The 55558-nt window shown below is 73.0% G+C and carries 52 protein-coding genes and 1 riboswitch (1 of these 53 running past the window's edge); of the genes, 27 read left to right on the forward strand and 25 right to left on the reverse strand.

Annotated features, from left to right (window positions below):
* Nucleotides 1-120 precede the first annotated feature (120 nt).
* Nucleotides 121-1284: an NDP-hexose 2,3-dehydratase family protein gene (locus ACFXB5_RS10180; protein ID WP_385204880.1), complete on the forward strand. Its 1164-nt coding sequence runs from the start codon at nucleotides 121-123 to the stop codon at nucleotides 1282-1284.
* 114 nt (nucleotides 1285-1398) lie between these two features.
* On the forward strand, nucleotides 1399-2739 hold the full coding sequence (gene ccrA / locus ACFXB5_RS10185) for a crotonyl-CoA carboxylase/reductase (protein WP_385204883.1): 1341 nt from the start codon (nucleotides 1399-1401) through the stop codon (nucleotides 2737-2739).
* Nucleotides 2740-2807: 68 nt separating this feature from the next.
* On the opposite strand, the gene ACFXB5_RS10190 is transcribed toward ccrA, so the two are convergent.
* Both ACFXB5_RS10190 and ACFXB5_RS10195 read right to left on the reverse strand, forming a co-directional pair.
* A complete protein-coding gene (locus tag ACFXB5_RS10190) occupies nucleotides 2808-3860 on the reverse strand; it encodes a LacI family DNA-binding transcriptional regulator (protein WP_385204886.1) in 1053 nt (350 codons plus the stop codon).
* 104 nt (nucleotides 3861-3964) lie between these two features.
* Nucleotides 3965-6739 (reverse strand): peroxidase family protein, encoded by a 2775-nt coding sequence (locus tag ACFXB5_RS10195; protein WP_385204889.1) that lies wholly within the window; start codon nucleotides 6737-6739, stop codon nucleotides 3965-3967.
* A gap of 157 nt (nucleotides 6740-6896) precedes the next feature.
* Here ACFXB5_RS10195 and ACFXB5_RS10200 point away from each other — a divergent pair, with 157 nt between their 5' ends.
* From ACFXB5_RS10200 to ACFXB5_RS10225, 6 genes are all read left to right on the forward strand, one after another.
* Entirely contained in the window at nucleotides 6897-7763 is an 867-nt protein-coding gene (locus tag ACFXB5_RS10200; protein ID WP_385204892.1) for an Fpg/Nei family DNA glycosylase, read from the forward strand.
* Nucleotides 7764-7902: 139 nt separating this feature from the next.
* Nucleotides 7903-9114: an FAD-dependent monooxygenase gene (locus ACFXB5_RS10205; RefSeq protein ID WP_385204894.1), complete on the forward strand. Its 1212-nt coding sequence runs from the start codon at nucleotides 7903-7905 to the stop codon at nucleotides 9112-9114.
* Between the two features lie 129 nt (nucleotides 9115-9243).
* Complete coding sequence (locus ACFXB5_RS10210; RefSeq protein WP_385204896.1) at nucleotides 9244-10569, forward strand: NAD(P)/FAD-dependent oxidoreductase; 1326 nt, start codon at nucleotides 9244-9246, stop codon at nucleotides 10567-10569.
* Between the two features lie 27 nt (nucleotides 10570-10596).
* A complete protein-coding gene (locus ACFXB5_RS10215; protein WP_385204899.1) occupies nucleotides 10597-12432 on the forward strand; it encodes a transketolase in 1836 nt (611 codons plus the stop codon).
* A gap of 95 nt (nucleotides 12433-12527) precedes the next feature.
* Nucleotides 12528-13616 carry an NAD-dependent epimerase/dehydratase family protein gene (locus tag ACFXB5_RS10220; RefSeq protein WP_385204902.1) on the forward strand — a complete coding sequence of 363 codons (1089 nt, stop codon included), beginning with the start codon at nucleotides 12528-12530 and terminating at the stop codon, nucleotides 13614-13616.
* Nucleotides 13617-13886: 270 nt separating this feature from the next.
* A complete protein-coding gene (locus ACFXB5_RS10225) occupies nucleotides 13887-14954 on the forward strand; it encodes a phosphatidylinositol-specific phospholipase C domain-containing protein (RefSeq protein WP_385204905.1) in 1068 nt (355 codons plus the stop codon).
* A 7-nt stretch (nucleotides 14955-14961) separates the two neighbouring features.
* On the opposite strand, the gene ACFXB5_RS10230 is transcribed toward ACFXB5_RS10225, so the two are convergent.
* Nucleotides 14962-15198: a dodecin gene (locus tag ACFXB5_RS10230; RefSeq protein WP_385204908.1), complete on the reverse strand. Its 237-nt coding sequence runs from the start codon at nucleotides 15196-15198 to the stop codon at nucleotides 14962-14964.
* Nucleotides 15199-15285: 87 nt separating this feature from the next.
* Nucleotides 15286-15747 carry a universal stress protein gene (locus ACFXB5_RS10235; protein WP_121825759.1) on the reverse strand — a complete coding sequence of 154 codons (462 nt, stop codon included), beginning with the start codon at nucleotides 15745-15747 and terminating at the stop codon, nucleotides 15286-15288.
* A gap of 106 nt (nucleotides 15748-15853) precedes the next feature.
* On the opposite strand from ACFXB5_RS10235, the gene ACFXB5_RS10240 reads away from it, so the two are divergent.
* Together ACFXB5_RS10240 and ACFXB5_RS10245 are read left to right on the forward strand one after the other, a co-directional pair.
* Entirely contained in the window at nucleotides 15854-16705 is an 852-nt protein-coding gene (locus ACFXB5_RS10240) for a metallophosphoesterase (protein ID WP_020866300.1), read from the forward strand.
* A 207-nt stretch (nucleotides 16706-16912) separates the two neighbouring features.
* Nucleotides 16913-18205, forward strand: coding sequence for a cytochrome P450 (locus tag ACFXB5_RS10245; protein WP_385204913.1), 1293 nt, complete (start codon nucleotides 16913-16915; stop codon nucleotides 18203-18205).
* Here ACFXB5_RS10245 and ACFXB5_RS10250 read toward each other — a convergent pair.
* The 5 genes from ACFXB5_RS10250 to ACFXB5_RS10270 form a co-directional block, all read right to left on the reverse strand.
* Nucleotides 18168-18938 carry a DUF4239 domain-containing protein gene (locus ACFXB5_RS10250; RefSeq protein WP_385204915.1) on the reverse strand — a complete coding sequence of 257 codons (771 nt, stop codon included), beginning with the start codon at nucleotides 18936-18938 and terminating at the stop codon, nucleotides 18168-18170. The genes ACFXB5_RS10245 and ACFXB5_RS10250 overlap by 38 nt on opposite strands.
* 34 nt (nucleotides 18939-18972) lie before the next feature.
* Nucleotides 18973-19104 (reverse strand): hypothetical protein, encoded by a 132-nt coding sequence (locus ACFXB5_RS10255; protein WP_269146170.1) that lies wholly within the window; start codon nucleotides 19102-19104, stop codon nucleotides 18973-18975.
* Nucleotides 19105-19111: 7 nt separating this feature from the next.
* On the reverse strand, nucleotides 19112-19504 hold the full coding sequence (locus ACFXB5_RS10260) for a hypothetical protein (protein WP_385204918.1): 393 nt from the start codon (nucleotides 19502-19504) through the stop codon (nucleotides 19112-19114).
* Between the two features lie 467 nt (nucleotides 19505-19971).
* Nucleotides 19972-20841 (reverse strand): crotonase/enoyl-CoA hydratase family protein, encoded by an 870-nt coding sequence (locus ACFXB5_RS10265; RefSeq protein WP_385204919.1) that lies wholly within the window; start codon nucleotides 20839-20841, stop codon nucleotides 19972-19974.
* Entirely contained in the window at nucleotides 20838-22484 is a 1647-nt protein-coding gene (locus ACFXB5_RS10270; protein ID WP_385204922.1) for an acyl-CoA dehydrogenase family protein, read from the reverse strand. Before ACFXB5_RS10270 ends, ACFXB5_RS10265 begins: the two co-directional genes overlap by 4 nt.
* A gap of 102 nt (nucleotides 22485-22586) precedes the next feature.
* Here ACFXB5_RS10270 and ACFXB5_RS10275 point away from each other — a divergent pair, with 102 nt between their 5' ends.
* Complete coding sequence (locus tag ACFXB5_RS10275) at nucleotides 22587-23327, forward strand: PaaX family transcriptional regulator C-terminal domain-containing protein (protein ID WP_385204924.1); 741 nt, start codon at nucleotides 22587-22589, stop codon at nucleotides 23325-23327.
* A gap of 79 nt (nucleotides 23328-23406) precedes the next feature.
* Here the strand turns inward: ACFXB5_RS10275 and ACFXB5_RS10280 are convergent, their stop codons facing one another.
* The 3 genes from ACFXB5_RS10280 to ACFXB5_RS10290 form a co-directional block, all read right to left on the reverse strand.
* The gene (locus ACFXB5_RS10280; RefSeq protein ID WP_385204926.1) at nucleotides 23407-24411 is read right to left on the reverse strand and encodes a LacI family DNA-binding transcriptional regulator; all 1005 of its coding nucleotides are present in this window, start codon (nucleotides 24409-24411) and stop codon (nucleotides 23407-23409) included.
* Between the two features lie 58 nt (nucleotides 24412-24469).
* Nucleotides 24470-25507 carry an acyl-CoA dehydrogenase family protein gene (locus ACFXB5_RS10285; RefSeq protein WP_385204928.1) on the reverse strand — a complete coding sequence of 346 codons (1038 nt, stop codon included), beginning with the start codon at nucleotides 25505-25507 and terminating at the stop codon, nucleotides 24470-24472.
* 82 nt (nucleotides 25508-25589) lie between these two features.
* Nucleotides 25590-26780, reverse strand: coding sequence for an acyl-CoA dehydrogenase family protein (locus ACFXB5_RS10290; protein WP_385204931.1), 1191 nt, complete (start codon nucleotides 26778-26780; stop codon nucleotides 25590-25592).
* A gap of 72 nt (nucleotides 26781-26852) precedes the next feature.
* On the opposite strand from ACFXB5_RS10290, the gene ACFXB5_RS10295 reads away from it, so the two are divergent.
* The 8 genes from ACFXB5_RS10295 to ACFXB5_RS10330 all read left to right on the forward strand — a co-directional run bounded on the left by ACFXB5_RS10295 (nucleotide 26853) and on the right by ACFXB5_RS10330 (nucleotide 33520).
* On the forward strand, nucleotides 26853-27641 hold the full coding sequence (locus ACFXB5_RS10295) for an SDR family oxidoreductase (protein ID WP_385204934.1): 789 nt from the start codon (nucleotides 26853-26855) through the stop codon (nucleotides 27639-27641).
* 84 nt (nucleotides 27642-27725) lie between these two features.
* Complete coding sequence (locus tag ACFXB5_RS10300; protein ID WP_385205041.1) at nucleotides 27726-28400, forward strand: TetR/AcrR family transcriptional regulator; 675 nt, start codon at nucleotides 27726-27728, stop codon at nucleotides 28398-28400.
* A 24-nt stretch (nucleotides 28401-28424) separates the two neighbouring features.
* Entirely contained in the window at nucleotides 28425-29582 is a 1158-nt protein-coding gene (locus tag ACFXB5_RS10305) for an acetyl-CoA C-acetyltransferase (protein WP_262702395.1), read from the forward strand.
* Nucleotides 29583-29734: 152 nt separating this feature from the next.
* Nucleotides 29735-30157: a septal ring lytic transglycosylase RlpA family protein gene (locus ACFXB5_RS10310; protein ID WP_385204938.1), complete on the forward strand. Its 423-nt coding sequence runs from the start codon at nucleotides 29735-29737 to the stop codon at nucleotides 30155-30157.
* A gap of 13 nt (nucleotides 30158-30170) precedes the next feature.
* A complete protein-coding gene (locus ACFXB5_RS10315) occupies nucleotides 30171-30806 on the forward strand; it encodes a cell wall protein (protein WP_385204940.1) in 636 nt (211 codons plus the stop codon).
* Complete coding sequence (locus ACFXB5_RS10320) at nucleotides 30803-31651, forward strand: MauE/DoxX family redox-associated membrane protein (protein WP_385204943.1); 849 nt, start codon at nucleotides 30803-30805, stop codon at nucleotides 31649-31651. Before ACFXB5_RS10315 ends, ACFXB5_RS10320 begins: the two co-directional genes overlap by 4 nt.
* Before the next feature lie 150 nt (nucleotides 31652-31801).
* The gene (locus ACFXB5_RS10325) at nucleotides 31802-32671 is read left to right on the forward strand and encodes a ribonuclease BN (protein WP_385204946.1); all 870 of its coding nucleotides are present in this window, start codon (nucleotides 31802-31804) and stop codon (nucleotides 32669-32671) included.
* 105 nt (nucleotides 32672-32776) lie between these two features.
* A complete protein-coding gene (locus ACFXB5_RS10330; protein ID WP_385204948.1) occupies nucleotides 32777-33520 on the forward strand; it encodes a Mut7-C RNAse domain-containing protein in 744 nt (247 codons plus the stop codon).
* A 33-nt stretch (nucleotides 33521-33553) separates the two neighbouring features.
* Here ACFXB5_RS10330 and ACFXB5_RS10335 read toward each other — a convergent pair whose 3' ends face one another.
* The gene (locus ACFXB5_RS10335) at nucleotides 33554-33727 is read right to left on the reverse strand and encodes a hypothetical protein (RefSeq protein ID WP_385204951.1); all 174 of its coding nucleotides are present in this window, start codon (nucleotides 33725-33727) and stop codon (nucleotides 33554-33556) included.
* Nucleotides 33728-33800: 73 nt separating this feature from the next.
* Here ACFXB5_RS10335 and ACFXB5_RS10340 point away from each other — a divergent pair, with 73 nt between their 5' ends.
* Nucleotides 33801-34742, forward strand: a complete 942-nt coding sequence (locus ACFXB5_RS10340; RefSeq protein ID WP_385204953.1) for a LysR family transcriptional regulator — start codon at nucleotides 33801-33803, stop codon at nucleotides 34740-34742.
* Nucleotides 34743-34762: 20 nt separating this feature from the next.
* Here the strand turns inward: ACFXB5_RS10340 and ACFXB5_RS10345 are convergent, their stop codons facing one another.
* Nucleotides 34763-35608 carry a glutathione S-transferase C-terminal domain-containing protein gene (locus ACFXB5_RS10345; protein ID WP_385204956.1) on the reverse strand — a complete coding sequence of 282 codons (846 nt, stop codon included), beginning with the start codon at nucleotides 35606-35608 and terminating at the stop codon, nucleotides 34763-34765.
* A 345-nt stretch (nucleotides 35609-35953) separates the two neighbouring features.
* Nucleotides 35954-36100: riboswitch (SAM riboswitch) on the reverse strand.
* 144 nt (nucleotides 36101-36244) lie between these two features.
* Nucleotides 36245-37390: a PP2C family protein-serine/threonine phosphatase gene (locus tag ACFXB5_RS10350; RefSeq protein ID WP_385204959.1), complete on the reverse strand. Its 1146-nt coding sequence runs from the start codon at nucleotides 37388-37390 to the stop codon at nucleotides 36245-36247.
* A gap of 83 nt (nucleotides 37391-37473) precedes the next feature.
* Between ACFXB5_RS10350 and ACFXB5_RS10355 the strand changes: the two genes are divergently transcribed.
* Nucleotides 37474-38262 (forward strand): Fpg/Nei family DNA glycosylase, encoded by a 789-nt coding sequence (locus tag ACFXB5_RS10355; protein WP_385204961.1) that lies wholly within the window; start codon nucleotides 37474-37476, stop codon nucleotides 38260-38262.
* Between the two features lie 90 nt (nucleotides 38263-38352).
* On the opposite strand, the gene ACFXB5_RS10360 is transcribed toward ACFXB5_RS10355, so the two are convergent.
* Nucleotides 38353-39336 (reverse strand): CU044_5270 family protein, encoded by a 984-nt coding sequence (locus ACFXB5_RS10360; RefSeq protein WP_385204964.1) that lies wholly within the window; start codon nucleotides 39334-39336, stop codon nucleotides 38353-38355.
* A complete protein-coding gene (locus ACFXB5_RS10365) occupies nucleotides 39333-39920 on the reverse strand; it encodes an RNA polymerase sigma factor (protein WP_385204967.1) in 588 nt (195 codons plus the stop codon). Before ACFXB5_RS10365 ends, ACFXB5_RS10360 begins: the two co-directional genes overlap by 4 nt.
* A 104-nt stretch (nucleotides 39921-40024) precedes the next feature.
* Between ACFXB5_RS10365 and ctaD the strand changes: the two genes are divergently transcribed.
* Together ctaD and ACFXB5_RS10375 are read left to right on the forward strand one after the other, a co-directional pair.
* A complete protein-coding gene (gene ctaD / locus ACFXB5_RS10370; protein WP_385204969.1) occupies nucleotides 40025-41689 on the forward strand; it encodes a cytochrome c oxidase subunit I in 1665 nt (554 codons plus the stop codon).
* Between the two features lie 2 nt (nucleotides 41690-41691).
* Nucleotides 41692-42039 carry a hypothetical protein gene (locus ACFXB5_RS10375; protein ID WP_385205044.1) on the forward strand — a complete coding sequence of 116 codons (348 nt, stop codon included), beginning with the start codon at nucleotides 41692-41694 and terminating at the stop codon, nucleotides 42037-42039.
* Here ACFXB5_RS10375 and ACFXB5_RS10380 read toward each other — a convergent pair.
* The 6 genes from ACFXB5_RS10380 to ACFXB5_RS10405 all read right to left on the reverse strand — a co-directional run bounded on the left by ACFXB5_RS10380 (nucleotide 42026) and on the right by ACFXB5_RS10405 (nucleotide 48501).
* On the reverse strand, nucleotides 42026-43921 hold the full coding sequence (locus ACFXB5_RS10380) for a transglycosylase domain-containing protein (protein ID WP_385204972.1): 1896 nt from the start codon (nucleotides 43919-43921) through the stop codon (nucleotides 42026-42028). The two genes, ACFXB5_RS10375 and ACFXB5_RS10380, sit on opposite strands and share 14 nt — an antisense overlap.
* Before the next feature lie 138 nt (nucleotides 43922-44059).
* Nucleotides 44060-45370 carry a sensor histidine kinase gene (locus tag ACFXB5_RS10385; protein WP_385204975.1) on the reverse strand — a complete coding sequence of 437 codons (1311 nt, stop codon included), beginning with the start codon at nucleotides 45368-45370 and terminating at the stop codon, nucleotides 44060-44062.
* Between the two features lie 2 nt (nucleotides 45371-45372).
* The gene (gene cseB, locus ACFXB5_RS10390) at nucleotides 45373-46122 is read right to left on the reverse strand and encodes a two-component system response regulator CseB (RefSeq protein WP_385204978.1); all 750 of its coding nucleotides are present in this window, start codon (nucleotides 46120-46122) and stop codon (nucleotides 45373-45375) included.
* Nucleotides 46119-46958 (reverse strand): hypothetical protein, encoded by an 840-nt coding sequence (locus tag ACFXB5_RS10395; RefSeq protein WP_385204981.1) that lies wholly within the window; start codon nucleotides 46956-46958, stop codon nucleotides 46119-46121. The genes cseB and ACFXB5_RS10395 overlap by 4 nt, the downstream gene beginning before the upstream one ends.
* 193 nt (nucleotides 46959-47151) lie before the next feature.
* The gene (locus ACFXB5_RS10400) at nucleotides 47152-47772 is read right to left on the reverse strand and encodes a LuxR C-terminal-related transcriptional regulator (RefSeq protein ID WP_385204984.1); all 621 of its coding nucleotides are present in this window, start codon (nucleotides 47770-47772) and stop codon (nucleotides 47152-47154) included.
* Nucleotides 47773-48069: 297 nt separating this feature from the next.
* Nucleotides 48070-48501 (reverse strand): hypothetical protein, encoded by a 432-nt coding sequence (locus tag ACFXB5_RS10405; protein WP_385204986.1) that lies wholly within the window; start codon nucleotides 48499-48501, stop codon nucleotides 48070-48072.
* Between ACFXB5_RS10405 and ACFXB5_RS10410 the strand changes: the two genes are divergently transcribed.
* From ACFXB5_RS10410 to ACFXB5_RS10425, 4 genes are all read left to right on the forward strand, one after another.
* Nucleotides 48500-48793 carry a hypothetical protein gene (locus ACFXB5_RS10410; protein WP_385204989.1) on the forward strand — a complete coding sequence of 98 codons (294 nt, stop codon included), beginning with the start codon at nucleotides 48500-48502 and terminating at the stop codon, nucleotides 48791-48793. The two genes, ACFXB5_RS10405 and ACFXB5_RS10410, sit on opposite strands and share 2 nt — an antisense overlap.
* A gap of 78 nt (nucleotides 48794-48871) precedes the next feature.
* Nucleotides 48872-53377, forward strand: a complete 4506-nt coding sequence (locus ACFXB5_RS10415; protein WP_385204992.1) for an HAD-IC family P-type ATPase — start codon at nucleotides 48872-48874, stop codon at nucleotides 53375-53377.
* A gap of 92 nt (nucleotides 53378-53469) precedes the next feature.
* Entirely contained in the window at nucleotides 53470-53709 is a 240-nt protein-coding gene (locus ACFXB5_RS10420) for a DUF6296 family protein (protein ID WP_385204995.1), read from the forward strand.
* Between the two features lie 123 nt (nucleotides 53710-53832).
* A complete protein-coding gene (locus tag ACFXB5_RS10425; RefSeq protein WP_385204998.1) occupies nucleotides 53833-54834 on the forward strand; it encodes a sigma-70 family RNA polymerase sigma factor in 1002 nt (333 codons plus the stop codon).
* On the opposite strand, the gene ACFXB5_RS10430 is transcribed toward ACFXB5_RS10425, so the two are convergent.
* Nucleotides 54733-55167, reverse strand: coding sequence for an STAS domain-containing protein (locus ACFXB5_RS10430; RefSeq protein WP_385205001.1), 435 nt, complete (start codon nucleotides 55165-55167; stop codon nucleotides 54733-54735). The two genes, ACFXB5_RS10425 and ACFXB5_RS10430, sit on opposite strands and share 102 nt — an antisense overlap.
* A gap of 102 nt (nucleotides 55168-55269) precedes the next feature.
* Nucleotides 55270-55558, reverse strand: partial view of a glycoside hydrolase family 75 protein gene (locus ACFXB5_RS10435; protein WP_385205004.1) — the final stretch only. The gene runs 413 nt beyond the window's last position; only the last 289 of its 702 coding nucleotides appear in the window; the start codon falls outside the window, past its right edge; it ends in the stop codon at nucleotides 55270-55272.

Here is a 55558-nt window from a genome sequence, read left to right on the forward strand (position 1 = left end):
CCCCTGCGTGGGGGGGGGTGGGGGGGGGGGTCGTCCGCCCCCCACACCCACACCCGCTTCATGCCGCGGGGGTTTTTTTTCGGGGGGGGGGGCGCGGGGGGGGGCGCCCCGGGGGCGCCGGTGGCGGAGTGGAACCAGCCGATCCTCCACCAGCCGGAGATCGGCATCCTGGGCATCCTGGTCAAGGACTTCGACGGCGTACCGCACTTCCTGATGCAGGCCAAGATGGAGCCGGGCAACCACGGCGGGCTCCAGCTGTCGCCCACCGTCCAGGCCACCCGCAGCAACTACACCCGGGTGCACAAGGGCCGGGCGGTGCCGTATGTGGAGTACTTCCAGCGGACGGAGCGGCACCGGGTGCTCGCCGACGTCCGCCAGTCGGAGCAGGGCAGCTGGTTCTTCCGCAAGCGCAACCGTAACATTCTGGTCGAGGTCGCGCCGGACGAGGACGTCGAGATGCGCGACGGCTTCCGCTGGCTGACGCTGGGCCAGCTGCACCATCTGCTGGCCGTGGAGGACCTGGTGAACATGGACGCCCGCAGCGTCCTGGCCTGTCTGCCGCACTCCCCGCTGGACCCCGAGGAGCCCTTCCCGGCCATCGGACCACACCGGGCCGCGGAGCCGGAACGGCGGGGGCGGTACACGCTCCACCGCGACGCCGACATCCTCAGCTGGATCACCGGACTGCGCACCGAGCGAGAGGTGTTCACCGAGCGGATACCGCTGCGGAAGACCACCGGCTGGCACCGCGGCGCCCACCGCATCTCCCATGAGAGCGGGCGCTTCTTCAGCGTGATGGCCGTGGACGTGACGGCGGGCGGCCGCGAGGTCGGCGGCTGGACCCAGCCCATGATCGAGCCCCATGGACCGGGCGTGGCGGCCTTTCTGCTGGCCCACGCCGACAGGGTGCCGCATGTGCTGGTGCAGGCCCGCGCCGAACCCGGCTACACGGACGTGGTGGAGCTGGCCCCCACCGTGCAGTGCACCCCGCGCAACTACACCCATCTGCCCGAGGGGGCCACCCCGCCGTTCCTCAGGGAGGTGGTGGAGGCGCCGGCCGAACGGGTGCGGTTCGACACCGTGCTCTCCGAGGAGGGCGGCCGCTTCTTCCACGCCTTCAACCGCTATCTGATCGTGGAGACGGAGATGAGCGCCGTCCCCCAGGAGCCGCCGCACTACCGCTGGATGGCCGTGCGTCAGCTGCTCGACCTGATCCGCCACAGCCATTACGTCAACGTCGAGGCCCGCACGCTCATCGCCTGTCTGCACTCCCTGGCCGTATAGGGGGGGCGCCTAGGGGGCGCCACCCGGGCGGAGCTAGGGGGTTATTCGGATCGTGGCCGCTGCCATAGCCTCCGGGACACAGAGTGCCCGGAGCGGTACATCGGAGGACATGTCATGCAGGACATCATCAGCGCCGCGCTGGCAGAGGATGCGGCGGCCGCGGACTTCGCCGCCTTGGACCTTCCCGAGTCCTATCGGGGCGCGGTGATCCTCAAAGAGGAATCCGAGATGTTCGAGGGCATGGCCACCAAGGACAAGGACCCCCAGAAGTCGCTCCACATCCGCGAGGTGCCCACACCCGAACCGGGGCCGGGCGAGGCGGTGATCGCGGTCATGGCCAGCGCGATCAACTACAACACCGTCTGGAGCGCCATCTTCGAGCCGCTGCCGACCTTCGGCTTCCTGGAGCGCTACGCACGCACCGACGACCCCGGAGCGGCCCGCCACGACCGGCCCTACCACGTGCTCGGCTCCGACCTCGCCGGTGTCGTGCTGCGCACCGGGCCCGGGGTGCGCCACTGGAAGCCGGGCGACCGGGTGGTGGCCCACTGCCTGTCCATCGAACTGCGCTCACCGGACGGCCATGACGACTCCATGCTCGACCCCGAGCAGCGCATCTGGGGCTTCGAGACCAACTACGGCGGGCTCGCCGAGCTCTCGCTGGTCAAGGCCAATCAGCTGATGCCGATGCCCGCCCACCTCACCTGGGAGGAGGCCGCGTCCTCCGGCCTGGTCAACTCCACCGCGTACCGGCAGCTCGTCTCCCGCAACGGCGCCCAGATGAAACAGGGCGATGTGACCCTCATCTGGGGCGCGGCCGGTGGCCTCGGCTCGTACGCGACCCAGCTGGCCGTCAACGGCGGGGCGATCCCGGTGTGCGTGGTCTCCGGGCGGCGCAAGGCCGAACTCGTCCGCTCCATGGGGGCCGAGCTGGTCATCGACCGGGCCGAGGAGGGCTATCGCTTCTGGAAGGACGCGACCACGCCCGACCCCAAGGAGTGGAAGCGCTTCGGGTCCCGGATCCGCGAACTCACCGGCGGCGACGACCCGGACATCGTCGTGGAGCACCCCGGCCGGGAGACCTTCGGCGCCAGTGTGTTCGTGGCGCGGCGCGGCGGAACGATCGTCACCTGCGCCTCGACGTCCGGCTACCGCCACGAGTACGACAACCGCTATCTGTGGATGGCGCTCAAGCGCATCATCGGCACCCACTTCGCCAACTACCGGGAGGCATGGGCGGCCAACCGGCTGATCGAGAAGGGGATGGTGCACCCCACGCTCTCCAAGGTCTATCCGCTCGAGGCGGTCGGCACGGCCACCCAGGACGTCCACCGCAACCGCCACTCCGGAAAGGTCGGCGTGCTGTGCCTGGCCCCGGAGGCGGGGCTGGGGATACGCGACCCGGAGCTGCGCGAGCGCCATCTCCCGGCCATCAACCGCTTCCGGCAGGACTGAACCGGTTCAACGGGGCGGTACGCGGGCGTGGTTCACCAGTCGCGGTTCAGGGCCGTGGCCAACGGGCGTCACGGCTCGCGCCGGCGCGGCGGAGCCGTGCTGCCCCGGGGAGTGAGCGCCGGGGTGGGGGCCTGATGGGCGCGCGGAGCCGTCTGGTCCAGGACCTCGAAGAGGCGGTGCGCCACCTGTGCCCCGTAGCCGAAGACATCGTGGCTCATCGCCGAGAGCGTGGGGTGCGTCAGCTGGCACAGCTGTGAGTCGTCCCAGGCCAGCAGCGAGACATCGGCCGGCACCGACAGCCCCATCTCGGCGGCCACCGAAAGCCCCGCCACCGCCATGATGTCGTTGTCGTACAGGATCGCCGTGGGCCGGTCCGCCGAGGCCAGCAGGGCGCGGGTGGCCCGTGCCCCCTCCTCGCCCGAGAAGTCCGTGGCCATCGTGCGGCCTTCGCCCAGCCCCGCCTCCCGTACGGCGGCCCCGAAGGCGGCCTCGCGGATCGTGGTGTGCCCGAGCCCGGGGGCGCCGCCCACCCGGGCGATCCGGCGGTGGCCCAGCGCCACCAGATAGCGCACCGCCTCAATGACGGCCGTGGCGTCGTCCGTCCACACCGAGGTGAACCCGTCCGCGAGCGAGGGGTGCCCGGCCACCACGGCGGGCAGGCCGAGCTGCCGCAGCGCGGGGACGCGGGGGTCTCCGTCCCGCAGATCGACCAGGATGGACCCGCCGATCTGCCGCCCCCGCCACCACGCCTCCTGGACCGCGATCTCCTCGCGCACATCCCGGACCAGCCGCAGCAGCAGCGAGCAGGACCGCTCGACCAGCACGCTCTCGATGCCGGAGACGAACTCCATGGACCACGGTTCGAGGCCCAGCGTCCGGGCCGGGCGGGCGATGGCCAGACCGACCGTGTCCACCCGGGAGTTGGACAGCGACCGGGCGGAGAGATGGGGTGACCAGCCGAGTTCCCGGGCGGCGGCGAAGATGCGGTCCCGGGTGGCCCGGGAGACCCCGGGCCGGTCGTTGAAGACGAGCGAGACCGCTCCCTTGGACACCCCGGCCCGTGCCGCCACATCCCGGATGGTGACGCGCCGCGGCGGCTCCGTCCCGGCCTCGCCGCCCATGCCACCGCTCCCCGCCGTCCGTCCCCTGTGGACCGCCACACGATGGCGCGTCGGTAAACCGGTCCAGTCGGGTGCGGTCCGCTCGGAGAGCTCGGGTGCGGCGGTCAGGACTGGGACGGCGCCACCGGCCGCCAGGGCGCGAACGGGCTCGCCCCGCGCGGCAGCACCCCGGCCAGCTCCGGGCAGTGCCGCAGGATCACCGAGGCCATGCTGGACTTCGCCACCCAGGCCAGCCCCAGCCGCGTATACACCTCGCGCCGGAAGTCCACGGTCAGGAGGCGGTCGTTCTGGATCCGCCGGGTGGCCATGAGCAGCAGCACACGGAACGCCGACTCGCTGAAGCCGAACCCCTCGGGCGGGTTCTCCGCGTACAGCCCCACCGCGGTGTCGATCTGGTGGACCGAGCCATAGACCGCTTCGAGCCGCGCGACCGTGTCCGGTTCGGGGGACAGCTCCTCGAAGGAGCGGATCCGGGGAGTGCCCAGCCGGGCCCGGAAGTCGTTATACCGGGGTACGCCCCGCCGCCGGGCCCGCGCCAGATCCACCACCGGCAGATCGACGATCTCGCCGTCCCGTTCGAAACGCCGCAGTGCGCACGGGTAGTTGTTGAGGGTGATCGCGCCCGGATGGGCGATGCCGAAGGAATACAGGGTGTCGCCGAGCCCCGTCTTGCGCAGCACCGCCTCGGCCGCCGGGCCCCGCACCTCGTCGAACCCGAGCGCCCGGGTCCGCCGCCCGAGGCGGTGGTCGCACAGCTCGACGTCGTCCGGGAGCAGCGGATGCGTCCGGTAGACGGCCATGAACTGCTCGGCAAGGGCGGACGGCATCTCGGGGTGGTCCGGTACGCCACGGGGGAGGCCCGCCGACGCACCCGCCTCGACCAGCCACCGGCCGAGCCGGGACAGCCAATGGGCGGGCGGGCCCTGCCAGTTGGCCCTCGAGCCGAGGTCGCTCATCTCGGTGGCGAGGATCGCCGGGATCCACTCCACCGTATGGATCTTGGCGATGAGCGCGGAGACCACCAGCCGGGCCGTGTGGTGCGCCGACTCCTCGCTCATCGAGGGATGGGTGCGGCGCAGCGCCTCGCGGACCGCGTCGTGCTCACGGGCGAAGAGCGTGTGCATCGCGCTGAGCCCCAGCCACCAGCCGCCGGTCGCGCCGAGCGGTGGCACCCCGCCCGGGCCCAGCGGCAGATGGCCGTCCTCCAGCCGCGGCCCGCCGCCGTACATCCGCGGGCCGTCCCACCGGTGGCAGGCGCCGTCCACCCAGTCGGGGGACTGGAGGTGGAGCCAGGTGGCCGCCAGGACATTGAGCGAGGTGGCGGGCCGGAAGCGCTCCCGGTGCAGCAGCTGTCCGGCGACGGTGGCGGGGTGGGGCACATGGATCAGATCGGGCCGGTGGAGCGGTGCGAGACCACGGCCGGAGGCGGCCCCGGCCACGTTCCTCCGCGCCACGGCGGGGGCGCCCGCCGGGCCGTCGTACGAGCGCGCCGCCCGGGGTCTCTCCCCGGCCGCGGCGGGGCGCCGCGGCGCCCCGGGTGCGTCGTTCCCCTCGACGAGGCCGAGCCGGCGCAGCGTCCGGCCCAGCGCGGCCGGGTTGAGCAGCCCCAGCGGGGCCGGCAGCCGATGCCAGGGCACACAGCGGTCGACCAGGTCGCAGGCCGCCCGCACCGGCAGGTCGAAGGCGGCGCGCACCGGGACGGGCAGCAGCGCGGTGGGCCGCGGCTCGGCGGCGGGGGGTCGCAGGCCGAGCCGGTGCGCCGCGGCGGCCTCGTACGCGGCCTTGCGGGCCCGGTTGAGATTGCCGAGCGGACGGAACTCCTCGGTGGTGTGCCAGGGGTTGAACGCCAGCTGCTCGACCCGGCGGGCCGCCGACCGGGCCCGGGCGCTGTCCAGGTCCTGGCACGGCACGGTGAGCACCGCGACCGGGACGACCGGCGTGTCGCTCTCCCGCCACTCCACCGAGCCGTCCTCGACGGGGGTGCGGCGGTCGTCCAGATAGCGCTGCACACACAGCTCGAAGGCGATGTCGGCGGTGGACAGCCGCATCGCCAGCTCACGGTGGAGATAGTCGGGGTCGCCGCCGTCGGGCGGGGGAGCGGGGGTGCCGCCGGGCGCCGGACGCAGCTGGTAGCGCACCGGACCGGCCGGGCCCCACAGGATCGCGCCCCGGCTCCAGAAGGTCTCGCGGGCCAGCGAGCCCACCGTATGGCGGGTGGCGATCCGCAGGTTGCGGCGCATCCGGTCGGCGGTGGCCCAGCCGACCGCCAGCGGCAGCCGGACGAAGAGCCCGAACGCCTTCTCCACCGTGCTCCCCGCGCCCGCCGTGGCCTTGGCGAAGGCCACGAACTCGTGCGCGTCGGCGGCGTGGGACACCGGGAAGCTGGTGGCCTGCAGATCGTGGGTCTCCTCCGGACCGGCCTGGACCCGCACCGCCAGCCGGCGCAGATCGGGCGTGGCGCCGTACCCCTCGGAGCCGCTCGCGCTGGACAGCCGCACCACGGCCGGGTACTCGGCACCCGGCCGGGCGTACCCCACGCACAGCTCCGGCGGAAGGTCGTCACGGAACCGCAGCCGGGCGTTCTCCACGCCCAGCGCCGCCTTGCCGCGGAAGGCGCGCAGCGGTCGCGGGGCGCCCGAGCCGTCGGTGCCGTCGGAGTACCGCTGCATCCGCATCAGCTCGTGCGTCAGCTTCTGGAAGCGCAGCCACTCGGCCTCGGGGCTGCCGCCCTCGTACGCCTCATAGCCCTCGTACGCCGCACCCCCCGTCCCGCCCGCCACCTCGTGCCGTGCCACGTCGTGCCGTGCCGCCTCGCCCAGGCGTGCCTCACCGCCGCGTGCCACCTCGCTGCGTACGGACTGCTGTCCGGTGTCGACCATGGGGAACGCTCCGTACGGGGCAGGCAGGGACGATAGGGAACAAATGAGACGCTAAGGGAGGGTGCGCGAGGCCGCAGCCCGGAGCGGTGCACCGGGGGGAATGGGTCACCCGGCTCGCCGCGGATGGTTCCGCTCCGGCCTGCGGCACACTGGTGGCATGCCGGAGCTGCCCGAGGTGGAGGCCCTCAGCGCGATCCTGGCCGAGCGCGCCGCCGGCCGGGAGATCGCCCGCGTCCTCCCCGTGGCGGTGAGCGTCCTGAAGACCTACGACCCGCCGCTGAGCGCGCTCGAGGGCCGCACCGTCACGGCCGCGGCCCGCCACGGCAAGTTTCTCGCCCTGGCCACCGACGGCCCCCATCTGGTGGTCCACCTTGCCAAGGCGGGCTGGCTGCGCTGGCGGGACGGACTCCCCGAGGCCCCGCCCCGGCCCGGCAAGGGCCCGCTCGCGCTGCGGCTGCTCCTGGCCGGGCCGGAGCGCTCCGGCTTCGACCTCACCGAGGCCGGGACGCGCAAGGGGCTCGCGGTGTACGTGGTCGGTGACCCCCAGGAGGTCCCCGGGATCGCCCGGCTGGGCCCGGACCCGCTGGACGACTCCTTCACCCTGGAGGCGTTCGCCGGGCTGCTGCGCGGCGTACGCCACCGGATCAAGGGGGTGCTGCGCGACCAGAGCGTCATCGCCGGGATCGGCAACGCCTACTCCGACGAGATCCTGCACGCCGCCCGGATGTCGCCCTACCGGCTCGCCTCGGACCTCACCGAAGCGGAGATCGCCGGGGTGTACGAGGCGATGGGCGCCACGCTGCGCTCCGCCGTCGAGCGCTCCAGCGGCCTGGCCGCCACCGACCTCAAGGGGGAGAAGCGCGGCGGTATGCGGGTGCACGGCCGCGCCGGGCAGCCGTGCCCGGTGTGCGGGGACACCGTCCGCGAGGTGTCCTTCCGCGACTCCTCGCTGCAGTACTGCCCCACCTGCCAGACCGGCGGCAAGCCGCTCGCGGACCGGCGGCTGTCCCGGCTGCTCAAGTAGCGGACTGCCGAGTTCCGCCCCAAATGCCGCCCGGTGCCCGTTAGTTGAAGTCCCGCTCTTGACCCGGGGGGCTCCGGGCCGCCATATGGTGCTGTCGCAATCCCACGACACGACACCCCACGCCACGTCACGGAGCACCATGACCACAGCCCTGATCATCGGTGGCGGCATCGCCGGCACGGTGACCGCGATGGCCCTGCGGAAGGCCGGCATCGACGCGGTCGTCTACGAGACGTACGCCACGGACGCCACAGACGCCGGTGCGTTCCTCGTCGTCGCCGCCAACGGCCTGGAGGCACTGCGCACCATCGACGCCCATGAACCCGTGCTGAAGAACTCCTTCCCGGTCGGCCGCGTCGACTTCATCAGCAACACCGGCAAGCGGCTCGGCAACCGCCCCATGTCCGGATCGCAGGACGGTGGCCTCGGCTCCGTGACACTCAAACGCGCCACCCTCGCCCGGGTGCTGCGCGAGGAGGCGGTGCGCCGCGGAGTGCGCGTCGAGCACGGTAAGCGGCTGCTCGCCGCCCACACCAGCCCCGATGGCCGGATCGTCGGCTCCTTCGCCGACGGCGGCCGCGCCGTGGGCGATGTGCTGATCGGCGCCGACGGCATCCACTCGCTCGTCCGCTGGTCCATCGACGCGGCCGCGCCCCGGCCCCGCTACACCGGACAGCACACCGTCTGCGGCTACATCCGCGACGCCGACTCGCCCCCGGCCCCCGACACCTACACGATGATCTTCGGCAAGCAGGCGTTCTTCGGCTGCACCACCGCCCCGGACGGCGAGGTCTGGTGGTTCTGCAACGCCCCGGCCGAGGAGATGTCCAAGGCCGAGCTCGCCGCCGTCACCTCCGAGCAGTGGCGGGAGCGGCTGCTGACGCTCTTCGCCGAGGACAACACCCCCGCCGCCGACCTGGTGCGCGCCACCGGCGACACCATCGTGGCCACCGCCGCCTACGACATCATCTCCACCCCCACCTGGTCCGAGGAGGCCATGGTCATCGTCGGCGACGCCGCGCACGCCTGCGCGCCCAACGCCGCACAGGGCGCCTCGATGGCCATCGAGGACGGGGTCGTGCTCGCCAAATGCCTGCGCGATCTGCGCACGCCCCAGTCGGCCTTCGCCGCGTACGAGGCGCTGCGCCGGGAGCGGGTCGAGAAGGTCGCCGCGGCCAGCGCGGGCATGGCCCGCCGCACGGCGCAGGGGCCCGTGGCGCGTGCCCTGCGCGATGTCACCATGCCGCGCAAGCTGGACCGGGCGGGCAACGGCTCCTCGGACTGGCTGACCGGCTACCGCATCGACTGGGACGAGCGGATCGACGCGCAGACGGCCCGCCGGCGCCGCTGACGTACCCGCCGCGTCCGGGAACCGCCCCCGGAGCACGGCCCCGGGGGCGGGGCCGACCGGGCCCCACGTTTGGTCCGGACTCTCACGGGCACTTGGAGCTCCCTGGCCCCGTATGCCCGGGAGATTCGTGTGAGCCCAGTACGCATAGTGATCGTCGGTGCCGGATTCGCCGGTTATCAGGCCGCCCGTACGCTCTCCCGCACCCTGCGCGGTGCGGCGGACATCGTCCTGATCAATCCCAACGACTACTTCCTGTATCTGCCCCTGCTGCCCGAAGTGGCGGCCGGGGTCCTGGAACCCCGGCGTGTCTCGGTCTCCCTCACCGGCACCCTGCCGCATGTCCGGCTGGTGCTGGGCGAGGTCCACGGCGTCGACCTGGACGCCCGCCGGATCTCCTGGCAGGACCCGGACGGACGGTCCGGCGAGATGGACTACGACCGGCTCGTGCTCTCCGTGGGCAGCGTCAACAAACTGCTGCCGATCCCCGGTGTGGCCGAGCACGCCCACGGCTTCCGCGGCATGCCCGAGGCGCTCTACCTGCGCGACCACGTCACCCGGCAGATAGAGATGTCCGGCACCGCCGCCGACCCCCGGGAGCGGGCGGCCCGCCGCACCTTCGTGGTGGTCGGCGCCGGCTACACCGGCACCGAGGTGGCCGCCCACGGGGTGCTCTTCACCGACTCGCTCGCGCGGAAGAACACCTCGCTGCGTGACGCGCCGCGGCCCCGCTGGCTGCTGCTCGACATCGCTCCCCGGGTCCTCCCGGAGCTGGACAAGAAGCTGTCCCGCACGGCCGACCGGGTGCTGCGCAAACGGGGTGTCGAGGTCCGCACCGGCACCACGGTCAAGGAGGCCACCTCGGAGGGCGTGCTGCTGGACAACGGCGAGTTCGTCGACACCCGGTCGCTGTTCTGGTGTGTGGGGGTGCGCCCCGACCCGCTGGTGGAGCAGTTCGGGCTGGCGACCGAACGCGGCCGGCTGAGGGTCGACCAGTATCTGGCCGTGCCCGGCTACCCCGACGTGCTGGCCTGCGGGGACGCCGCCGCGGTGCCCGATCTGACCCGGCCGGGCCAGTTCACCCCGATGACCGCGCAGCACGCCCAGCGGCAGGGGAAGGTCGCGGGCCACAACGTCCTGGCGTCCCTCGGGCGCGGCACCGCCAAGCCGTACAAACACCACGACCTCGGGTTCACGGTCGACCTCGGCGGGGTGCAGGCCGCCGCGAACCCGCTGCACATCCCGTTGTCCGGGCCGATCGCCAACGCGGTCACCCGCGGCTACCACCTGATGGCGATGCCGGGGAACCGGGTCCGGGTCGCCGCCGACTGGCTGCTCGACGCCGTGCTGCCACGCCAGGGGGTACAGCTCGGGGTGGTCCCGCCCTGGGCGGTGCCGCTGGACACCGAGTCGCCCGAGGTCGCGCAGACGGCGCGGGCGCGGGCGGGCGGCGGCTGACCGCCGGTGAAACCTGGAAGGAGAACAATGCGACACGAACAGCTCAGCGAGCTCGGGCAGCAGCTCCGTGTGGACTCGGTGCGTGCCGCCGCGGCCGCCGGGTCCGGCCATCCCACGTCGTCGATGTCGGCGGCGGACCTGATGGCCGTCCTGATGGGAAACCATCTGCGCTATGACTTCGAGCAGCCCGACCACCCGGGCAATGACCACCTGATCTTCTCCAAGGGCCATGCCTCCCCGCTCCTCTACTCGGTGTACAAGGCGGCCGGGGCCCTTCGCGACGAGGAGTTCATCACCTTCCGCAAGCGCGGCAGCAGGCTGGAGGGCCACCCCACCCCCCGGCTGCCGTGGGTGGACGTGGCCACCGGATCGCTCGGGCAGGGACTGCCGTACGGCGTGGGCACCGCGATGAGCGGCAAGCGGCTGGACCATGTGCCCTACCGCGTCTGGGTGCTGTGCGGCGACAGCGAGATGGCCGAGGGGTCGATGTGGGAGGCGTTCGAGCACGCGGGCTACGAGCGGCTGGACAACCTCACCGCCATCATCGATGTGAACCGGCTCGGCCAGCGCGGGCCCACCCGCCACGAATGGGACCTGGACGCCTACGCCCGGCGCATCCGCGCCTTCGACTGGCACACCATCGAGATCGACGGCCATGACATCGAGGCCATCGACCGCGCCTACGCCGAGGCGCTGTCCACCGTCGGCCGCCCCACCGCCATCATCGCCCGCACCATGAAGGGCCGTGGCGTGGCCTCGGTGGAGAACCGCGAGGGCATGCACGGCAAGCCGCTGAAGAACGCGGACGAGGCCATCGCCGAGCTCGGCGGCGTACGCAACATGGCCGTACCGGTGCTCGGCCCGCCCTCGGTGACCCCCACCCGGCCCGCGTCCGAGGGCCCGCTGGCGCTGCCGCGCTACAACCCCGGCGACTCGGTGCCCAGCCGTGACGCGTTCGGCGAGGCGGTGGCCGCCGTCGGCACCGCCCGCGGCGATGTGGTGGCGCTCGACGGCGAGGTGGGCGACTCCACCCGACTGGAGTACTTCCACAAGGAGCACCCCGAGCGGTACTTCGAGTTCTTCATCGCGGAGCAGCAGCTGGTGGCCGCCGCCGTCGGCATGCAGACCCGCGGCTGGAACCCGTACGTGTCCACCTTCGCGGCCTTCTTCACCCGGGCCTACGACTTCATCCGGATGGCCTCCATCAGCGACGCCGACCTCAACCTCATCGGCTCCCACGCCGGGGTGGCCATCGGTGAGGACGGGCCCTCGCAGATGGGCCTGGAGGACCTGGCCGCCATGCGGGCGGTGCACGGCAGCACGGTGCTCTACCCGTGCGACGCCAACCAGACCGCCCAGCTGACCGCGGCCATGGCGGAGGGGTCCGGCATCCGCTATCTGCGCACCACCCGCGGCGGAACGCCGGTCATCTACCCGCCCACCGAGAGCTTCCCCATCGGCGGCTCCAAGGTGGTGCGCGCCGGTGACGACGACCGGGTCACCCTGGTCGGCGCCGGGGTGACCCTGCACGAGGCTGTCAAGGCGGCCGACCGGCTCGCCCAGGAGGGCATCGCGGCCCGCGTCATCGACCTGTACTCGCTGAAGCCGGTGGACGTCGAGACGCTGCGTACCGCCGCCGAGGTGACGGGGCGGCTGGTCACCGTGGAGGACCACCACCCCGAGGGCGGACTGGGCGACGCGGTGCTCGAGGCGTTCGGCGACGGCCGTCCGGTGCCCCGGATGATCCGGCTCGCGGTGCGCATGATGCCGGCCTCCTCGACCCCCGACGAGCAGCTGAGCGACGCGGGGATCGACGCGGAGGCGATCGTCACGGCCGCGCGGCAGCTGATCGGCAAGGGCTGAGACCAGGGCCGGAACCGGGGCCGGAAGCAGGGCTGAATCCAGAGCTGAGACTGGGGGATGGCCGAGGACACGACGCTGCCGGAAGGAGCGGAGACATGGGTGTGAAGCACGGAATGCGCGTGGTGGTGGTCGGGGCCACCGGCAACGCCGGTACGAGCGTCGTCCGCGCGCTCGGCGAGGCCCCGGACATCGAGTCGATCGTGGGCGTCGCCCGCAGGGTGCCCAGCTGGTCGCCGCCGAAGACCACCTGGGTACGCGCGGACATCGGGCGGGACGCGGGTGAGGAGGCCGGCCTCGTACGGCACTTCGAGGGCGCCGACGCGGTCATCCACCTCGCCTGGCTGATCCAGCCCAGCCACCGGCCCGCCGTCACCTGGGACACCAATGTCCTCGGCAGCAAGCGGGTCTTCGAGGCGGTGGCACGGGCCGAGGTGCCGGTGCTGGTGTACGCCTCCTCGGTGGGCGCCTACTCGCCCGGCCCCGAGGACGGCCGCCCGGTGGACGAGTCCTGGCCCACCGACGGCTGGCCGGAGGCCGCGTACTGCCGTGAGAAGGCGTATGTGGAGCGGATACTGGATGCCTTCGAACGGGAACATCCGCAGGTCCGGGTGGTGCGGATGCGGCCCGGCTTCCTGTTCAAGGAGGAGGCGGCGGCCGAGCAGCGCCGGCTCTTCATGGGTCCGTTCCTGCCCCGGCGGCTGGTCAGCTCCACCTTCCTGCCCGCCGTCTTCGACCTGCCCGGACTGCGGCTCCAGGTCCTGCACACCGACGACGCCGCCGAGGCGTACCGGCTGGCGCTCGGCCGCCAGGTGCGCGGCGCCTTCAACCTCGCGGCCGAACCGCCGGTAGACGGAAAGACGCTGGCCGGTCTGCTGGAGGCGCGGACGGTGCGGATCCCGCGCTTCGCCGCCCGCTCGGCCATGGCCACGGCCTGGCATCTGCATCTGCTGCCGCCCTCGCCCCAGCTGTTCGACGCCGCCCTGCGGCTCCCGCTGATGGACACCACCCGCGCCCAGGAGGAACTGGGCTGGCGGCCCCGGCACACCGCCGTCGAGACGCTCCAGGAGTTCCTCACCGGGCTGCGGCGCGGCACCGGGATGGACCAGACCGCGCCACTGGCCCCCGGTCCGCCCGGCGGACGAGTGCGCGAGGCCGCGACGACCGGCGCGGGGGAGCGGCCCTGACGGGTAATGCCCTGACGGGTGAGGCCCTGACGGGTGAGGCCCTGACGGGTGAGGCCCTGACGGGTGAGGCCCTGACGGGGCGGCACCCTGACGGGTGGGGTCCTGCCCCCTGAACGACCCCAGCCGTGTGAGACGCGGCACATGAGACGGGCCCAGCGGCAGCACGCCGCCGGGCCCGTACCGCTGTGACCCATGACCGCTCGTAACCCATGACGCGACTCCCGTACGCTTCTGCCCAGTTGGTCGCGACATCGACGAGGGTGGGGACACATGGGCAGGGTGGGGACTCCGGCGCGCGGTCATGCCCGGCGCACGGGAACGGTGGCGGCCGCCGCGGCGGCCGCCGCACTGTGTCTGACGGCACCGGCCGAGGCCCGGCCCGCCACCGCGGACGATCCGTCGTACTCCGCCACCACCTCGGTGGGGGTGCACAACGCCTACGAGAAGGCCAAGTACCCCTATTTCGCCGACGCGCTGGACTCCGGAGCCTCGCTCCTGGAACTCGATGTGTGGACCAACGCCTTCGGCGCCGGCTGGCGGGTCTCGCACTCCAACCCGCTCGGCAACGACAACAACTGCGAGAACGCCGCGGGCCCGGCCGAGCTGCGCACCAAGCCCCGCGACCAGAGCCTGGCCGGCTGCCTGGCCGACATGCGGGCCTGGCACCAGGCCCATCCGGGGCACCGTCCCATCCTCGTCAAGGTGGAGATGAAGGACGGTTTCAACGGCAAGAAGGGCCGCGGCCCGGCCGACCTCGACGCCCTCCTCGGCGCCACCCTGGGCGACGCGGTGCTGCGCCCGGCGGATGTGGTGGGCGGCCGTGCCACCCTCGACGAGGCGGTTCAGGCGGGCGGCTGGCCGTCTCGCTCGGCGCTCGCGGGCAAGTTCATCGTCGAGCTGATACCGGGCACGGTCGAGGAGAACAACCCCCTCGACACGCTGTGGACCGACCGTGAGTACGCCACCCATCTGCGGGACCTGTCCGCCGCCGGGAAGCTCGGTCAGGCCGCGGCCTTCCCCGCCGTCCACGGCGCCGCCTCCGGCGACCCGCGCACCCGCTACACCGACGCCGCCCTCCGGCCGTGGTTCGTGCTGTTCGACGGGGACGCTTCCACGTATGTCACCAGCGGTATCGACACCGCCTGGTACGACGACCGCCACTACCTGCTGATCATGACGGACGCGCACAACGTGGCGCCCCCGATCGACGGCACCAACCCCACCGAGACCCAGGCGCGGGACCGGGTGTCCGAACTCGCCGGGCGGCACGCCAGCTTCGCGACCACCGACTGGTATCCGCTGCCGTCCGTGCTGTCCACCGTCGTGCCCCGTGGCTGAGCCGGGGTCAGCCGGTCCGGTCCCCGGATCCGGCGTCGGGGTCCTCGAGCCGGAATCCGACCTTCAGCCCCACCTGGTAGTGCGCGATCCGGCCGTTCTCGATATGCCCGCGCACTTGGCCGACCTCGAACCAATCGAGGTTCCGCAGCGTCTTCGAGGCACGGCCGATGGCGGAGCGGATCGCGTCGTCGACGCTCTCGGAGGACGAGCCGACGATCTCGGTCACCCGGTAGGTGTGGGCCATCGCAGTCTCCCCGGTCCGTGGGGTGGTCCGTTCGCTCCTCCCACGGTGCCTCACCGCGCCGGGCTCCGCGAGCCGGTCGTGCGGCCCCTACGGCACCACGGTGACCGGCCAGCGCCCGGCCTTGACCAGCCGTACGGCCACCGAACCGACGAAGCGGTGCCCGGCCTGCTCGGACGCGCCCACCACCACCGCGTCGGCCTTCAGCTCATCGGCCGCCTGGGCCAGGCCGTTGTACGGATCGCCCCGGAAGGTGTGGAACTCCCAGCGCACCTCGAAGACCCCGCGCAGCCGCTCGGTGGCCTCCCGCATCTCCCGCATCAGCTCCTCGGCCACCTCACCCGTGGTGTCGGCCACCGAGGCACCGAGTGCCGCCCCCGCGGCCAGCACCGGCTGGATGTAGACCACGACCAGCAGCGCCTTCTGGCGTCTGGCCAGCCCGGCGGCGTAGGCCGTGGCGCGCCAGGAGGATTCGGACCCGTCCAGTCCGGCCACGATGACCTTCGGTCCGTCGGTTCCCCGTTCAAAAGACGGAGGGAGTTTGTCCACCACATCTGCGAGGCTAGCGCCAGGGACGGTCCGGTGATCACCCGGCCCGTCCCGCGGTGCCCGCGCACCGCGACCGCGTCATGAGCGCCACCGTACGACAGGAGAGACAATGAGCGGCACCCACGGGGGCGAACTCCTCGCCATCAGCGACCTTCATGTGGCCTATCCGGAGAACCGGGCGATCGTCGAGCGGCTGCGGCCAGGCTCCGACGACGACTGGCTGATCGTCGCGGGGGACGTCGGCGAGGTCTTCTCCGAGATCGAGGAGGTCCTCGGCCTGCTGAGCGAGCGCTTCGCCAAAGTCATCTGGTCACCCGGGAACCACGAGCTGTGGACCCATCCCAAGGACCCATTGGAAGTCCGGGGGGTGGCGCGCTACGAGGCGCTGGTGGAGATGTGCCGGGCGAAGGGCATCGTCACGCCCGAGGACCCCTACCCGCTCTGGGAGGGCATCGGCGGGCCGCTGGTCATCGCCCCGCTGTTCCTGCTCTACGACTACACCTTCCGCCTCGACGGCCTGGCCACCAAGGAGGCCGCGCTGGCCCACGCCCATGAGGCGGGGGTGGTCTGCACCGACGAGCACTTCCTGCACCCCGACCCGTACCCCACCCGCGACGCGTGGTGCCGGGCCCGGGTCGCCGAGACCGAGGCGCGGCTGGCGGCCGTCGACCCGGAGCTGCGGACCGTGCTCATCAACCACTGGCCGATGACCCGGCTGCCCACCCGGGTGCTGCGCTACCCCGACTTCGCGCTGTGGTGCGGCACCGAGCTGACCGCCGACTGGCATGTGCGGTTCCGGGCCGAGACGGTCGTCTACGGCCATCTGCACATCCCCCGGACGACGGTGGAGGACGGGGTGAAGTTCCAGGAGGTCTCGGTCGGCTACCCCCGGGAGTGGAAGGCCCACGGCCGACTGCCCGAGGACCCGCTGCGCCGGATCCTCCCGGTGCCGGTGGCGTAGGGGCCGCGCGATGTCCGGTGGGCTCGGGGGGCTGGTGACTCAGGGCCTCGTGACGAGCGGGGCGTCCTGATGGGCAGCCCCTCGTGACGGGCGGGGCGTCCTCCTGACGCAGGGCGTCCTGACGGGCAGGGCCCCGTGACGGGCAGGGTGTCTTGACGGGCAGGGTGTCTTGACGGGCCCGGAGGGCGGCGCCGTACGGTCTCGGCTGTGAACCCTGTCGAGGCGTTCCTCCCCGAGACCTACACCGCCGGTGTCCCGTACGCCCTGTTCGGCGAATTGCGGGCCACCCGCCCCGTCTGCCGGATCGACGAGCCCGCGGTCGGGGCCTGGCCGGCCGGCCCCGGCTTCTGGGCGGTGTTCCGGCACGCCGACGTCAAACACGTCCTGCGCACCCCCGAGGTCTTCTCCTCCCACCTCGGGGCCACCCAGATCCGCGACCCCGACACGCCCGCCGACCTGGAGTTCGTGCGGGCGATGATGCTCAACCAGGACCCGCCCGACCACTCCCGCAGCCGCCGCATCGTCGCGGCGGCCTTCACCCCGCGCGCCGTACGGGAGCTGGAGGCGGTCATCGAGGAGCGCGCGGCGGCGCTCGTGGACTCCGTGGCCGGGCGCGGCGAGGCCGACTTCGTGGAGCTCGCCGCCGATCTGCCGGTCTGGACCCTCGCCCAGGTGATGGGCGTCCCCGAGGGCGACCGGCGGCTGCTGTTCGACTGGGCCGGCCGGGTCATCGGCTACCAGGACGCCGACTACGCCGGGTTGTCCACCGCGGCCCGCGAGGAGCTGAGCCCCATCGGGCGCGCCGCCCTCGCCCACCGGCCGTCCTCGGCGCCGCGCCGCCCCGACGGCCGGCCGATGAACCCGCGCTCCCGCGAGGCCCTGGCCGATATGTTCGCCTACGCCCACGCACTCGCCGAGCGGCCTCGGCCGGGCAGTGTGATGGCGCGGATGCGGGAGGGCGGGCTGAGCCGGGACGAGTTCGAGAACATGTTCTTCCTCTTCGCGGTGGCGGGCAACGAGACGCTGCGCAACGGCATCCCCGGCGGGCTGCTCACCCTGCTCGACCACCCCGAGAGCCTGCGGCTGCTGCTCGACCGGCCCGAGCTGACCGGCTCCGCGGTGGAGGAGATGCTGCGCTACTGGCCGCCCGTCATCGACTTCCGGCGCACCGCCACCCGCGATGTGGAGCTCGGCGGACAGCTCATCCGGCGCGGTGAGAAGGTCGTCGTCTTCCACGCCTCGGCCAACCGCGACGAGACGGTCTTCACCGACCCCGACCGGTTCGACATCACCCGCGCCCCCAACGACCATCTGAGCTTCGGCTTCGGACCGCATGTCTGCCTGGGGGCGCATCTGGCCCGGGTCCAGATGCGGGCCATGCTGCGCGCCGCCCTGGACCGGCTGCCGGGGCTGCGCCGGGCCGGTGAGCCGGTGCGGCTCACCTCCAACTTCCGACACGGCCTCAAGACTCTCCCCGTGCGCTGGGGAACAGATCGGTGAAGGCCGTGGTCGAGTCGCCGACCGACCGTCCGAAGGGCTCGTCGAAGTCCCACACCAGGAAGAGCAGGAAGACGATGAGCGCGGTGAACATCACCGCGAGCATCAGCTCCCGGGGCGAGCGGCGGATCTGCAGGGTGAAGACCAGCCCGATCACCAGCGCCGCGCCGAGCATCAGGCCGAACCAGACCAGCGGGGGCATCGTGGACCCCGCGCTCTGCTGCCGGGCGCCACGCGCGTCGTCCACGGCGGCCACCTGATCCACCATCGGCTGGTACGCCTGCGACTGGAGGTCGTTGTGCGGGGCGGCGAGGGTGACATCGCGGCGCAGGGTGGTCAGCAGCTCGGTGCCGCGGTCGGTGAGCTCGTCCTTGTCGATCATCACCTTCCACTCGGTGTGCACCACATGGTCCACATAGGCGTCCACGTCGCCGCGGATGCGGTCGCGCACCGGGCCGGGGTAGACGCTCGCCCGCTCGGCCACCTCGTGCAGCGCCTGCGCTTCCGTACGGACCCCGTCCTGCGCGGCGGAGCGCGCCTCCCAGACACCGGCGATCGCCAGGCCCAGCACGATCGCGTAGACCACGCCGATCATCATGATCATGTAGTCGAGGACATCGGGGGTCTCGTCCGGATCGTCCTCCTCCCCGAGTCTGCGGGAGTTGAGGACCGCCCCGGTCACCACGACCGCGCAGGTCCCGGCCATCACCAGGGTCATAATCAGCCATTCGGGCATGGATGAACCTCCCAAGCGGTTCGGCGGAGGGCCGTCAGCCGCGCCGCCCGCCGCGCGCGCCGGAGCGCGAACGCGGACGGAGAGCGGCGGCCGCGAGGACCGCGGGCGCGGTGAGCAGCAGGGTGAAGGTGACCAAGGAGGTCCCGTTGTCGGGCTTCTTGTGCACGGGTTTCTCATACGCGTGCATCTCGACGGCACGGGTCCTGGTCGGTGCGGGAGTCGGCGCGGGGGGTGATGCCGGTGGCTGGGTGCGCGAGGGCGAGGGCGAGGGCGGCGGCAGCGCGGGCGCGCGTGTGGGGCCTGGCGTGGGGAGCCGCGGAGCGGGCGTGGGGGAGGGGGCCCGCGGCGTCGGGGTGGGGGGAGGAGTGGGGGTCGGCGTGGGCGTGGGCGTATGGCTCGGTGTGGCGGACGGGCTGGGGGTGGGCGTCGAGGACGGCGTCGGCGTGGGGGTGGGCGTAGGCGTGGGCGTAGGGGTCGGCGTGGGTGTGGGTGTGGGTGTGGGCGTCGGGGTCGGTGTCGGCGTGGGGGTCGGCGTCGGCTTGGGCGGTTTGGGTGGTTTGGGGCACCAGCCGTATCGGGCGACGAGGCCGACCGGGCCCGCCGAGGCGACGATGCACACACACAGGCCGGGACCGATCCGGATCCGCACCGAGGCGAGCGGTCCGTCGTCCGGGCCCCCGGGCCAGGACCGGGTATCAGCCGTCGGCCGAGGGGAGGCGGGCGCGGCCGCCGGACCGTCACCGTCCTCGTCGGCCAGGGCTGTCGCTCCCGCCGAGGTGAGGACAAGGGCAGTGGCCAGGACCCCCGCACGCCATACGCGCTGCCATCGCTTCACGAGGAGATATTCGGCCGAACGGGTGCCTGCCAGCCGTGTGACCACAGGAATTCCCCCGAATAGGGGAATGGGTAGTGCTGACATTGGCGCATCGCGGTTTAGCCGAGGAGATTCCCCTCATGCGCGCTCGGCCGACCGTGGGCGGCCCGCTCCCAGGGCATGTCCCGGGCCCCGTCCCCGGTCAGCCGAGCGCGCCGGTCACGGCCCGCCGAAGCTCCCATGCCGTCCCGCGCCCCCGGCGAACCGCGCCGCGCCGTCCAGCCCCTCGGCCAGCGCCGCCTGACCGTGGCGCAGCTCCCGCGCCATGGCCTCGTCCTCCGGCAGCCCCTCCTGCTCCAGCAGCGAGGCCCGGTCCGAGCGCAGACACGTCTGCGGAAAGCGGGCGATCTCGGCCGCCAGCCGCTCCGCCTCCGCGCGCGCCCGCCGCGGCGGTACGACGCGGTTGGCGAGCCCGATGGCGTACGCCTCGTCGGCAGGCACCGGCCGTCCCGTCAGCACCAGGTCCATCGCCCGGCTCGCGCCGATCAGCCGTGGCAGCCTTACCGTGCCGCCGTCGATCAGCGGGACGCCCCAGCGGCGGCAGAACACCCCGAAGACCGCGTCCTCCTCGGCGACGCGCAGATCGCACCAGAGCGCCAACTCCAGCCCGCCCGCCACCGCGTGGCCGCTGACCGCCGCGATCACCGGCTTGGACAGCCGCAGCCGGGTGGGCCCCATCGGGCCGTCGCCGTCCTCGGCCACCCGATTGCCGCGCGGTGTGCCGACGGCCTTCAGATCGGCCCCGGAGCAGAAGGTGCCGCCCTCGCCCCACAACACCGCGACCCGCGCCCCGGGATCGGCGTCGAAGGCGCGGAAGGCGTCGGCCAGCGCCATGGCGGTCGCGCCGTCGACGGCGTTGCGCACCTCGGGACGGGAGAGCACGACCGTGGTGACCGGGCCCTCCCGCTCCGTGCGAACCGTAAGGCGCGCACCGGTCGCGTCCTCCGCGTCACCGGCGGCGTCCTCCGCTGCCTCCGCGTCGGCCGCTTCCGCTGCCCCCGAGCCGGCCGCGCCGTCCGTGGGCGTCACCGCGCGTCCTTCGGGCGGGCCCGCTCCAGGATCGGGCCGGTGTCGGTGCCGGGCGGCAGGGTGCCGAAGGCGTGCCCCCAGTCCCCGTCGAGCCGCGAGGCGCAGAACGCGTCGGCGACCGCCGGATGGCTGTACCGCACCAGCAGGCTGCCCTGGAGCACCAGCGTCATCTGCTCGGCCAGCCGGCGCGCCAGCAGCTGCGCCCGCTCGGGGTCGGTGAGCTGCGGCAGTAGCCCGCGCAGCCGGTCCACGGCCGCGTCCAGCCTGGCGTCCGCCCCGGCCGCGGTGTCGACCTCGGCGAGGAACGCCTCCAGGGCGCCGTTCTCCCGGCCCAGCGCGCGCAGCACGTCGAGCGCCGCGACGTTCCCCGAGCCCTCCCAGATCGACAGCAGGGGCGCCTCGCGATACAGGCGCGGCATCCCGGACTCCTCCACATAGCCGTTGCCACCCAGGCACTCCAGGGCCTCGGCGGCGTGGGTGGCGCCGCGCTTGCACACCCAGTACTTGCTCACCGCGAGCCCCAGCCTGCGCAGCGCCGCCTCGCTCTCGTCCCCGTCCTCCGCGCGGTCCAGGGCGGACGCGAGCCGCATCGCGAGGGTGGTGGCCGCCTCCGACTCGACCGCCAGATCGGCGAGCACATTGCGCATCAGCGGCTGGTCCACCAGCTCGGCGCCGAACGCCCGGCGGTGCTCGGCGTGGTGCAGCGCCTGCCGCAGCCCGGCCCGCATGCCAGCGGCCGAGCCGATGACGCAGTCCAGCCGGGTGACGTTGACCATCTCCACGATGGTCCGCACCCCGCGGCCCGGTTCGCCGACCCGCCAGGCCAGGGCGGACTCGTACTCGATCTCGGCCGACGCGTTGGACCGGTTGCCCAGCTTGTTCTTGAGCCGCATCAGCCGCAGCGGATTGCGGCTGCCGTCCGGCAGCACCCGGGGCACCAGGAAGCAGGTGACCCCCTCCTCCGTCTGGGCCAGTGTCAGGAAGACATCGCTCATCGGCGCGGAGGTGAACCACTTGTGGCCGGTGAGCACGTAGCGGCCCTCGCCGTCCGGTACGGCCCGGGTGGTGTTGGCGCGGACGTCCGAGCCGCCCTGCTTCTCGGTCATCGACATGCCCGCGATCAGGCCCCGCTTGCCGAGCGGCGGGCGCAGCCCGAAGTCGTAGGTACGGGCGGCCAGCAGCGGCTCGTACACGGCGGCGAGCTCCGGCTCGGCGCGCAGCGCCGGGACCGCGGCGTACGTCATGGAGATCGGGCAGCCATGGCCGGGCTCGGCCTGCGCGAACGCGTAGAACTTGGCCGCCCGCACCAGATGGGCGCCGGGGCGGGTCTCGCTCCACGCCGCCGCGTGCTGGCCGCTCTCCACGGCGACGCCCATCAGCTGGTGGTAGGCGGGGTGGTACTCGACCTCGTCGACGCGGTGGCCGTAGCGGTCGTGGGTGTGCAGCACCGGGGGGTGTTCCTCGGCCATCCGCGCCCAGTCCTGCACCTCGGCGGAACCGGCCCGCGCGCCCAGGTCCCGCACCTCCTGTTCGCCCCAGCCGCCGCCGTGCCGCCGCAGCGCCTCCAGCAGGGCGGGGTCGTCCGCGGTGCTGAAGCCGATGAGCGGCGGGGCCTGGTTGAGGACCTCGTGCGTAGCGCTCATGGCAGACATCTCCTCGTTCGCGGTGGTCTCCCGGGCCCGGCCGGATCTTACACTTCCATTATGCGCGACGTAGAACTGTAATGGATAGGGTTTCGCGTAACCATGGACGACACCGGAACGCTCACCCTGCGGCCACTGACCGCGCGCTCGGTCGTGCTCAGCACCCTGCTGGGCCTGCACCCGCCCCAGCTGCCCGCCCGCGCCCTGGTGCGCGTCGGCGCGCTCTTCGGCACCGCCGAGGGCACCATCCGGGTCGCGCTCACCCGGATGGTCGCGGCCGGTGACCTGGAGCAGAGCGGCGGCAGCTACCGGCTCACCGACCGGCTGCTGGCCCGCCAGGCACGGCAGGACGAGAGCCGCGCCCCCCGCACCCGGCGCTGGGACGGCGCCTGGGAGATCGCGATCGTCACCTCCGACCGGCGCGAGGCGGCCGAGCGCGTCGCCCTCCGCCAGGCCATGTCCACCCTGCGCCTGGCCGAACTGCGCGAGGGCACCTGGATGCGCCCCGCCAACCTCGTCCACCCGCGCCCGGACGTCGTCGCCGAGCAGTGCGGCTGGTTCACCGGCGCGCCGGAGGACGATCCGGCCGAGCTCGCCGCGCGCCTGTGGGACCTGGACGGATGGGCCCGCCAGGCCCGGCTGCTCGGCGCGGCGCTGGACGACGCGGAGGAACCCGCGGATCGCTTCACCGTCGCGGCCGCCGCCCTCCGCCACCTCCTCGCCGACCCCGTCCTGCCCGCACGGCTTCTGCCGGAGGACTGGCCGGGCACGGAGCTGCGCCGCCGCTACGACGCCTTCGAACGCGACTTCCGGGCGTGGCTGCCGCGGTACGCGGGCGGCTGACCACGATGGTGTCCGCTGGCTACGCCGATTCGCGGATCACGACGGTGTCCCTCAGCGGGGGACGCCGCCCCGCGCCCCGCTACGCCGATTCGCGGATCACCAGCTCCGTGGGGAGGACCAGCGCCGGTTCGATGCTCTCTCCGGCGGTCAGGCGCAGCAGTTGGCGGGCCAGACGGCGGCCGATGCCGCCTATCGGCTGGCGCACGGTGGTCAGCGGGGGTTCGGTGTAGCGCGCGGGCTCTATGTCGTCGAAGCCCACCACCGCCACGTCGTCCGGCACCCGCCGACCGGCCCGGCGCAGCGCCCGCAGCACCCCGATCGCCATCAGGTCGGAGGCCACGAACACCCCGTCCAGCCGCGGCTCCCGGTCCAGCAGCTCCCGCATCGCGACCGCCCCCGACTCCTGGGTGAAGTCCCCGACCGCGACCTGCGCCGCCAGCCGCGCCCCGTCCAGCGCCGCCCGGTAGCCCGAGAGCCGGTCCATCCCGGCCACCATGTCCTGCGGGCCCGCGACCGTGGCGATACGGGTGCGCCCGGAGCGGATCAGGTGTTCCACGGCCAGCGCCGCGCCCGCCGTGTTGTCCACCCCCACGTACGGCGGCGACGCCGGGCCCGGCACCCGCTCGTTGCAGACCACCGGGATGCCCATCCGGGCCAGCGCGGCGGGCAGTGGATCGGCGCCGTGCATCGACGCGACCATGACCCCGTCCACATGGCGGGCCAGCACGAAGCGCTCGATGCGGTCACGGCTGGCGGCGGAGCGGGCCATCATCAGCACCAGCTGCTTGTCCGCGGCCTCCAGCTCCTGGCTCACCCCGCGCACCACGCCCGGGAAGAACCGGTCGTCGGAGAAGACCCGGCCCGGATCCTCGGGGAGCACCAGCGCGAAGGAGTCGGTGCGCTGGGTGACCAGGCTGCGGGCCGCCTGGTTGGGGATGTAGCCCAGCTCCTGGATGGCGCTCAGCACCGCCTCACGGCTGTCCTCGCCGACCTTGGTCGAGCCGTTGACGACACGGGAGACGGTGGCGCGGGAGACCCCCGCGCGCCGCGCCACGCTCTCCAGGGTGGGCCGGGGCCGGTGCATCCGCGCATACCTCGCTGTTCGCTCACTGACGGGTCGATACAGCATGGATCAAGACCGGTCAGGGCGCGAGGACGCGGGCGCGGCAAGCCGACGGGGAGCCCCAGGCGGAGCGCAGGGCGCGGGCCTTGCGGATCCACAGCGAGAGGTCGTACTCGTCGGTGTAGCCGAGCGCGCCGTGCAGTTGGAGGGCGGTGCGCGCCGCCGCGTACGCGGCCTCGCCGGTGGCCACCTTCGCCGCGGCGACCTCCGCGCGGGCGTCGCCCGTGGACCCCGACGCGAGCGCGCCGCCCGCGGGCCCCGACGCGAGCGCCACCGCGGCCCCGTACAGCAGCGGCCGGGCGAACTCCAGGCCGATGAGCGCGTCCGCCAGCCGGTGCTTCACCGCCTGGAACGAGCCGATCGGGCGGCCGAACTGGGTGCGCTGCCCGACGTACGCCGCGGTGCGCTCCACCAGCGCGAGCCCGGTGCCGAGCGACAGCGCGGCCGTGGCGAAGGCGGCCCAGTCCGCGGCGCGCGCGGCGGCCGCGGCCACGGCCGGGCCCCGGGCGAGCAGCTCGCCGCCGGGCAGCGGCCGGGCCAGCCGCCGGGCCGGGTCGAACGAGGGCTGGACCGGCCCGTGCCCCGGGGCCAGCCACAGCTCCTCGCCCGCGACGGCGAAGACGGCGTCGGCGGCGTCCGCGTCCAGCGCGTACGGCCCGCCGTCGGCCGCCGCGAGCGTCACCAGCGCCCGTCCGTCGGCGATCCGGGGCAGCCAGTCCTTGGCCGCCTGCCCGCTCCGCGCCGTGCCGCCCTCGGCGAGCGCGGCCAGCAGCACCGCGGCGGCGGCCGTCTCGGCCAGGGGCCCCGGCACGGCGTGCCGCCCCGCCGCGACATACGCCACGCCCAGCTCGACGGGCAGCGGCCCGACGCCCTCGTACGCCTCCGGCACGGCCAGTGACGTCACCCCGGCGTCGGCGAGCCGCCCCCACACCGCGCGCCCCGGCGCGTGCTCGCCGCGCCCCCAGGCCCGGATGGCGTGCGGCGTGCCGGCCCCGCCGAGCATCCGGTCCACGGTGCGGCCGAAGTCCGTCTGCGCCTGATCCAGCATGAACCTCATCCGAGCGCCCCCTCGTCAGCCAATGGGCTCATCACCTGCCGTGGGGCGCACCGCCTCGGCCGCGGCCACCGGCCCGTCCCCCTCACCGGCGTCCCTTCGGCAGGCCCAGCAGTCGCTCGGCGATGATGTCGCGCTGGATCTCGTTCGTGCCCGCGTAGACCGGGCCCGCCAGGGCGAAGGTGTAGCCGTCGGACCACGGGCCGGGCGCGTCCGGGTCGTCGGCCGCGTCGGACAGTTCGCCGTGGGGGCCCAGCAGGTCCAGGGCCGTCTCGTGGAGGGCGATGTCCAGCTCCGACCAGAAGACCTTGTTCAGGCTGGACTCGGCCCCGAGCGAGCCCCCGGCGGCCAGCCGGGAGGCGCCCGCGTAGGCGAAGAGCTCATACGCGCGGGCGCGGATCACCGCGTCGGCGACCCGGTCGCGCAGTGCGGCCGCCTCGATCCCCGCGTCGCTCCCGGCCTCGCCCGCCCGCTCCCGCCACAGCGCCACCCGGCGCCGCGCCGCCGCGGTGAACCGGCCGGGGCTGCGCAGGGTCAGCCCGCGCTCGTTGCCCGCCGTGCTCATCGCGATGTGCCAGCCCTGCCCCGGCTCGCCGATGACGTCCTCGTCGGGGACGAACACCTCGTCCAGGAAGAGCTCGGCGAAGGCGGGCTTGCCGTCGAGGCGGCCGATGGGGCGCACGGTCACACCGGGCGCGTCCAGGGCGAACATCAGATACGTCAGTCCCCGGTGCGGTGCGTCCGCCGCCGGGTCGCTGCGGAACAGGCCGAAGGCCCGGTCGGCGAAGGCGGCCCGGGACGACCAGGTCTTCTGCCCGCTCAAGCGCCAGCCGCCGTCGGTGCGGCGGGCGGTGGAGCGCAGCGAGGCGAGGTCGGAGCCCGACTCGGGCTCGGACCACGCCTGGGCCCAGATCGTCTCGCCGCGTGCCATCGGCGGCAGGATCCGGGCGCGCTGCTCGGCGCTGCCGTGCTCGAAGAGGGTGGGGGCGAGCAGGCTGATCCCGTTCTGGCTCACCCGGCCGGGCGCGCCCGCCGCGTAGTACTCCTCCTCGAACAGCAGCCACTCGACCACCGACGCGCCCCGGCCGCCGTACTCCTCGGGCCAGGTCACCGCCGACCAGCGGTCGGCCGCGAGGATGTGCTCCCAGGCGCGGTGCGCCGCGAACCCCTCGGCGGTCTCCAGGGAGGGGAGGGGAGCGGTGGGCGTGTGCGCGGCCAGCCACCGCCGGGCCTCGGCCCGGAACGCCGACTGCCGCTCGGTGAGATCGAGGTCCATCGGCACAGCACCCCCTCCATCAGCTCCGTCGCCGGGTTCCCTAACAAGTGTTTGGTAGGTTACCGTGGCGTCGTGACGGACAACAAGGCGCCGTACGTCCCCGGCCACGGCCTCCTTACCGGTCGCACGGCCGTCATCACCGCCGCCGCGGGCACCGGAATCGGCGGCGCCACGGCCCGCCGGTTCCTCGAGGAGGGCGCGCGGGTCGTCCTCGGCGACGCCCATGAGCGCCGGCTCGAGGAGACGGTGGCCACGCTCGCCGGGGAGTTCGGCGAGGAGCGGGTCGCCGGACGCGTCAGCGATGTGACCGACGAGGCCCAGATCGCCGCGCTGTACGACCTCGCCGAGGAGCGCCACGGACGGCTGGACGCGGTGGTCAACAACGCCGGGCTCGGCGGCACCGCCCTGCTGACCGAGATGACCGACGAACAGTGGGACAAGGTCATCGACGTCACCCTGAACGGCACCTTCCGCTGCACCCGCGCCGCCCTGCGCCGGATGAAGGCAGGCGGCCACGGCGGGGTCGTGGTCAACAACGCCTCGGTCGTCGGCTGGCGCGCCCAGGCCGGTCAGGCCCACTACGCGGCGGCCAAGGCGGGCGTCATGGCGCTCACCCGCTGCGCCGCGGTCGAGGCCGCCGCGTACCGGGTGCGGGTCAACGCGGTCTCGCCGAGCCTGGCCATGCATCCGCATCTGGTGAAGGTCACCACCCCCGAACTGCTGGCCGCGCTCACCGAGCGCGAGGCGTTCGGCCGGTACGCCGAGCCCTGGGAGGTGGCCAACGTCATCGTCTTCCTGGCCAGCGGCTACTCGTCGTACATGACGGGCGAGACGGTGTCCGTGAGCAGCCAGCACCCATGAGGCGAGAATGAGAACGTGCCGAATTCCACCAGGAACCGCGCTTCCACCGGAAACAGTGCGAAGAACAGCGAGAAGAAGACGACCGTGACCCCGTCCCCCGAGCGACGGCGCGAACTGCTCTCGACCGCGGCGGAGGTCTTCGCCGCCCAGGGGTACAACGCGACCACCGTCCGCCGGATCGCGGACGAGGCGGGGATGCTCGCGGGCAGCCTCTACTACCACTTCGACTCCAAGGAGTCGATGGTCGACGAGATCCTCTCCACCTTCCTGAGCGAGCTCTGGGCCGGGTACGACGAGGTGCTCGGCGCCGGACTCGGCCCCCGGGAGACCGTCGAGGCACTCGTCACCGAGTCCTTCCGGGAGATCGACCGGCACCGCGCCGCCGTCGCGATCTACCAGAAGGAGTCCAAGCACCTGTCCACGCAGCCGCGCTTCCGCTATCTCGCCGAATCGCAGGGCAGATTCGAGCGGGCGTGGCTGGGCGCGCTGGAGCGCGGAGTGGCCGAGGGGGTCTTCCGCGCCGACCTCGACATCCGGCTGGCGTACCGCTTCCTGCGCGACACGGTGTGGGTCGCCGCCTCCTGGTACCGGCCAGGTGGCCAACACAGCCCCGAGGAGATCGCCCGCCAGTATCTGTCGATGGTCCTGGACGGCATCACTCCGCGAGAAGAACAGACACGTCAAGAAGAGCAGACACGTCGAGACCGGACACAAACGAACGGCACAGCGAACGACACAACGACCGTAAGACCGTCATGACCTGAGGGATCTCAAGGAGCTGCCATGCCCGAGGCATACATCGTGGAAGCGGTAAGGACGCCGGTGGGGCGACGGAAGGGCGGGTTCGCCTCCGTCCACCCCGCCGACCTCGGCGCCCATGTCCTGCGCACGCTGATGGAGCGCTCGGGCGCCGATCCGGCCGCCGTCGAGGACGTCGTCTTCGGCTGTCTGGACACCGTGGGCCCGCAGGCCGGGGACATCGCGCGCACCTGCTGGCTGGCCGCCGGGCTCCCGGAGGAGGTCCCGGGCGTGACCGTCGACCGGCAGTGCGGCTCCTCGCAGCAGGCCCTGCACTTCGCCGCCCAGGCGGTGCTCTCCGGCACCCAGGACCTGGTGGTCGCGGGCGGGGTGCAGAACATGTCGATGGTGCCCATCGGCTTCGCGAGCGGCAAAGCCAGTGCGCCCCTGGGGCTGACCGAAGGCCCCTTCGCGGGCTCGGAGGGATGGCGGGCGCGCTACGGCGACCGGCCGGTCAGCCAGTTCTACGGAGCCGAGCTGATCGCCGAGAAGTGGGGCATCACCCGCGAGGCCATGGAGGAGTTCGCCCTGGGCTCCCACCAGCGGGCGCTGCGCGCCATCGACGAGGGCCGCTTCGACCGCGAGACCGTCCCGTTCCGGGACGTCTCGGTGGACGAGGGGCCGCGCCGGGACACCAGCCTGGAGAAGATGGCCGCCCTCAAGCCGCTCATCGAGGGCGGGCGGCTCACCGCGGCGCTCTCCTCGCAGGTGTCCGATGGCGCCGCGGCCCTGCTGCTCGCCTCCGAACAGGCCGTACGGGAGCACGGCTTGACCCCGCGCGCCCGGGTGCACCATCTGTCGGTGCGCGGCGAGGACCCGATCCGGATGCTGTCCGCGCCCATACCGGCGACCGCGCACGCGCTGAAGAAGACCGGGCTGACCATCGGCGACATCGACCTGGTCGAGATCAACGAGGCGTTCGCCCCCGTCGTCCTGGCCTGGCTGAAGGAGACCGGCGCCGACCCCGAGCGGGTCAACGTCAACGGCGGCGCCATCGCCCTGGGCCACCCGCTCGGCGCCACCGGCGCCAAGCTGATGACGACCCTCCTGCACGAACTGGAGCGCACCGGTGGCCGCTACGGCCTGCAGACGATGTGTGAGGGGGGCGGCCAGGCGAACGTCACGATCGTCGAGCGGTTGTGAGGACCGCGGCGACCGACTCGACGGACGGAGTCCTGCGCATCGCCGAGCGGTTGTGAGGACTCCGACCGGACGCCTTCCCGTGGCGACCGTGCCCGGCCCCACAGATGATGGTGCTGCTCCGAGGGCGTGACCGAGGCCGGGAGGACAGTGCCATGGCGTGCGGATCGACCAAGCTCTGGAACGGCGAGGCCACCTGGTTCTGTTGCGGCAGCGCCTGGGGCCCGTGCGCCTCCGAGGGCGGTGGCGCTTGCGGCACCTGCCGGTCCAGCGCCCTGCAGGCCGCCTGGCCCAACGCCTCCAAGGAGTGCTGGGACATCACCCGGCCGGACCTGTGCGGCGAGGACATACCCCGGCGCGGCTGCGGCTCGGTCATGAAGGTGCGCCATGACTGCTCCGGCGCCAGCGTCTGTGTCACCGTCAGCGACTGCGGCCCGCGCACCCGCGGCTTCTGCTCCGAGTCCACCTGCTGCGACGGGGTCTGCCGCACCAACCGGATCATCGACCTCACCCCCGCCGCCTTCTCCGCCATCGGCAGCCTGAGCTCCGGCACCCTGCCGGTCTCCATCTTCGAATGAGGCGGGCCCGGCCATGAGCGCGTACCGAACCCGCGACCCCCTCGACCGCCGTCGCTTCCTCACCACCGCCGCCCTCCACGGCGCCACCGTCATCGGGGCGACCGCCCTGGGCGCCGTGGACGCGGACGCCGCCTTCGCGGCGCCCATACGGCCCCTGGACCCCGCGGTCGCCGAGAGCGCCTTCGCCGAGGGGCGGATCACCGCGATCAACGACGACGTTCTGGCGGTCGCGGGCTCCTACGGCGACCACTCCCGGGTGCGGGTCACGGGCGCCACCAGTGTGTGGAAGGCGCGGGCCACCACCGCGGCCGACATCGAGACCGGCGACGGACTCTACGCCCGGGGCGTTCCCCTGCCCGACGGCACCCTCGCCGCCGACGCGGTGTGGGTCAACATCGTGAACCTCCACGCCACCATCCGCGGCATCGAGAAGACCCGGCTGCACCTCGCCCACGGGCAGCACGAGATCGTCGGCAACCTCATGGCGGAGACCACCAACGCCGCGTACGGCACCGCCTCGCCCACCGCCGATCTGTCCCGGCTCGCCATCGGGCAGAGCGCCCAGGTGCTGGGCGCGTGGCGGCCGTCCGACGGCTCCGTGGACCTGGTCCGGGTCGCGGTCGCCCCCGGCCCGGGGAGGCGGCGGTGAACGCCCTGGTCCGCGACCTCGCACCGCTGGTGCTCGCCGGGGTGCTCGGGCCGGCCGGTGCGGGCAAGCTGTTCGGCCGGGGCACCGCCCGGCAGGCGCCGCGTACCGCGCTCGCGCGGCTGCTGCGCGACGGCGGCCGGGCCGCGCTCGCCCTCCGTGCCCTCGGCGCGCTCGAACTCCTCCTCGCCGCCGCGCTGCTGGCACCGCCCGGCACCCCGCTCCCGGGAGCGGCGGCCGCCCTCCTCGGCGCGGGCTTCCTCGGCTACCTCGGCTACGCCCGCGCCGCCGCGCCCGGCTCCTCCTGCGGCTGTACGACGCACCACGACACCCCCCTCACCTGGCGCGCCTTCGCCCGCGCCGCCGCGGTCCTCGCGGGCGGGGTCGCGGCGGCCCTGGCCCAGCAGCCCTGGTGGACCGCGGCGGCCCGCCGTCCGGCCGCGGCGCTGTGCCTGGTCCTGGCCGCGGCGGCCCTCTCCGCCGATCCCGACCGCCGCTGGCGGATGCCGCTGCGCCGACTGCGGCTGCGGATCACCGGGCATCCGCTCGCCGCGACCGGAGCGCGGACGGCGGTCCCGGTCGCCGCGACCGTCGAACTGCTGGAGCGCTCGCGCGCCTGGCAGAGCGTCTCCCGCGTGGTGCGCTCCGCGCTGCTGGACCACTGGGACGACGGCGGCTGGCGCATCCTGCAGTTCGCCGGGGTGTACGGGGGCGGCCCGGCCGCGAGGCCCGTGCTGGTGCTCTTCGCGATGGACGCCGGGGCCAGCCTGGACACGGTGCGCGAGCCCGCCGTCCGGGTCAGCGTCATCGACGCGGACAGCGGGGCCCCGGTCATGGCCACGGCGTGAGGCCCGCCGAGCGGGCACCGACGGCGGTCCGGGCATCGCACAGGTGTTCCGGGGGGAGTCCCGGCGGAGCGCCCGGCGGAACGTCACCACCCCGAGTAGCCTGGGCGGCACTGCCCAGATCGAGCCGGTGGCGCGAGTAGGGGAGCGGGTATGTCCGAGAATCGGTCCGCGTCCGGCTCCCGAGGGCCCAGGTCCTGGTCCTGGTGGCGGCGGCTGGAGGACGCGTTCGACCGGTCCGCGATCGGACGCGGATGGCGCCGGGGCAGCGAATTCGAGCTGCTGCACCGCGCGATGGGCTTCGCCGCCCTGGGCTTTCTCACCCTGGTGCCCCTGCTGATCGTGGTCGCCGCGGCCGATCCGGTGAACCGGCTCGGCTTCGCCCAGTGGCTGGCCGAGGGTCTCGGGCTCACCTCGACCTCACGGGACGAGGTGCAGCGGCTGTTCGCCCCGCCCAAGCAGGCGCTGGAGTCCACCACCGCCTTCGGTCTGGCCACGCTGGCCATCTTCGGACTGCGCTTCGGCACGGTGCTCCAGGTCGGCTACGAGAAGGTGTGGGAGCTGCCGGCCGGCCGCTGGCACACCGTCTGGCGCCATCTGGTGTGGCTCGTGGTGCTGATCTGCTATCTGCTGCTCTCCGCCCATCTGGAGCCCGGCCTCTCCCGGGTGCTGGTGGCGGTGGTGGGCACGGTGCTGTTCTTCTGGTGGTCACAGCGGCTGTTGCTCGGCGGGCGGATCAGCTGGGGCGCCCTGCTGCCCGGCGCGCTGGCCACCAGCATCGGGCTGCTGGGGCTGCGGGTCTTCTCCCAGCTGGTGTTCTCCCCGCTGATCGCCTCCAGCACGGTCTCCTACGGCCCGGTCGGCACCGTCCTGGTCGTCCAGTCCTGGCTGGTGGGCGTCGGCTATGTGGTCTTCGGCGGTGCGCTCGTCGGGCGGGTGGTGCACGAGGACTATCTGCGGATGGTGGCATGGCGCCGCAAGCGGCGCCGCGACCGGGCCAAGGCGGCCGATCCGCCGGTGTGACGCCTCGGCCCGCACGCCACACGGACACACAGGCGTTCCGGCCCCGGTCGGCCTGACCCCCGAAACGCCGTCGCCTCGGGCCGGGGCGCCTGGCATGCTGGCGGTGTGAATGGACCCGAGATCCGCGTCAGCCTCGCCCCTGAGCTGCGATTCTTCGCCGTTCCCGAGCGGCGCCGCGCCTGGACGGCTGTCATCACCGACGGCGTCTCCACCCTCGGCCATGTGGTCGAGTCGCTCGGGGTGCCGCTCACCGAGGTCGGCAGGCTGCTGGTGAACGGTGAGGAGGCCGCCGTCTCGCATGTGCCGGGCGCGGGGGAGACCGTGGAGGTTCAGCCGGTCGTCCGCCCGCAGCGGGTGCCGGGCGCGCCGCTGTGCTTCCTGCTCGATGTGCACCTGGGCACCCTCGCGCGGCGGCTGCGGCTGCTGGGCGTGGACGCGGCGTACGAGAGCGAGGACATCGGCGACCCCGAGCTGGCCGCGCGCTCCGCCGCCCAGCGCCGGGTGCTGCTCTCCCGCGACCGGGGGCTGCTGCGCCGCCGCGAGCTGTGGGCCGGGGCGTATGTCTACAGCGACCGACCCGATGAGCAACTGCGTGACATCCTCGGCCGGTTCACCCCGAGCCTGGCGCCCTGGACCCGCTGCACCGCCTGCAACGGGCCGCTGGAGGACGCCGACAAGGAGACGGTCCGGGAGGAGCTGCGGCACGGCACCCGGCGTACGTACGACGCCTTCGCGCGCTGCACGGTCTGTGCGCGGGTCTACTGGCGCGGTGCCCACCACGCCCGTCTGGAGGCCATCGTGGCCGGGGCGATGGGCGAGTTCGGCGACGCGCGGGCCACGCTGTCCTGAGCGCCGGGCCGTTCGTCGCGCCGCCGAGCGGCGCTAACGGCCGCAGCGGGGGCACTGGAAGCCATGTCCGCCCGCGGTGAGTCCCTTGCCGCCGGTGCCGTAGGGGATCAGGACCATCTGGAGCCGTCCGCAGGCGCAGCGGCTCCAGACCACGACGCCCTCGCTGGTGTTGTGCCGGGAAACGATGGTGTGCGTGTCGGTGTTCATGGCAGCAGGATGACGCCGGACGACCGTTGAGGTCCATTGCACGTTTTCCGGGTCGTATGTGCAAAATGATTTCATGATTGACCTGCGTCGGCTTCATATGCTCCGGGTGGTGCGCCAGCAGGGCACGGTCACCGCGGCCGCCGAGGCCCTGCACCTCACCCCGTCCGCGGTCTCCCACCACATGCGCGAGCTCGCGCGCGAACTCAAGGTCCCGCTCCTGGAGCCGCACGGCCGCGGCGTCCGGCTGACCCCGGCCGGGCACCTGCTCATCGAGCACGCCGACGTGCTGCTGGCCCGGTGGGAGGAGGCGCGGGCGGAGCTGGAGTCCTACGGGGCGGGCATGACCGGACCGCTGCGCATCGCGGGCTTCACCACCGCGATCAGCGGCCTGATCGCCCCCGCGGCCGGGCGGCTGCGACACAGCCACCCCGACCTGCTGGTGCGGGTGCGCGAGTGCGACACCGAGGAGAGCATGGACCTGCTGGTGGCGGGCGAGGTGGATCTCGCGGTCGTGGAACCCATCGAGGGCGGGCCGCCGCCGGATGACGCGCGGTTCGAGCAGAGCCCTCTGCTGGAGGAGCCGCACATCATGCTGGTGCCCGCCGACCACCGGCTGGCGGGGGCGGCGTCGGTGCGGCTGGAGGACGCGGCGGCCGAGGACTGGATCGTCGCCGACCCGGGCACCTGCGACCACGCCCAGCGGGTGCGGATGCTGTGCGCGGCGGCCGGGTTCTCGCCGCGGATCGTGCACGCCGCCACCCACTGGTCGGCGGTCTGGTCGCTGGTCGGGAACGGGCTGGGCGTCTCGCTGATCCCGCGGCTGGCCGAGGGCCCGGCGGGCCAGGCGGCGGCACGGGTGCCGGTGGCGGGCGAGAACATTCCGACACGGCGGATCCTCACCTGCGTGCGCCGGGGCAGCCGGCGGAACCCGCTGATCGACCTCGGGATGGAGGCGCTGGAAGAGGCGGTGCGCCACCACCAGAGCCTGGACGACTGGCCCCGATCCGCCGCCTGACGACACACCATGACGCCCTCTCAGGACACCTCGTCCTGGAGGGCCTCCGGAAGCGTGGTGTGGAAGGCCGGGTGGGCGTGCAGCCGTCGCACATAGGCGCGCAGCTGCCCATGGCGGGAGACCCGGTCGGCCGCGTCGGTGTCCAGGCGGAGCCGGTGCTCGGTGTCCAGCTGGACCAGGGCCACCCACAGGTCCACATCGGCGGCGGTCAGCTCCTCGCCCAGGGCGTACGGCGCGGCCGTCAGCCCGCGGTCGAGCCGGTCGAGGGCGGTCAGCAGCCGCTCCAGCGCCGCGTCCCGGCACTCCGCCTCGGCTGCCGTCCCGGCCTGCCGGGCGGCGTGGGTGATGTCCGCGTCGAGGAGGTCCCGGAGGGCGTCGATGTCCGTGGCGAGGGCCGCCGGGCGCAGCCGGGGGCGTCCGGTCCCGCTGTCGTCGCTCAGATGGCCGGCGAGGTCGCGCAGGATGTCGGGCGTGTGATTGCTGACGACACGTCCGGTCCAGCGGTCGCACAGCGCGGGCGCGTCCACCGGTCCGCTGTAGCGGTGCCAGGTGGCCTCGTAGGCCCCGCGCAGTGCGGCGTACGCCTCGGGGGTGTCGTCCGGGAGCCCGACGAGGGTGGTGGCCACGGTGTCCCGCAGCCCGAGCAGATCGAGGGTGATGGAGACGCGCAGTGAGAGCGGACAGCTCGCGGAGAGGTAGAGCCGGTAGCGATGCGGCACCGGGTAGAAGCCACCGGCGAGGTCGACGCCGATGCGGCTGCGGAAGCGGTGCGGTGGCGCGGGCGGGGCGATCCGGGGGCGGGGCGAGCAGGGGTCGGGGTCGAGAAGAGCGGCAGGACCTGAACTGACCGGAAACGTCTCGGACATGGCTCTCCAAGGCAGTGACGGAAGCCCCGGCCACCGCCGGTCCGGGCGGCGCCGATGGCACGACGGAAGGGAAGCCCGCGTGGGGCACCCGCCGGGACGGTGCCGGGACACACCCGACCCCCGGCGCGCGGGACCGCGCTCGGTGACCGTGTCGACTCGCGCCGACTCAGAGAGCTGGACTGGAGGCGCTGCAGATGCGCAGCAGATCGATGTGCAGCCGCCTGGTCAGGAGGCGGAGCCGGCGGAGCGGGGACAACGGCCGGGGACGCCGACGGGCGCCGTCCCCGTGGCTGTCGGTCCTGGACATCTCCACCGATCCCATCATCGGGGGCTCGCGAGGCAGCGAGACCGCGCTTGTCCCGTCCACGCCGACGGAACCTGGTCGTCACCCGGGGGCACCCCGTCGCGGGAGAAGGGTTGCCTGTCAACGAGCCGGGGCCGATGACCCACCTGAGCGGGGGTTCCGCACGGTGGGCGCTGACAATCGTGACCGTCCCTGACAGTGTCGTCGCGCTCCGCGAGGGCGTCAACCCATGCCGGAGTGGCCAACACCGGCCGACGGTACGGCGGATGCACGGCGCCCTGGCGCGATCGGCTCGGAGATGGCGCGATCGGCTCGGAGATGGCGCGACCGGCTCAGCGGAACTGCCGGTCCGGGCCGCCGGTGTCCCGCTCGATGAGGACCATGGCCGCGTCGTCCGCCAGCCGTCCCTCGGCGTGCCGGACCAGGGCGTGGCGCAGCCCGTCCAGGTACTCGGACGGGGTGGCGCCGTCCAGCGCCTCCATGGTCCGGTGCAGCGGAAAGAACTCGTTGTCGTTGTTGCGGGCCTCGAGCACCCCGTCGGTGTGCAGCAACAGCCGGTCACCGGACCGGAACGGAAAGGTCTCGACGCCTATCGCGGAAGGGCCGAGGAACTCCTCGAGGCCGAGCGGCGGCAGCGGGCGCGCCGGGTCCAGGGAGCGCACCTCGCGCTCGCGCATCACCAGGGGCGGCGGATGGCCGCGGTTGATCAGCTGGACCAGCGAATCGTCCGTCACCTGGGCGAGGAGCACGGTGACGAACTGCTCCTCGAGCTCCTGCGGGTCCTGTAGCTGGGAGCGGTCCAGCAGCTCGTACTCGCGCGCCAGCGCGGCCGCACAGCGGTGCATCACCTCGGCGAGGTCCTGCTCGTAGTGCACCGCCTCCCGGAAGGCACCCACGACGGCCGCGGCGGACCGCACCGCGGCCAGCCCCTTTCCCCGCACATCGCCGACGATCAGCCGCACTCCGTAGCGGGTGCACATCGCCTCGTAGAGGTCCCCGCCGATCTGCGCACCGCGCTCGGCCGCCAGATAGACGCTGGCGGTGTTCACCACGCCCATCCGGGCGGGCAGCGGCCGCAGCACCACGTTCTGGGACACCTCGGCGATCCGGCGGATATGGGCCAGCTCGCGGTCCCGGCGCACCCGCACCGCGCTGGTCACCACGCTCGCCACCGCCACTACCAGCAGGGCCAGCAGATTCGTGTACAGCTGCGGGGTGCCCCAGGCGTCGTTGTGGATGGCGGTGATCGCGCTGACCACGCCCGCCAGCACCGCCACCCCGGCGGTGCCGACCGGCCCCATGGTCACCGCCGCCAGCGCCGGAGCCGGGGAGAGCAGGGGGCCGGTGTAGAGGGTGTGCGCGGGGGAGAGCTCGATGCCGAGTACCGCCGCGAGGACCAGGAACGGCAGACACCGAGTGATCGCGAACAACGTCTGGCTGCGACCGCTCACCCCTGGGGCGGCACGCTTGAATCGCATAATTCGGTACTTTATCCGATGAAGAACCTCGAATGGGGGTGTTTTCCACAACGCGACGGAGGCCCCGGGCGTAGCCTGACGCTATGCCCGAGCTTCCGGACGTCGAGGGGTTCCGGCGGACGCTGGCCTCCTGCGCGCAGGGCCACCGCGTCGAGCGGGCGGAGGTGGCCGATCCGGGGGTGCTGCACGGGGTGACCGCGCAGCGGCTGAAGCGCGACCTCAAGGGCCGCCGCTTCGCGGCACCGCGCCGCCACGGCAAGTGGCTGATCGCCCCCACCGACGGGCCCACGGTCGTGCTTCACTTCGGCATGACCGGGCGGCTGGTCTGCGGGGCGGACTCCGAACCGGCGGGCCGGTTCCAGCGCGTCGCCTTCGACCTCGACGACGGTCACCGCCTCGGCTACGAGGACCAGCGCAAACTCCAGGGCATCTGGCTCGCCGCCACCGACGACGACATCGACCGGATCATCGGCGATCAGGGCCCGGACGCGCTCTCGCTGGGCCGGGCCGATCTGGACCGGCTGCTGGAGGGGCGGCGCGGACGCGTCAAGGCCACCCTGACCGACCAGGCCGTGATCGCCGGACTCGGCAATCTGCTCGGCGACGAGATCCTGTGGCACTCCCGGATCCATCCGCGGCGGCCGGTGAACGCGCTGACCGACGGCGAACGCGATCGCCTCCACAGCGCGCTGCGCCAAGTGCTGCGCGCCTCGGTGCGGGCGGGGCGGGTGCCGGACGACCCGGACTGGCTCACCGGGCGGCGTGACGACCCGGATCCGCACTGCCCCCGCTGCGGCGATCCGCTGCGCCGCGGCCGGATCGCGGGGCGGACCAGCCTGTGGTGCCCCCACTGCCAGCGGGAGGACGCCTGACGGCCGACCGGGCCCCCGTACCTCGACAGCGCCCCAGTGCCTCGACCGCGCCACCCGCGTCCCGCCCGCCTCTCCCGACGTGGCCGGTGGTCAGGAGATGTAGGCCGTGTAGGACATCACATCGCCCGCCTTCACCCGGTACTCGGGATCGTCCCGGGTGAACGTCTCCTCGATGTCCAGCACCTTGCCGTCGTCCGGGTCGAGGACGATCAGGTAACGGCTCCCGGGGGTGCCGGTGAACCGGAATCCCTGTCCCTCCCGGCCGAGCCGGTCGGTGACTCTACCCGCCGGGCGAAGCCCCTCGAGTCCGGAGAGCAGGGCGACGATGTCCGCCCTCTGGCGCGGTCCCGGGGTCCACACCGTGCGGAAGGACCCGATGGCCGAGAGCAGCTCCGCCGGGTCGCGGTCCGCGCCCGGGGACCAGACGGCGAGATACTCGCGCAGCGCGGAGGCACCGGCTGGGGGGTCCTCGAAGTAGCTCTGGTTGGCGCCGTCGATACCGGGTGGATAGTGCTCCTCGCTCAGCACCTTGCCGTCGTGGACCGTACGCGGCGGGGGACCGTCCTCGATCACCGGGCGGCCCGGATGGCGCGGATCGGTGGCCACCTCCAGCGTGGAACCGCTGCCGTCCGCGTTCCAGCGGGTCAGCGACTCCCGGGGCAGCGTCACCGCGTCCTCGCCCGACTTCATGCTCAGCGCCCAGCTCTGGAAATGGCTGCCCCGTTCGCTCTTCCCCGGGGACGCCTCGGCCGCCACCCGCGCCCGCCGGACGATCTCGGCGAGGGATACGTCCGCCCGGGAGGCATGCGCCACCAGCGGCAGTGGCCTGGGCGCGGCCACGGCGGGGGAGGAGCCGGTGCCCGAGACGGTCAGCGCCAGGGCGACGACCGTCGCGGCCGCCGCGGCCCCCAGGCTCCAGACCGCGCGCCGCCGTACGGTGCGGCGCCGCCGGTCCCGGGACGGCAGCCGCCGCAGCAGCAGCTCGGCCCGCGCGTCCAGCGGCCGGTCCCGCCAGGGGCCGGTGTCGGCGGACACGGGGTTGGCCTCGCGGAGCAGATCCAGTTCGTCGGTCATGCGTGTCCATCCTTGTCGGCCCTGTCAGCCCTCTGGGCCCTGTCGCCCTTGCCGCTCGTGCACCCCAGCGAAATCCGGTCGTCCCGGCGCAGGGTCTCTATCTGCTCCCGCAGCCGCCGCCGCGCCCGGTGCAGCCGCATCGCGGCGGCGGACCGGCCGCACCCCAGCACGGTGCCGAGCTCCTCGACGGTCAGCTCCTCCCACGCCGTCAGCCGCAGCACCTCCTGGTCGGCCTCGGCGAGCCGGGAGAGCGCCTCCAGTACCCAGGAGCCCGGTCGCTCCGCGTCCGGACTCGCCACGGTGCGCCCGCCGCGCGTCACCTCGTGGTGGCCCAGTTTGAGCAGCAGTCGGCGGTAACGGCCCTTGCCGCGCACGGTGTTGGCCAGACAGTGCCGGGCCACCCCGTACAGCCACGGCAGCGGTGACTCGGGCAGTTCGGCCCGGCGCCGCCAGGCCACCGCGAAGACCTCGGCGACCACTTCCTCGACGTCCCATGCCTGGTCGTCCAGCCGCCGTGCCACAAAGCGGCTGACCGCCCAGTAATGCTCACGGTAGGCGGCGTCGAAGGCGTCGTCGGTGCTCATGATCCGAAGGTGTCCGGCACATCGCAGATCATCACACCTGGCGGCGGGCAATCCTGACCGGCCGTCGGAGTGATGATCCACGGGGGGCCGGACACCTAGCGGTCATGAGGAACAACACCGTTGTCGCGGCGGCGCCGGCCGCCCCGCCGTCGCGCCGCCCCGGGCCGGGGGCCACGGCCGTGAAATGGCTGACCACCACCGATCACAAGACGATCGGCACGCTCTACCTGATCACCTCGTTCGCCTTCTTCTGCATCGGCGGGGTGATGGCGCTGCTGATGCGCGCCGAACTGGCCCGTCCGGGTACGCAGATCATGTCGAACGAGCAGTTCAACCAGGCGTTCACCATGCATGGCACGATCATGCTGCTGATGTTCGCCACCCCGCTGTTCGCGGGGTTCGCCAACTGGATCATGCCGCTGCAGATCGGCGCGCCCGATGTGGCGTTCCCGCGGCTGAACATGCTGGCGTACTGGCTGTATCTCTTCGGTTCGCTGATCGCGGTGGGCGGGTTCCTGACCCCGCAGGGCGCGGCCGACTTCGGCTGGTTCGCCTACTCCCCGCTGTCGGACGCGGTGCGCTCACCGGGTGTCGGCGCGGACATGTGGATCATGGGTCTTGCCCTCTCCGGGTTCGGCACCATCCTCGGCTCGGTCAACTTCATCACCACGATCATCTGCATGCGCGCCCCGGGCATGACGATGTTCCGCATGCCCATCTTCACCTGGAATGTGCTGCTGACCGGTGTGCTGGTGCTGCTGGCCTTTCCGGTGCTCGCGGCGGCGCTGTTCGCCCTGGAGGCGGACCGCCAATTCGGGGCGCATGTCTTCGACGCGGCCAATGGCGGGGCGCTGCTCTGGCAGCATCTCTTCTGGTTCTTCGGCCATCCGGAGGTCTATATCATCGCGCTGCCGTTCTTCGGCATCATCTCCGAGGTCATTCCGGTGTTCTCCCGGAAGCCGATGTTCGGCTATGTCTCGCTCATCGCGGCGACGATTTCCATCGCGGGCCTTTCGGTCACCGTCTGGGCGCACCACATGTATGTCACCGGCGGCGTGCTGCTGCCGTTCTTCTCCTTCATGACGTTCCTGATCGCGGTGCCGACCGGTATCAAGTTCTTCAACTGGATCGGCACGATGTGGAAGGGGTCGCTGAGCTTCGAGACCCCGATGCTCTGGGCGGTCGGATTCCTCATCACCTTCGTCTTCGGCGGTCTGACCGGTGTGATCCTGGCCTCGCCGCCGATGGACTTCCATGTCTCGGACACCTACTTCGTGGTGGCCCACTTCCACTACGTCATCTTCGGCACCGTGGTCTTCGCCATGTTCGCCGGATTCCACTTCTGGTGGCCCAAGTTCACCGGCAAGATGCTCGACGAACGGCTGGGAAAGATCACCTTCTGGACCCTCTTCCTCGGCTTCCACGGCACGTTCCTGGTGCAGCACTGGCTTGGCGCCGAGGGAATGCTCCGCAGAATTCCGGACTACCTGGCGGCCGACGGCTTCACCACCCTGAACACCATCTCGACCATCAGCTCCTTCGTCCTCGGCCTGTCGTTCCTGCCGTTCCTCTACAACGTCTGGAAGACTGCCAAGTACGGCGAGAAGGTCGTCACCGACGATCCCTGGGGCTATGGACGTTCGCTGGAATGGGCGACCTCCTGCCCGCCGCCGCGCCATAACTTCGTCAGCCTGCCGAAGATCCGCTCCGAATCCCCCGCGTTCGATCTGCACCATCCCGATGTCGGCCAGAAGGAGAGTGTGGCGTGAGTATGGCCAGAGCCGCCGAGCCCCCCGGTATCGCCGCCGGAATCAACCAGATCGAGGGCTATCTGCTGCTGCAGGGCGAGCGGGACGCGGCCCGGGAACGGGCCCGCCGCCTCACCGGCCGGCTCGACTGGCTGACCTCCGCCCCGCGGGCGGAGGTCGAGCGGGTCTACATCCAGGACCAGCTGGCCGTCACCGAGCGGACCCTGCGCACGGTGGTGCGGCGCTGCGAGGAGCTGCGGGCGGAGTACCAGGAGGTCTACCGCACACTGCGCCGCCGGCTGCTGCTGGCCTGCCTCCTCGGGGCCGCGGCCCTCGCCGGCGGCCTCGCCGCCACCCTCACCGTGCGATAGGCCCCGTCTTGGCAGGCCTCGTCTCGGCCGGGACCGGAACCGTCCCCGACCCGGGGCCGAAGTCGAACCAGGCCGGGGGCGCGTCGCCCAGCGCCTGGCCGGTGTAGTGGCTCCAGAGGTCGGCGACCCGCTGGACACGGGCGTTCTTCAAGGGGATCTGCTTCCGCTTCTTGGCGTCCTCGCCGAAGAGGGCGACCGCGGTGACCAGGTCCGGGGTGTAACCGACGTACCAGGCGGCCCTCTTGTCGTCGGAGACCCCGCCCTTGCCCGCCGAGGGCCGTTTGACGGCGCGTACCGCGGTCGCTCCGCCGTTCTCGATGAGATCCCGGGTGATCAGCTGGGCGGCCGCGGGGGCGATCGCCTGGTCGCCCACCGCCTTCGGCGGCCCGGCCGTCTCGTCGCCGCGCCGGGCGGACTTCACGATGCTCGGGGTGACCCGCTTGCCCTGGTGGTCGAACGAGGCGTAGACACCGGCCATCCTCAGCGGGCTCGAGCCCATCAGCCCCAGTCCGACCGACTCCTTGGTGGCGAAGCCGTCACCGTCGGTGTCCATGCCCAGGGCCCCGGCGGTGTGCTTGACCTCCGGCAGTCCGCCGGCGGTGGCCCCGTCCCGCATCTTGGCGTCCAGGGACGAGGCGGCGGTGACCGGTTCGAAGACGGGGCCCACCTGGTAGTCGCCGCGGGTCGCGTTGGACAGATAGTGCTGGGTGTAGTCCCGGCCGCCGTAGAGCGCGACGATCCGCCCGTTCCTCGGGTCCACCGAGACCGCGCCGCCCTGGGTGGCGGCCGCGTCCGCGCGGGCTCGCTTGCCCTTGGCGGAGCCGTCGAGGCCCTGGTGCATCGCCTTCTCCAGCACCCGCTGTTTGGCCGGATCGACGTTGAGGGTGATGGTCCAGCCGCCCGCGGCGAGCTCCTGTTCGCTGACGCCCGAGGCGATCAGCTCATTGCGGGCCGCGTCCACGAGATACCCGGCCTGGCCGCCGAGACCGGGGGCGGCCTCGGGGGCCACCGGCTCGGGGAAGCGCATCCGCTTCCGCTCTGCGGGGTCCAGCCAGTGCATGTCGACCATGTTGTCCAGCACGTAGTTCCAGCGCCGGGTGACCAGGCGCTTCGCCTTGGGGCTCGCGACGGCCCAGTCGTACTGACTGGGGGCCTGCACCAGCGCCGCGAGGTACGCGCCCTCCTCGACGGAGAGGTCGTCCACGTCCTTGTCGTAGTACGCGCGGGCGGCGGCCTGGACGCCGTAGGCGACGCGGCCGAAGTAGCTGGTGTTCACATACCCCGCGAGGATGTCCTCCTTGGAGTTGCGCTGGTCGACCTTGAGCGAGATCACCAGCTCCTTGATCTTGCGGCTGGCGGTCTGCTCCTGGCTCAGGTAGTAGTTCTTGACGTACTGCTGGGTGATGGTCGAGCCGCCCTGAGTGCCCTTGCCCGTCGCGGTGTTGACCAGCCCCCGCAGGATGCCCATCGGGTCCACGCCGGAGTCCTTGTAGAAGGACTTGTTCTCGGCCGCCACGAACGCGTGCTGCACACCGGTGGGCACCCGGTCGAGGGTGACCATCTCGCGGTTGATCTCGCCGGTGCGGGCGAGGATCGTGCCGTCGCTGAACTTGTAGACGTTGCTCTGCGCCTTCGCCTGGGCGTTGGCCTTTGGGATGTCGATCGAGTAGTAGAGCACCGTGAACGCCCCGATCAGCAGGGCGCACAGGGCGGCCACATAGGCGAGCAGCTTCCGCCAGGTGAAGAACCGCCGGAAGCCGGTCCGCTTCCGCTTGCCGCGTCCTCTCGTTCCGCGCCGCCGGCCCGGGGGTCTGGTGTCCCGTGGCGTCTGCTCCGAGTCCGGTGTGAACCGTACGCGTAGTGCCGTCAGGGGACCTGCCATGCCGATTGCTCCTCCGTCGATCCCGGCCGCGAGGTTTCGCGCGGGTCGGCGCCATCCTCCTCAGTGAAGATCTTCGGAACCGCAACGGACGGTCTCGGCGGGGGCTCGGCCGGGTCTCGACTTCCGCTCGACGATGTATCAGCCGTGTATCGGTCCGGGCTCCGGCCGTTCGGGCTGCTCGGGGCGCTCGGGCAGACGCAGCGTGGCGACCGCGCCGCCGTCCGGTGCGTTGCCGAACTCCAGTGTGGCGCCGATGACTTGAGCCTGGCCGACCGCGATGGTCAGCCCGAGGCCATGGCCCCGGCCGCGCTCCCGGACCCCGGTGCGGAACCGCTGCGGGCCCTTCTCCAGCAGATCGTCCGGAAAGCCGGTGCCATGGTCGCGGACCGTCACGGTCCGGCCGTCCGCCGCCACCGTCACCTCGACCGGTTCGCGGCCGTGGCGATGGGCGTTGACCACGAGATTGGTGACGATACGGGTCAGCCTGCGGGGGTCCGTCCACACCTTCGGGCCGTCCGCGACGTTCTGCCGCCCGATGTCCTCGCGGTCCTGTTGCCCGGTGTCCTCCGCCCCGCCGGTCCGCAGCCGCGCCGACAGCCCGGTGCCCGCGATGGCCTCCTCGAGCACCGGCCCCAGGGGGCAGGGGGACAGATCGGCCTCCTCCGCCCCCGCGTCCAGCCGGGAGATCTCCAGCAGCTCCTCGACCAGCGTGCTCAGCACCCGCACCCGGTCGCGCACATACCCGGCCGCCTCGCCCGGCGGGAGCAGCTCGGCGGCGGTGACCAGACCCATCAGCGGAGTGCGCAGCTCATGCGCCACGTCGGCGGTGAACCGCTGCTCGTCGAGCAGCCGCTCCTGCAGCGCGGCGGCCATCGAGTCCACGGCCCCGGAGATCTCGGCGATCTCGTCGTGCGGGCGGGGGGCGGGGGAGATCCGGGCGTCCAGGTCCCCGGCCGCGATCCGCCGCGCGGTGGCCGCCGCCAGCCGCAGCCGCCGGCTCATCCGCTCGGCGGTCAGCATGCCCAGCGGCAGCACCACGGCCGTGGTCATCAGTCCGGCCAGGATGATGTTGGTGTCCAGCGCGCCGATGTCACGCATCGTGGTGCTCATGTCGAGGCGTACGGACAGGACTTGGTCATCGGCGGGCCGGGCCGCCCACATCTCGGGTCCGTCCGGGCCGGTGGTGAACTCGGTGCCCTGATGGCCCTTTTCCACCAGGCGCCGCAGATCCCCGGGGAGCCCGGGCGCGTCCAGCACCGCGCCGGAGCCCTGGATGGCGCCGGTGCGGGCGTAGATGGCCGCGGCGCGGTCGAGCGTGGTCCTGGCCCCGACGCGCGCCTGGGAGAGTTCGCGGTCGCGCGAGGCCTGGTGCACCAGGACGCCCACCGCGGTCGCGGCGGCACAGGTCGCCGCCGCCACCAGGGCGACTATCCGCCATCTCAGCGTCATCGTCAGCGCCGCAGCTTGTAGCCGAAGCCGCGGACCGTCTCGATCCGTTCGGCGCCTATCTTGGCCCGCAGCCGCTGCACATGGAGGTCGACCACCCGGGTGTCGCCCTGCCACGCGTGGTCCCAGACCCGGCTGAGCAGCGTACGGCGCTCCAGCACCACACCGGGCGAGCCGGCGAACTCCAGCAGCATTCGCAGTTCGGTGGGGGTGAGGGCCAGCGGCTCTCCCGCGCGGCGCACCTCCATGCCGCGGGTGTCGATGGTCAGATCGCCGAAGGCGAGGGTGTCGGGACCGGCCGCGTCCTCGGCCTCCGGAGTCCCGCCGCGCGGGGCGCGGACCACGGGGGTGAAGGAGGCGCGGCGCAGCAGCGAGCGGATACGGGCCACCAGGACCGCGCTCTCGCACGGCTTGACCACATAGTCGTCGGCGCCCGCCTCGAGACCGGAGACCACGTCCAGGGAGTCACCGCGCGCGGACATCATCAGGATCGGCGCCAGGCTGAACTCGCGGACCCTGCGGCACAGTCCGATGCCGTCCAACTCGGGCAGCATCACATCCAGCAGCAGCAGATCGGGCTGTCTCTCCCGGAAGATCTCCAGCCCGGTGAGGCCGTCGCCCGCGGTGGACACGGTGAAGCCGTACCGTTCCAGGGCCATCCGCACCGTATTGCGGATCACCTCGTCGTCCTCGACGAGCAGCAGATGCGCCTCGGTCGGGGAGCCGGGGCCGGGCGGGGTGAAGGCGGTGGTCATCGCGTCGTCCTCGTCTTCGTACGGGTACCCGTGTCCGCCGCTGCGCCGGTGCTGCTCGGCACGGCCTCCGGTTGGGCGCCGGGGGCGGCGGTCGGGGCGGCCCCGCCGTCCTCCGGGATCGGGGGCCGGATGTCCGCGCCGTCCTTCGGGACGGGGGTCCGGGTGGCCGTGCCGTCCTCGGGCGTCACGGCCGCCATGACGTTGCCGTTCCAGCGGAAGCGGGTGGTGACCCGGCCGTCCCCGCCGATCGCGGAGATCAGCAGATCGCGGCCGAAGGTTTCGCCGGTGAGCCCGGGCGGGCCCCAGTGGATCAGCACGGGGCGGACCGTGCGGCCCGAGGCGGTGTAGACCTGAAGCAGCGTCCGCTCGAACGCCGGCAGATCGGCCGCCACCACCAGTTCGTCCCGGCCGTCACCGGTCAGATCGCGGTGGACGGTGTCCCGCAGCGGGCAGTGGCTGCCGTCCGGGCACAGCGAGACCTCCTTCTGCACCACCGCCGGCACATTGGGGTCGTGGAGCAGCAGGTTCTTCGCGGACAGGGCGGCCAGTCCGCCCGAGGGCACCTTGACCTTGTCCACCGGCAGATAGCGGGCGAAGTCGCTCTTCTGACGGGGTGTGGGCAGGGCCGAGGGGGTGTACTGGGGCCACAGCGGAACCGCGCTGGCCGGTGCCGAGAGCGAGGGCGCCGAGCCGTCGTCCCGCACTCCCGCCTGGGTCGCGCACCCCGCGGCGGTCACGGCGGCGCAGGCGGTCACCACGGCGGGCAGGAGGCCGCGGGGCAGCCTGGGGTGGGGGCGTCGTCGCGCGGTGCGCGATCCGGTGGGGAGTGAACGCATGGCCGTCTCAGCCTACTGAGCGACGGAGGCGTGTCACGCGGGACCCGTGAGGTATCGGCCGGGCGGCGGGACCCGTGAGGTAGCGGCCGGGCCGCGGGAGTCATGACGTATCGGCCGGGCCGCCGAAGACGGCAGGCCCGGGGCGGTGTCGCCCCGGGCCTGTTCGGTGTGACGCGACGTCACATGAGGTGCGTCACTTGATGAATTCCGGGCGAACGCGGGCCGGCCAGGTGCCGACGGTCAGCATGCCCGCCGCGTAGGCGCGCGAGACCAAGGCCGCCCGGTTGGGTGCCTTCATCTTCCGCAACATGGATCCCACGTGGTATTCGACGCCCTGTCTGCTGAGATAGAGCTTGGCGGCCATCTGTACGGTCGACGCGCCGGTGGCCACGCCCTCGAGTATCCGGGCCTCCAGCGGCGACAGCAGCTTCTGGCTGGTGGGGGTCGCTTCCTCCTCTGGTCGTTCGTCATCAGGTTTGACCATCACGACGATGGCCGCGAGTCGGTCGGACCGGCCCTGGATGGCCGTGCCGGTGAGCTTGCCCGAGAACACCTGGCCCCGTGAGTGGTAGCCGAGGACGCGCTCGGTGAAGCGGGTGCGCCGCCCGTCGTGCAGCCGCGAGAAGTGTTCCCGCAGGACAGAGGGGGTGCTGGGGTGCAGCAGGTCGAACAGGCTGCGGCCGCACAACTCGGCGGACGAGGCGCCGAAGTGCCGGAAGAAGTCCTCGTCCCCGGCCACCACATGGAGGTCGGGGGCGAGCGTGGCCATTCCGGTGGCGTGCCGCGAGGCGGCGGACACTGCCTGTCCGGGCACTCGAGGGGCACTCTGAGCGCTGTGGGGGAGGGCCAAGAGGAGTCACCGCTTTCGGTCGGTTCGTGACGGAGTGGTCAGTCCGTCTCGGGTGAACCCCCAGGTGACGGAGGGTCGGCGCATCGCGGCCACGCAATGCGCCGGACCCCAGGGGGAATTCAGTGACGGGTGTTAGGCCCGCTTCCTGGTGTATACCAACGCTACAGTGCCTGTGGGGTGCCCGTTTCCAACAGAGTTGTGCCCGTTTTTTGACCGCTTTGCAGACGGAATCGATGCGGCGCGAAGTCGCTGGTCGAAACGTTACGCCGCGGCCTTGGCGGATCTACGCGTTCGTGAACGGCTCCCGGAACGGGCGCTCCTCGAACTCGAGCGACCCGCGGTGCGACCCTCGCCGCGGCCCTCGCCGCGCCGCTCGGACGGCTCGGCCATGATGCCGCCCTTGCGCAGCACCGCGTAACCGACCCCGATACCGAGGGCCACCGGCCATTCGATGATCTCCACGGCACCGAGCGCGCCGAGCCCCACGTACAGCGGGAGTCCGCCCTTGGCGGGCAGCACCCGGCGGGCCATCTCGATGGGCTTCATCGCGACCTTCGCCGCACCACCGGTCGCGCGGGTGGTGGCGTGGCCGACGGTCCCGAAGGTCTCCTTCGTGGCGTGGCCCACGGTGTCGAGGGTTTCCCTGGTGGCGTGGCCGACGGTGTCGAACCCCTCCTTCGTGGCGTGGCCCATGGCGTTGAACGTGGGCACCGTGACGGTCAGGCTGCGCCTGCCGTCGCTGCGCGATGTCTCCATGGGGCCCTTGGCGGCCTTCGCCGTCCGCTGCCGCTGTGTGGTCTTCGACGGCTTGGTGGCCTTCGTCGGCCTCTTGGCCGCCGAGGGCTTCGAGGCGGCCGACGTGGTCTGGGACTTCGTCGTCGACTTGCCGCCGCGCGCCGGTGATGCCGTCTTCTTCGCGGCGGTCGAGGAACTGCGCTTGCGTGAAGTAGCGGGAGTGGTCACTGGTCTCACATCCACACGGTGATGAGGGATGGAATCTTCTTCCCTTTTCAGGGTAATCGTGATGAACCGGGCGGGCCGCCCGGAGAGCGGAGGTCCCTTGATGTCACCGCTGCCGTCGCTGTCAGCATTGCGCCTGCCCCTGCCGCCTTCGCTGCTGCTCGCGCCACTCAAAAGCGGTGTGGCCGCGGGCGTGCGGGACGCGGCCGGAACCTTCGGACGGCTGGTCCGGCCCTCCGAGCGCGGGATCTGGTCCTACCCGGGGCGGTACTACATCGAGGTCCGCGGGGTGCACGGCATCGGCGGCGAGCAGGTGGCCCGCCGGGTGGAGCGGGCGCTCGAGGAACATCCGCGGGTGCGGTGGGCGCGGGTGAACGCGCCCTCCGAGCGGGTCGTGGTGGCCGTGGGCAAACCTCCCCCGTCCGAGCAGGACCTGATCGTCCGGATCGAGCGCGCGGAGGTCCAGGAGCCCGTCGCGCCCACCGAGGAGTTCGACGAATGGGCCCCCGAGCCCCGCCACCCCTCCGGCGGTGCCAGGGAGTCCCAGTCGCTGACCGTCGTGGCCGCGGACGTGGTGGGGCTGAGCGTGGCCACCGCCCTGCGCCTGGTCCCCTGGGGCAAGCTGCCCACCGAGGTGGCCGCCACCATGTCCGTCATCCAGAACCACCCCCGCCTGCGGCGCCTCGCCCTGGCCGTCACCCGAGGCCGGCCGACCGAGGCGACGCTGCCGGTGCTGAGCGCGCTGACCCAGGGCGTGGCCACCCGGGGCGGGGGGCTCGCGCTCGACCTCATCCAGCGGATGGCCCTGTGGCGGGAGGCGGAGGCGGAGGGCCGGGCATGGGCCGCCATGGAGCCGCACCTGGTGCACGGTCCCCAGGACGTGGTGGCCGAGCCCATCGTGGTCGAGCGGCCCGGACCGCCCCCCAAGGACGCCGTGGAGCGCTTCGCGGAGCGCTCCATGGCCGCGGGAGCCGTGGCCGGCGCCCTCACCGGGCCCTTCGCCGGCCTGCGCCGCGGGTTCGCCGTCGGGTTCTCCTCCGTGCCCAAGGCGCCGGGGGCGGGCCGGGAGGGGTTCGCGACCAGCCTCGGCCGGTTCCTGGCGCTGCGCGGCGTCCTGGCCATGGACCGCAGCTCGCTGCGGCGGCTGGGCCAGGTCGACACCGTGGTGCTGGACGAGGCGGCGCTGCGCGGCGACCGCTACGAGCCCATCGACCTGGAACTCCTCGGCGGCGCCGACCCCGAGCGGACGGCCGCGCGGCTCTTCGACCTCTTCGACTCCGATGAGCCCCTGGAGACCCGCCGCGACAACGGATGGGTGCTCGGTCCCCTGGACCGGCTGGAGCTGACCGGGCGCACCGGGCAGCAGGCCGCGGCGAGGCTCCGCCGCAGGGGCAGCGAGCGGATACTCGGCCTGGCCCGGGGGAGCAAGCTTCAGGCGGTGGTGGGCCTCGCCGCGCAGACCGTGCCCGGCGCCGAGGCCGTGGCGGCCGCCGCCCGGCGGGCGGGCGCCCGCATCGTCCTGGCCACCGACCGGCCGCACCCCACGGACATCACCTTCGCCGACGCGATCGCGCCCTCCGGCGGCCGCCTGGTGGCCTCCGTACGCTCCCTCCAGGCCGACGGCGCCGTGGTGCTGCTGCTCTCCGGAAACCGCCGGGCCCTGGGGGCCGCCGACTGCGGCATCGGGGTGCACCGCGAGGGTGAGCCCCCGGCCTGGGGCGCCCATCTGCTCGTGGGTGCCGACCTGGAGTCGGCCGGGCTCATCGTGGACGCCGTCGGCGTGGCCGCGCGGGTCGACCGGGAGAGCGCCCTGCTGTCCGCCGGCGGCAGCGCCATCGGCGCGGTGGCCGCCCTCCAGGCGCCCCCGGACCAGGCCACCGCGCGCGGCGCGGCGTCGGGCACCACCGCGGGGACCCTGGCCTTCGCCCTGGGCAACTGGCGGGCGCGCCAGCTCCTCGCCCGCCCCATGGACCCGCCGGTGACCACCACCCCCTGGTATCTGATGCCCGTCCCCCGGGTGCTGGAGCGGCTGCGGACCCGGCCCGGCGGGCTGACCCCGGAGGAGGCGGCATCCCGCACCGCGCAGGGGCCGCGCCGGGGCGAGCCCACCGGCACCACCCTGCCCGCCGCGTTCATCGAGGAGCTCGCCAACCCGCTCACCCCGGTCCTGGCCGCCGGGGCCGCCCTGGCCGCCGCCGTGGGCTCGCGCACCGACGCCGCGCTGGTGGCCGCCATCACCGGCATCTCCGCGCTCGTCGGCGGGTTCCAGCGGGTCAGGACCGAGCGGGCGCTGTCCGAGCTGTTCGCCCGGTCGGCGATCGGCGCCCGGGTCCGCAGGGGCGGTACGGAACGCCTGGTGACCGCCGGGGACCTGGTCCCCGGCGACATCGTCGTGCTGGGCCCGGAGGACGTGGTGCCCGCCGACTGCCGGGTGCTGGAGGCCGAAGGGCTTGAGGTCGACGAGTCCTCGCTGACCGGCGAGTCCCTCCCCGTGCACAAGTCCCCGGCGCCGGTCGTCGGCGCCCACATCACCCAGCGCCGGTCGATGCTCTACGAGGGCACCACGGTCTCCGCCGGGCGGGCGGAGGCCGTCGTCGTGGCCACCGGACCGGCCACCGAGGTCGGCCGCAGCCTGGCCACCGCCCGCCAGGCCGCCCCCGTCACCGGTGTCGAGGCCCGGCTGACCGCGCTCACCCGCTCCAGCGTGCCCATCGCGGTCGGGTCCGCCGCCGCGGTCGCCGGCGCCGGGCTGCTGCACGGCCTGCCGCCCACCGAAAACCTCGCCTCCGCCGTCAACCTCGCCGTGGCGTCCGTCCCCGAAGGACTTCCGTTCCTGGTCAACGCCGCTCAGCTGGCCGCCGCCCGGCGGCTGGCCGACCTCGGCGCCCTGGTCCGCAACCCGCGCACCATCGAGGCGCTCGGCCGCGCCGACGTGCTGTGCTTCGACAAGACCGGGACCCTCACCGAGGGCACCCTCCAGCTCGCGGCCGTCAGCGACGGCGGCGGCCCGCTTCCCGCCGACCGGCTGGACGCGCCCCGTAAGGCCGTGCTCGCCGCCGCCCTGCGCGCGACCCCGCCGGCCCGCCAGGCCGAGCCCATGGCGCACCAGACCGACCGGGCGGTGAGCGTCGGGGCGCGCCGGGCCGGGGTCGGGGTGCGGCGCGGAGCGCCCCGCTGGCGCCGTACCGACTCGCTGCCCTTCGAACCCTCCCGCGCCTACCACGCCACCGCCGGGCGCACCCCGCACGGCGCGCTGCTCAGCGTCAAGGGAGCGCCCGAGGGCGTCCTGGAGCGGGTCGTCCGGCGGCGCGTACCGGGCACCGGACGGGCCACCCCACTGGACGCGGAGGACATCAAGAAGCTGGCCGCCGCCGCCGAGGAGCTGGCCGGAGCGGGGCGGCGGGTGCTGGCGGTGGCCGAGCGCCCGATGCGGGACGGTGAGGACCTTACCGACGCCACCGTGCGGGACCTGGACTTCCTCGGCTTCATCGCGCTCGCCGACCCCGTCCGCACCAGCGCCGGCCCGGCCACCGAGCGGCTGCGCGAGGCCGGGGTGCAGACCGTGATGCTCACCGGCGACCACCCCGCCACCGCGGACGCCATCGCGGCCACCATCATGGACGTCCGCGAGCCCAAGGTGAGCACCGGTCCGGAGCTGGACGAGATGGACGACGAGCGGCTGGACGAGCTGCTGCCCACGGTGGACGTGATCGCCCGGTGCAGCCCGCACCACAAGGTCCGTATCGTCCAGGCGTATCAGCGCCTCGGCCGGGTGGTGGCCATGACCGGCGACGGCGCCAACGACGCCCCCGCGATCCGGCTGGCGGACGTCGGGATCGCCCTCGGCCGGCGCGGCACCCCCGCCGCGACCGCCGCGGCGGACCTCGTCGTCACCGACGACCGCCTGGAGACCATCGTCTCGGCCCTGATGGAGGGGCGCGCCATGTGGGCCTCGGTCCGGGCCGCCCTCGCCATCCTCATCGGCGGCAACTTCGGCGAGGTCACCTTCAGTGTGGCGACCTCCGCCCTGACCGGCACCACGCCCCTGAGCGCGCGTCAGATCATGCTGGTCAACCTGCTGACCGACCTCGCGCCCGCGCTCGCCATCGCGGTGCGCGAGCCCACCGGGCACACCGGCGAACGGCTGCTCAAGGAGGGTCCCAGCCGCTCGCTGGGCGTGGCGCTCACCAAGGAGATGCTGCTGCGGGGCGTCATCACGGCCGCCGGGGCCGGACTGGCGTGGACCGCCGCCCGGGTCACCGGCCGGGGCCGCCGGGCCAGTACGGTGGGGCTCGCCGCCCTGGTGGGCACCCAGCTGGCGCAGACCCTGGCGACGGGCGGCATGGACCGGCACGTCCTGATCGCCGGCCTGGGCTCCGCCGCGGTGCTCGCCGCCATCATCCAGACCCCGGGCGTCAGCCAGTTCTTCGACTGCACCCCGCTCGGCCCGTTCGCCTGGGCCATCACCCTGGGCTCCATCACCGTGGCCACCCTGTTCGGCCCCATCCTCGCGCCGATGCTGCACCTCGACAGGACACCGCTCGAGGAGGCGGCGGCGGAGGAGCGCACGGACGCCGCGGACCGGCCGGAGGCCGCCGCACCGCGGTGAGCACCGAACCTCTTGCGCCGCCCGGCCCGAGCGATAGTGTTGAATGTCCCGGTTTGGGATGGCGGGGGCGGGTCGGTGCGGAGGAGGGCGTGATGCGGAGCCGAGAGAGGTATGAGCTGGTCTTCGTGGATACGACCGCCCCGGACCCGGGAGCCGAGGACGTCGTGGTGGTGCACCGCACGGAGAGCAGCGGTCCGGGCGGTCACCCCGTGTACGTGGACGACACCGGCATCGTGCGGGCGGAGATCAGCGACCGCGCGGAGGTACGGATGATCGCCAGCGGCGGTCATCAGGTGCACGCCGCCGCGGTCAGTGCCCGCCCGGTGTCCTGAGTCACCCGTCCGGCGCCCCGAGCCGTCTGTCGTTTGCGCAGGTCGGCGCCGTTGTCAGTGGGGCCCGCTAGGTTTGGCGCCGATGGGAGTCCGAAGAGCGATCGAAACGATCGAGGTGCGGCGATGAGTGATGTGGCGGCGGTGGACGGCGCGGCCGGTGTCGAGCTCCAGTTGGAGCCGTACCGTACGCAGCTGACCGGTTACTGCTATCGGATGCTGGGCTCGGCCTTCGAGGCCGAGGACGCTGTCCAGGAGACGATGGTGCGCGCCTGGCGGGGGCTGGACCGCTTCGAGGGCCGGTCCGCGCTGCGGTCGTGGCTCTACCGCATCGCCACCAATGTGTGCCTGGACATGCTCGGCGGAAGCAAGCGGCGGGCCCGGCCCATGGATCTGACCTCCGCGGCCACCCCGTTCCCGGCCACGCTCGCCGAGCAGCCTGAGGCCACCTGGATCGGGCCGGTCCCGGACGGCCAGGTGCTGTCGGACGGGGGAGACCCGGCCGAGGTCGCGGCCCAGCGGGACGCGGTGCGGCTCGCGTTCATCGCCGCGCTCCAGCATCTGGCGCCCCGCCAGCGGGCGGTGCTGATCCTGCGCGAGGTGCTGGCCTGGAAGGCGAGCGAGGTCGCCGAGCTGCTGGGCACCACCGTCGCGTCGGTCAACAGCGCGCTGCAGCGAGCCCGGGCCACCCTCGCCGCGAGCCAGATCAGCGACTCCGACCCGGTCAAGCCGCTGGACGAGGAGCAGCGCGCGCTGCTGGCCCGCTATGTGGACGCCTTCGAGCGCTATGACCTGGACTCCCTCACCGCCCTGCTGCACGAGGACGCCACGCTCTCCATGCCGCCGTACGAGCTGTGGCTGCGCGGTCACGAGGACATCCGTCAGTGGCTGGTGGGCCATGGCATCGGCTGCCGCGGCTCCCGCCTGGTCCCGACCGTGGCCAACGGCATGCCCGCCTTCGGCCAGTACCGCCCGGGTGGCGCCGACGGCCGCCATGAGCCCTGGGCGCTCCAGGTCCTGGAGATATCAGGGGGCCGGATCACCGGGCTCAACTCCTTCCTGGACACCGAGCGCCTCTTCCCGCTGTTCGGCCTCCCCGCCTTCCTCGGGCCCGAGGGCGTGGCCTAACACCGCGGGGGCCGTCAGAGCCTCGTCCAGCCCCGTCCAGGCGAGCAGCCGCCGCAGTTCGCCGCGGGCGTTGCGGAGCTGGATCCCGCGTCCCAGACGGCCGGCGGTCAGCTGCAGCCGGGTCAGGGCCTCGACCACGGCCAGGTCCGGCCGCCCCACCCCGCCCACGTCCACGGTGACCGGCCCCGGACCGGCGCGGCGCGCCAGCGCGGTCAGCTGTTCGCAGAGCCGTGCCACCTCGGCGCGGGTGATCGGCTGGGCCAGCACCAGCACGGCCGGGGACGGCACGGCCGGGGACGGCATGGGCGGGTTCTCGGGCTCGGGACCGGTCAATGTCCACCTCCTGTCGCGGCGTTCACCGGTGCAGACCGCCCGGCCCGGGAAAAATCATCGGGGAGCGTGCGACCGTGCCGCACGTTCCCCGATGATGCCGGGTCAGTTGTTCTGGACGAACTGCTTCGCAAGGCCGTCGCCGACCGACACGGCCTTGCCGTGGTTCTCGATGGGGGAGACGGAGGAGTTCTTGAACAGGATGTACGTCACCCCCGACTCGGCGCCGCCGGTCTCGGGGTCGGGGTCGATGCCGAGCGCGTTGGCCGTGGCGTAGGACGCCTCACCGATGATCTTGTTCGGTCCGGTGTCGCCCACCACCGCGTACTCGACCTTGTTGTTGTAGATGACCGCGACCACGCCGCCGCCCTTGATACCGGCCTGCCGGTAGTCC

It is taken from the genome of Streptomyces sp. NPDC059455, assembly GCF_042750115.1.
Taxonomy (GTDB): Bacteria; Actinomycetota; Actinomycetes; order Streptomycetales; family Streptomycetaceae; genus Streptomyces; species Streptomyces endocoffeicus.

Excerpts from the sequence above, each read along its gene's own strand:
- ccrA (WP_385204883.1), top strand. The coding sequence starts at position 1,399 with ATGCAGGACATCATCAGCGCCGCGCTGGCAGAGGATGCGGCGGCCGCG.
- ACFXB5_RS10190 (WP_385204886.1), bottom strand. The coding sequence starts at position 3,860 with ATGGGCGGCGAGGCCGGGACGGAGCCGCCGCGGCGCGTCACCATCCGG.
- ACFXB5_RS10195 (WP_385204889.1), bottom strand. The coding sequence starts at position 6,739 with ATGGTCGACACCGGACAGCAGTCCGTACGCAGCGAGGTGGCACGCGGC.
- ACFXB5_RS10200 (WP_385204892.1), top strand. The coding sequence starts at position 6,897 with ATGCCGGAGCTGCCCGAGGTGGAGGCCCTCAGCGCGATCCTGGCCGAG.
- ACFXB5_RS10205 (WP_385204894.1), top strand. The coding sequence starts at position 7,903 with ATGACCACAGCCCTGATCATCGGTGGCGGCATCGCCGGCACGGTGACC.
- ACFXB5_RS10215 (WP_385204899.1), top strand. The coding sequence starts at position 10,597 with ATGCGACACGAACAGCTCAGCGAGCTCGGGCAGCAGCTCCGTGTGGAC.
- ACFXB5_RS10220 (WP_385204902.1), top strand. The coding sequence starts at position 12,528 with ATGGGTGTGAAGCACGGAATGCGCGTGGTGGTGGTCGGGGCCACCGGC.
- ACFXB5_RS10225 (WP_385204905.1), top strand. The coding sequence starts at position 13,887 with ATGGGCAGGGTGGGGACTCCGGCGCGCGGTCATGCCCGGCGCACGGGA.
- ACFXB5_RS10230 (WP_385204908.1), bottom strand. The coding sequence starts at position 15,198 with ATGGCCCACACCTACCGGGTGACCGAGATCGTCGGCTCGTCCTCCGAG.
- ACFXB5_RS10240 (WP_020866300.1), top strand. The coding sequence starts at position 15,854 with ATGAGCGGCACCCACGGGGGCGAACTCCTCGCCATCAGCGACCTTCAT.
- ACFXB5_RS10250 (WP_385204915.1), bottom strand. The coding sequence starts at position 18,938 with ATGCCCGAATGGCTGATTATGACCCTGGTGATGGCCGGGACCTGCGCG.
- ACFXB5_RS10270 (WP_385204922.1), bottom strand. The coding sequence starts at position 22,484 with ATGAGCGCTACGCACGAGGTCCTCAACCAGGCCCCGCCGCTCATCGGC.
- ACFXB5_RS10275 (WP_385204924.1), top strand. The coding sequence starts at position 22,587 with ATGGACGACACCGGAACGCTCACCCTGCGGCCACTGACCGCGCGCTCG.
- ACFXB5_RS10280 (WP_385204926.1), bottom strand. The coding sequence starts at position 24,411 with ATGCACCGGCCCCGGCCCACCCTGGAGAGCGTGGCGCGGCGCGCGGGG.
- ACFXB5_RS10285 (WP_385204928.1), bottom strand. The coding sequence starts at position 25,507 with ATGAGGTTCATGCTGGATCAGGCGCAGACGGACTTCGGCCGCACCGTG.
- ACFXB5_RS10290 (WP_385204931.1), bottom strand. The coding sequence starts at position 26,780 with ATGGACCTCGATCTCACCGAGCGGCAGTCGGCGTTCCGGGCCGAGGCC.
- ACFXB5_RS10305 (WP_262702395.1), top strand. The coding sequence starts at position 28,425 with ATGCCCGAGGCATACATCGTGGAAGCGGTAAGGACGCCGGTGGGGCGA.
- ACFXB5_RS10310 (WP_385204938.1), top strand. The coding sequence starts at position 29,735 with ATGGCGTGCGGATCGACCAAGCTCTGGAACGGCGAGGCCACCTGGTTC.
- ACFXB5_RS10315 (WP_385204940.1), top strand. The coding sequence starts at position 30,171 with ATGAGCGCGTACCGAACCCGCGACCCCCTCGACCGCCGTCGCTTCCTC.
- ACFXB5_RS10325 (WP_385204946.1), top strand. The coding sequence starts at position 31,802 with ATGTCCGAGAATCGGTCCGCGTCCGGCTCCCGAGGGCCCAGGTCCTGG.
- ACFXB5_RS10335 (WP_385204951.1), bottom strand. The coding sequence starts at position 33,727 with ATGAACACCGACACGCACACCATCGTTTCCCGGCACAACACCAGCGAG.
- ACFXB5_RS10340 (WP_385204953.1), top strand. The coding sequence starts at position 33,801 with ATGATTGACCTGCGTCGGCTTCATATGCTCCGGGTGGTGCGCCAGCAG.
- ACFXB5_RS10345 (WP_385204956.1), bottom strand. The coding sequence starts at position 35,608 with ATGTCCGAGACGTTTCCGGTCAGTTCAGGTCCTGCCGCTCTTCTCGAC.
- ACFXB5_RS10350 (WP_385204959.1), bottom strand. The coding sequence starts at position 37,390 with ATGCGATTCAAGCGTGCCGCCCCAGGGGTGAGCGGTCGCAGCCAGACG.
- ACFXB5_RS10355 (WP_385204961.1), top strand. The coding sequence starts at position 37,474 with ATGCCCGAGCTTCCGGACGTCGAGGGGTTCCGGCGGACGCTGGCCTCC.
- ACFXB5_RS10360 (WP_385204964.1), bottom strand. The coding sequence starts at position 39,336 with ATGACCGACGAACTGGATCTGCTCCGCGAGGCCAACCCCGTGTCCGCC.
- ACFXB5_RS10365 (WP_385204967.1), bottom strand. The coding sequence starts at position 39,920 with ATGAGCACCGACGACGCCTTCGACGCCGCCTACCGTGAGCATTACTGG.
- ctaD (WP_385204969.1), top strand. The coding sequence starts at position 40,025 with ATGAGGAACAACACCGTTGTCGCGGCGGCGCCGGCCGCCCCGCCGTCG.
- ACFXB5_RS10375 (WP_385205044.1), top strand. The coding sequence starts at position 41,692 with ATGGCCAGAGCCGCCGAGCCCCCCGGTATCGCCGCCGGAATCAACCAG.
- ACFXB5_RS10380 (WP_385204972.1), bottom strand. The coding sequence starts at position 43,921 with ATGGCAGGTCCCCTGACGGCACTACGCGTACGGTTCACACCGGACTCG.
- ACFXB5_RS10385 (WP_385204975.1), bottom strand. The coding sequence starts at position 45,370 with ATGACGCTGAGATGGCGGATAGTCGCCCTGGTGGCGGCGGCGACCTGT.
- cseB (WP_385204978.1), bottom strand. The coding sequence starts at position 46,122 with ATGACCACCGCCTTCACCCCGCCCGGCCCCGGCTCCCCGACCGAGGCG.
- ACFXB5_RS10395 (WP_385204981.1), bottom strand. The coding sequence starts at position 46,958 with ATGCGTTCACTCCCCACCGGATCGCGCACCGCGCGACGACGCCCCCAC.
- ACFXB5_RS10410 (WP_385204989.1), top strand. The coding sequence starts at position 48,500 with ATGGCGTTGAACGTGGGCACCGTGACGGTCAGGCTGCGCCTGCCGTCG.
- ACFXB5_RS10405 (WP_385204986.1), bottom strand. The coding sequence starts at position 48,501 with ATGGGCCACGCCACGAAGGAGGGGTTCGACACCGTCGGCCACGCCACC.
- ACFXB5_RS10415 (WP_385204992.1), top strand. The coding sequence starts at position 48,872 with ATGTCACCGCTGCCGTCGCTGTCAGCATTGCGCCTGCCCCTGCCGCCT.
- ACFXB5_RS10420 (WP_385204995.1), top strand. The coding sequence starts at position 53,470 with ATGCGGAGCCGAGAGAGGTATGAGCTGGTCTTCGTGGATACGACCGCC.
- ACFXB5_RS10425 (WP_385204998.1), top strand. The coding sequence starts at position 53,833 with ATGAGTGATGTGGCGGCGGTGGACGGCGCGGCCGGTGTCGAGCTCCAG.